63 protein-coding genes and 1 tRNA gene (1 of these 64 cut by a window edge) are annotated in these 53,557 nt (G+C 66.8%); 38 read left to right on the plus strand and 26 right to left on the minus strand.

What is annotated here, in order from left to right:
* Positions 1-136: 136 nt before the first annotated feature.
* Both EPO55_RS10670 and EPO55_RS10675 read left to right on the plus strand, forming a co-directional pair.
* A complete protein-coding gene (locus EPO55_RS10670; RefSeq protein WP_296336739.1) occupies positions 137-586 on the plus strand; it encodes a hypothetical protein in 450 nt (149 codons plus the stop codon).
* The gene (locus EPO55_RS10675) at positions 583-1,653 is read left to right on the plus strand and encodes an anhydro-N-acetylmuramic acid kinase (RefSeq protein WP_296336741.1); all 1,071 of its coding nucleotides are present in this window, start codon (positions 583-585) and stop codon (positions 1,651-1,653) included. The genes EPO55_RS10670 and EPO55_RS10675 overlap by 4 nt, the downstream gene beginning before the upstream one ends.
* Positions 1,654-1,656: 3 nt before the next feature.
* Here EPO55_RS10675 and EPO55_RS10680 read toward each other — a convergent pair whose 3' ends face one another.
* The gene (locus EPO55_RS10680) at positions 1,657-2,331 is read right to left on the minus strand and encodes an alpha/beta hydrolase (protein ID WP_296336743.1); all 675 of its coding nucleotides are present in this window, start codon (positions 2,329-2,331) and stop codon (positions 1,657-1,659) included.
* Positions 2,332-2,566: 235 nt separating this feature from the next.
* Between EPO55_RS10680 and EPO55_RS10685 the strand changes: the two genes are divergently transcribed.
* From EPO55_RS10685 to EPO55_RS10750, 14 genes are all read left to right on the plus strand, one after another.
* Positions 2,567-3,040: an Rrf2 family transcriptional regulator gene (locus EPO55_RS10685; protein WP_296336745.1), complete on the plus strand. Its 474-nt coding sequence runs from the start codon at positions 2,567-2,569 to the stop codon at positions 3,038-3,040.
* Between the two features lie 10 nt (positions 3,041-3,050).
* Positions 3,051-4,169, plus strand: a complete 1,119-nt coding sequence (locus EPO55_RS10690) for a cysteine desulfurase family protein (RefSeq protein ID WP_296336747.1) — start codon at positions 3,051-3,053, stop codon at positions 4,167-4,169.
* 18 nt (positions 4,170-4,187) lie between these two features.
* The gene (locus EPO55_RS10695; RefSeq protein ID WP_296336750.1) at positions 4,188-5,426 is read left to right on the plus strand and encodes an IscS subfamily cysteine desulfurase; all 1,239 of its coding nucleotides are present in this window, start codon (positions 4,188-4,190) and stop codon (positions 5,424-5,426) included.
* Positions 5,427-5,465: 39 nt separating this feature from the next.
* Positions 5,466-5,876, plus strand: coding sequence for a Fe-S cluster assembly scaffold IscU (gene iscU / locus EPO55_RS10700; protein WP_296336751.1), 411 nt, complete (start codon positions 5,466-5,468; stop codon positions 5,874-5,876).
* A 28-nt stretch (positions 5,877-5,904) separates the two neighbouring features.
* Positions 5,905-6,321: an iron-sulfur cluster assembly accessory protein gene (locus EPO55_RS10705; RefSeq protein WP_296336752.1), complete on the plus strand. Its 417-nt coding sequence runs from the start codon at positions 5,905-5,907 to the stop codon at positions 6,319-6,321.
* A 9-nt stretch (positions 6,322-6,330) separates the two neighbouring features.
* A complete protein-coding gene (gene hscB / locus EPO55_RS10710) occupies positions 6,331-6,843 on the plus strand; it encodes a Fe-S protein assembly co-chaperone HscB (protein WP_296336753.1) in 513 nt (170 codons plus the stop codon).
* A complete protein-coding gene (gene hscA, locus EPO55_RS10715) occupies positions 6,840-8,735 on the plus strand; it encodes a Fe-S protein assembly chaperone HscA (RefSeq protein ID WP_296336754.1) in 1,896 nt (631 codons plus the stop codon). Before hscB ends, hscA begins: the two co-directional genes overlap by 4 nt.
* 11 nt (positions 8,736-8,746) lie before the next feature.
* Positions 8,747-9,082, plus strand: a complete 336-nt coding sequence (locus tag EPO55_RS10720; RefSeq protein ID WP_296336756.1) for a ferredoxin family 2Fe-2S iron-sulfur cluster binding protein — start codon at positions 8,747-8,749, stop codon at positions 9,080-9,082.
* Positions 9,083-9,092: 10 nt separating this feature from the next.
* On the plus strand, positions 9,093-9,299 hold the full coding sequence (gene iscX / locus EPO55_RS10725; protein WP_296336757.1) for a Fe-S cluster assembly protein IscX: 207 nt from the start codon (positions 9,093-9,095) through the stop codon (positions 9,297-9,299).
* A 58-nt stretch (positions 9,300-9,357) separates the two neighbouring features.
* Positions 9,358-9,879, plus strand: coding sequence for a hypothetical protein (locus EPO55_RS10730; RefSeq protein ID WP_296336758.1), 522 nt, complete (start codon positions 9,358-9,360; stop codon positions 9,877-9,879).
* A gap of 63 nt (positions 9,880-9,942) precedes the next feature.
* On the plus strand, positions 9,943-10,455 hold the full coding sequence (locus EPO55_RS26145; protein WP_363718893.1) for a hypothetical protein: 513 nt from the start codon (positions 9,943-9,945) through the stop codon (positions 10,453-10,455).
* A gap of 48 nt (positions 10,456-10,503) precedes the next feature.
* Positions 10,504-11,631 (plus strand): tRNA 2-thiouridine(34) synthase MnmA, encoded by a 1,128-nt coding sequence (gene mnmA / locus EPO55_RS10740; RefSeq protein WP_296336759.1) that lies wholly within the window; start codon positions 10,504-10,506, stop codon positions 11,629-11,631.
* A gap of 37 nt (positions 11,632-11,668) precedes the next feature.
* Positions 11,669-11,745: transfer RNA gene (locus tag EPO55_RS10745), tRNA-Met, on the plus strand.
* Positions 11,746-11,813: 68 nt separating this feature from the next.
* Positions 11,814-12,836 (plus strand): NAD(P)/FAD-dependent oxidoreductase, encoded by a 1,023-nt coding sequence (locus EPO55_RS10750; RefSeq protein WP_296336760.1) that lies wholly within the window; start codon positions 11,814-11,816, stop codon positions 12,834-12,836.
* Here EPO55_RS10750 and EPO55_RS10755 read toward each other — a convergent pair.
* The 6 genes from EPO55_RS10755 to EPO55_RS10780 are packed head-to-tail and all read right to left on the minus strand — an operon-like array spanning position 12,833 to position 19,837.
* Positions 12,833-13,897, minus strand: coding sequence for a dipeptide ABC transporter ATP-binding protein (locus EPO55_RS10755; RefSeq protein ID WP_296336761.1), 1,065 nt, complete (start codon positions 13,895-13,897; stop codon positions 12,833-12,835). The genes EPO55_RS10750 and EPO55_RS10755 overlap by 4 nt on opposite strands.
* Positions 13,894-14,901, minus strand: a complete 1,008-nt coding sequence (locus EPO55_RS10760; RefSeq protein WP_296336762.1) for an ABC transporter ATP-binding protein — start codon at positions 14,899-14,901, stop codon at positions 13,894-13,896. Before EPO55_RS10760 ends, EPO55_RS10755 begins: the two co-directional genes overlap by 4 nt.
* Positions 14,902-14,911: 10 nt before the next feature.
* A complete protein-coding gene (locus tag EPO55_RS10765; RefSeq protein ID WP_296336763.1) occupies positions 14,912-16,375 on the minus strand; it encodes an amidohydrolase family protein in 1,464 nt (487 codons plus the stop codon).
* 18 nt (positions 16,376-16,393) lie between these two features.
* Positions 16,394-17,971 (minus strand): ABC transporter substrate-binding protein, encoded by a 1,578-nt coding sequence (locus tag EPO55_RS10770; RefSeq protein ID WP_296336765.1) that lies wholly within the window; start codon positions 17,969-17,971, stop codon positions 16,394-16,396.
* An 11-nt stretch (positions 17,972-17,982) separates the two neighbouring features.
* A complete protein-coding gene (locus EPO55_RS10775; protein ID WP_296336767.1) occupies positions 17,983-18,888 on the minus strand; it encodes an ABC transporter permease in 906 nt (301 codons plus the stop codon).
* Positions 18,889-18,898: 10 nt separating this feature from the next.
* Complete coding sequence (locus tag EPO55_RS10780) at positions 18,899-19,837, minus strand: ABC transporter permease (protein WP_296336768.1); 939 nt, start codon at positions 19,835-19,837, stop codon at positions 18,899-18,901.
* Between the two features lie 113 nt (positions 19,838-19,950).
* Between EPO55_RS10780 and EPO55_RS10785 the strand changes: the two genes are divergently transcribed.
* From EPO55_RS10785 to EPO55_RS10805, 5 genes are all read left to right on the plus strand, one after another.
* The gene (locus tag EPO55_RS10785) at positions 19,951-20,910 is read left to right on the plus strand and encodes a dihydrodipicolinate synthase family protein (RefSeq protein WP_296336769.1); all 960 of its coding nucleotides are present in this window, start codon (positions 19,951-19,953) and stop codon (positions 20,908-20,910) included.
* A gap of 3 nt (positions 20,911-20,913) precedes the next feature.
* Complete coding sequence (gene hydA / locus EPO55_RS10790; protein WP_296336770.1) at positions 20,914-22,383, plus strand: dihydropyrimidinase; 1,470 nt, start codon at positions 20,914-20,916, stop codon at positions 22,381-22,383.
* Positions 22,384-22,395: 12 nt separating this feature from the next.
* Positions 22,396-23,346, plus strand: a complete 951-nt coding sequence (locus EPO55_RS10795; protein WP_296336771.1) for an N-carbamoyl-D-amino-acid hydrolase — start codon at positions 22,396-22,398, stop codon at positions 23,344-23,346.
* An 11-nt stretch (positions 23,347-23,357) separates the two neighbouring features.
* A complete protein-coding gene (locus tag EPO55_RS10800) occupies positions 23,358-23,984 on the plus strand; it encodes a flavin reductase family protein (RefSeq protein ID WP_296336772.1) in 627 nt (208 codons plus the stop codon).
* A gap of 68 nt (positions 23,985-24,052) precedes the next feature.
* Entirely contained in the window at positions 24,053-24,790 is a 738-nt protein-coding gene (locus EPO55_RS10805; RefSeq protein ID WP_296336773.1) for a hypothetical protein, read from the plus strand.
* Between the two features lie 9 nt (positions 24,791-24,799).
* Here EPO55_RS10805 and EPO55_RS10810 read toward each other — a convergent pair whose 3' ends face one another.
* Positions 24,800-25,465, minus strand: coding sequence for an aspartate/glutamate racemase family protein (locus tag EPO55_RS10810; protein WP_296336774.1), 666 nt, complete (start codon positions 25,463-25,465; stop codon positions 24,800-24,802).
* 83 nt (positions 25,466-25,548) lie between these two features.
* Between EPO55_RS10810 and EPO55_RS10815 the strand changes: the two genes are divergently transcribed.
* The 4 genes from EPO55_RS10815 to EPO55_RS10830 are packed head-to-tail and all read left to right on the plus strand — an operon-like array spanning position 25,549 to position 28,509.
* On the plus strand, positions 25,549-26,400 hold the full coding sequence (locus tag EPO55_RS10815; protein WP_296336776.1) for a transporter substrate-binding domain-containing protein: 852 nt from the start codon (positions 25,549-25,551) through the stop codon (positions 26,398-26,400).
* A 9-nt stretch (positions 26,401-26,409) separates the two neighbouring features.
* Positions 26,410-27,153 carry an amino acid ABC transporter ATP-binding protein gene (locus EPO55_RS10820; RefSeq protein WP_296336777.1) on the plus strand — a complete coding sequence of 248 codons (744 nt, stop codon included), beginning with the start codon at positions 26,410-26,412 and terminating at the stop codon, positions 27,151-27,153.
* Positions 27,153-27,833 (plus strand): amino acid ABC transporter permease, encoded by a 681-nt coding sequence (locus EPO55_RS10825; protein WP_296336779.1) that lies wholly within the window; start codon positions 27,153-27,155, stop codon positions 27,831-27,833. Before EPO55_RS10820 ends, EPO55_RS10825 begins: the two co-directional genes overlap by 1 nt.
* A gap of 10 nt (positions 27,834-27,843) precedes the next feature.
* Positions 27,844-28,509, plus strand: coding sequence for an amino acid ABC transporter permease (locus EPO55_RS10830; protein ID WP_296336780.1), 666 nt, complete (start codon positions 27,844-27,846; stop codon positions 28,507-28,509).
* Between the two features lie 148 nt (positions 28,510-28,657).
* Here EPO55_RS10830 and EPO55_RS10835 read toward each other — a convergent pair whose 3' ends face one another.
* The 5 genes from EPO55_RS10835 to EPO55_RS10855 all read right to left on the minus strand — a co-directional run bounded on the left by EPO55_RS10835 (position 28,658) and on the right by EPO55_RS10855 (position 32,663).
* A complete protein-coding gene (locus tag EPO55_RS10835; protein WP_296336782.1) occupies positions 28,658-29,020 on the minus strand; it encodes a hypothetical protein in 363 nt (120 codons plus the stop codon).
* Positions 29,021-29,297: 277 nt separating this feature from the next.
* Positions 29,298-29,462, minus strand: coding sequence for a hypothetical protein (locus EPO55_RS10840; protein ID WP_296336783.1), 165 nt, complete (start codon positions 29,460-29,462; stop codon positions 29,298-29,300).
* A 91-nt stretch (positions 29,463-29,553) separates the two neighbouring features.
* Positions 29,554-30,276, minus strand: coding sequence for a hypothetical protein (locus EPO55_RS10845; RefSeq protein WP_296336784.1), 723 nt, complete (start codon positions 30,274-30,276; stop codon positions 29,554-29,556).
* Between the two features lie 56 nt (positions 30,277-30,332).
* Positions 30,333-31,346: a hypothetical protein gene (locus EPO55_RS10850; protein WP_296336785.1), complete on the minus strand. Its 1,014-nt coding sequence runs from the start codon at positions 31,344-31,346 to the stop codon at positions 30,333-30,335.
* Between the two features lie 144 nt (positions 31,347-31,490).
* Positions 31,491-32,663: an iron-containing alcohol dehydrogenase gene (locus tag EPO55_RS10855; protein WP_296336786.1), complete on the minus strand. Its 1,173-nt coding sequence runs from the start codon at positions 32,661-32,663 to the stop codon at positions 31,491-31,493.
* Positions 32,664-32,788: 125 nt separating this feature from the next.
* Here EPO55_RS10855 and EPO55_RS10860 point away from each other — a divergent pair, with 125 nt between their 5' ends.
* From EPO55_RS10860 to EPO55_RS10880, 5 genes are all read left to right on the plus strand, one after another.
* Positions 32,789-34,027 carry an alpha/beta hydrolase gene (locus EPO55_RS10860; RefSeq protein ID WP_296336787.1) on the plus strand — a complete coding sequence of 413 codons (1,239 nt, stop codon included), beginning with the start codon at positions 32,789-32,791 and terminating at the stop codon, positions 34,025-34,027.
* 121 nt (positions 34,028-34,148) lie between these two features.
* The gene (locus EPO55_RS10865; protein ID WP_296336789.1) at positions 34,149-34,556 is read left to right on the plus strand and encodes a hypothetical protein; all 408 of its coding nucleotides are present in this window, start codon (positions 34,149-34,151) and stop codon (positions 34,554-34,556) included.
* Between the two features lie 14 nt (positions 34,557-34,570).
* On the plus strand, positions 34,571-36,007 hold the full coding sequence (locus EPO55_RS10870) for an amino acid permease (RefSeq protein ID WP_296336790.1): 1,437 nt from the start codon (positions 34,571-34,573) through the stop codon (positions 36,005-36,007).
* A complete protein-coding gene (locus EPO55_RS10875; protein WP_296336791.1) occupies positions 36,004-36,435 on the plus strand; it encodes a YqaA family protein in 432 nt (143 codons plus the stop codon). The genes EPO55_RS10870 and EPO55_RS10875 overlap by 4 nt, the downstream gene beginning before the upstream one ends.
* Before the next feature lie 27 nt (positions 36,436-36,462).
* On the plus strand, positions 36,463-36,816 hold the full coding sequence (locus EPO55_RS10880; RefSeq protein WP_296336792.1) for a hypothetical protein: 354 nt from the start codon (positions 36,463-36,465) through the stop codon (positions 36,814-36,816).
* A gap of 5 nt (positions 36,817-36,821) precedes the next feature.
* Here the strand turns inward: EPO55_RS10880 and EPO55_RS10885 are convergent, their stop codons facing one another.
* From EPO55_RS10885 to EPO55_RS10920, 8 genes are all read right to left on the minus strand, one after another.
* Entirely contained in the window at positions 36,822-36,980 is a 159-nt protein-coding gene (locus EPO55_RS10885) for a hypothetical protein (RefSeq protein ID WP_296336794.1), read from the minus strand.
* 96 nt (positions 36,981-37,076) lie between these two features.
* Positions 37,077-38,198, minus strand: a complete 1,122-nt coding sequence (locus EPO55_RS10890; protein ID WP_296336795.1) for an ABC transporter permease — start codon at positions 38,196-38,198, stop codon at positions 37,077-37,079.
* Between the two features lie 3 nt (positions 38,199-38,201).
* Positions 38,202-40,931, minus strand: coding sequence for a ribosome-associated ATPase/putative transporter RbbA (gene rbbA / locus EPO55_RS10895; protein ID WP_296336797.1), 2,730 nt, complete (start codon positions 40,929-40,931; stop codon positions 38,202-38,204).
* Complete coding sequence (locus tag EPO55_RS10900) at positions 40,928-41,998, minus strand: HlyD family efflux transporter periplasmic adaptor subunit (protein WP_296336798.1); 1,071 nt, start codon at positions 41,996-41,998, stop codon at positions 40,928-40,930. Before EPO55_RS10900 ends, rbbA begins: the two co-directional genes overlap by 4 nt.
* 79 nt (positions 41,999-42,077) lie before the next feature.
* Positions 42,078-42,509, minus strand: a complete 432-nt coding sequence (locus EPO55_RS10905; protein ID WP_296336799.1) for a hypothetical protein — start codon at positions 42,507-42,509, stop codon at positions 42,078-42,080.
* 79 nt (positions 42,510-42,588) lie between these two features.
* Entirely contained in the window at positions 42,589-43,542 is a 954-nt protein-coding gene (locus tag EPO55_RS10910; RefSeq protein ID WP_296336800.1) for a tetratricopeptide repeat protein, read from the minus strand.
* Positions 43,543-43,549: 7 nt separating this feature from the next.
* Positions 43,550-44,119 carry an NnrU family protein gene (locus EPO55_RS10915; RefSeq protein WP_296336801.1) on the minus strand — a complete coding sequence of 190 codons (570 nt, stop codon included), beginning with the start codon at positions 44,117-44,119 and terminating at the stop codon, positions 43,550-43,552.
* A gap of 25 nt (positions 44,120-44,144) precedes the next feature.
* Positions 44,145-44,534, minus strand: coding sequence for a hypothetical protein (locus EPO55_RS10920; RefSeq protein WP_296336802.1), 390 nt, complete (start codon positions 44,532-44,534; stop codon positions 44,145-44,147).
* 129 nt (positions 44,535-44,663) lie between these two features.
* Here EPO55_RS10920 and EPO55_RS10925 point away from each other — a divergent pair, with 129 nt between their 5' ends.
* On the plus strand, positions 44,664-45,227 hold the full coding sequence (locus EPO55_RS10925; protein ID WP_296336803.1) for a hypothetical protein: 564 nt from the start codon (positions 44,664-44,666) through the stop codon (positions 45,225-45,227).
* Position 45,228: 1 nt separating this feature from the next.
* Here the strand turns inward: EPO55_RS10925 and bamE are convergent, their stop codons facing one another.
* The 4 genes from bamE to EPO55_RS10945 form a co-directional block, all read right to left on the minus strand.
* The gene (bamE, locus tag EPO55_RS10930) at positions 45,229-45,489 is read right to left on the minus strand and encodes an outer membrane protein assembly factor BamE (protein WP_296336804.1); all 261 of its coding nucleotides are present in this window, start codon (positions 45,487-45,489) and stop codon (positions 45,229-45,231) included.
* A 93-nt stretch (positions 45,490-45,582) separates the two neighbouring features.
* Complete coding sequence (locus tag EPO55_RS10935) at positions 45,583-46,107, minus strand: chromate transporter (RefSeq protein ID WP_296336805.1); 525 nt, start codon at positions 46,105-46,107, stop codon at positions 45,583-45,585.
* Positions 46,104-46,718, minus strand: a complete 615-nt coding sequence (locus EPO55_RS10940) for a chromate transporter (RefSeq protein WP_296336807.1) — start codon at positions 46,716-46,718, stop codon at positions 46,104-46,106. Before EPO55_RS10940 ends, EPO55_RS10935 begins: the two co-directional genes overlap by 4 nt.
* Positions 46,715-47,665 carry a hypothetical protein gene (locus EPO55_RS10945; protein WP_296336809.1) on the minus strand — a complete coding sequence of 317 codons (951 nt, stop codon included), beginning with the start codon at positions 47,663-47,665 and terminating at the stop codon, positions 46,715-46,717. The genes EPO55_RS10940 and EPO55_RS10945 overlap by 4 nt, the downstream gene beginning before the upstream one ends.
* Positions 47,666-47,755: 90 nt before the next feature.
* Here EPO55_RS10945 and EPO55_RS10950 point away from each other — a divergent pair, with 90 nt between their 5' ends.
* From EPO55_RS10950 to EPO55_RS10970, 5 genes are all read left to right on the plus strand, one after another.
* Positions 47,756-48,247, plus strand: coding sequence for a potassium channel family protein (locus tag EPO55_RS10950; protein WP_296336810.1), 492 nt, complete (start codon positions 47,756-47,758; stop codon positions 48,245-48,247).
* Between the two features lie 81 nt (positions 48,248-48,328).
* Positions 48,329-49,540 (plus strand): pyridoxal phosphate-dependent aminotransferase, encoded by a 1,212-nt coding sequence (locus EPO55_RS10955; RefSeq protein ID WP_296336811.1) that lies wholly within the window; start codon positions 48,329-48,331, stop codon positions 49,538-49,540.
* Positions 49,541-49,547: 7 nt separating this feature from the next.
* A complete protein-coding gene (locus EPO55_RS10960; protein ID WP_296336812.1) occupies positions 49,548-50,321 on the plus strand; it encodes an ABC transporter ATP-binding protein in 774 nt (257 codons plus the stop codon).
* Entirely contained in the window at positions 50,318-51,115 is a 798-nt protein-coding gene (locus EPO55_RS10965; protein WP_296336813.1) for an ABC transporter permease, read from the plus strand. Before EPO55_RS10960 ends, EPO55_RS10965 begins: the two co-directional genes overlap by 4 nt.
* 18 nt (positions 51,116-51,133) lie before the next feature.
* The gene (locus EPO55_RS10970) at positions 51,134-51,514 is read left to right on the plus strand and encodes a hypothetical protein (protein WP_296336814.1); all 381 of its coding nucleotides are present in this window, start codon (positions 51,134-51,136) and stop codon (positions 51,512-51,514) included.
* A 7-nt stretch (positions 51,515-51,521) separates the two neighbouring features.
* Here EPO55_RS10970 and mepA read toward each other — a convergent pair whose 3' ends face one another.
* Complete coding sequence (gene mepA, locus EPO55_RS10975; RefSeq protein WP_296336815.1) at positions 51,522-52,352, minus strand: penicillin-insensitive murein endopeptidase; 831 nt, start codon at positions 52,350-52,352, stop codon at positions 51,522-51,524.
* A 37-nt stretch (positions 52,353-52,389) separates the two neighbouring features.
* Here mepA and EPO55_RS10980 point away from each other — a divergent pair, with 37 nt between their 5' ends.
* Together EPO55_RS10980 and EPO55_RS10985 are read left to right on the plus strand one after the other, a co-directional pair.
* Complete coding sequence (locus EPO55_RS10980; protein ID WP_296336816.1) at positions 52,390-53,199, plus strand: enoyl-CoA hydratase/isomerase family protein; 810 nt, start codon at positions 52,390-52,392, stop codon at positions 53,197-53,199.
* A gap of 11 nt (positions 53,200-53,210) precedes the next feature.
* Positions 53,211-53,557, plus strand: partial view of a TauD/TfdA family dioxygenase gene (locus tag EPO55_RS10985; protein ID WP_296336818.1) — the 5' portion only. It continues 493 nt past the right edge of the window; the window shows 347 of its 840 coding nt (coding positions 1-347); the start codon lies at positions 53,211-53,213; its stop codon lies off the right edge, out of view.

The raw sequence follows: 53,557 nt of genomic DNA on the forward strand, positions 1-53,557 counted from the left end.
CATTGATGCACCATGCCGCGCTCGTGCACGACACGCATGAAATCCGACTTGAAACCCGTCATCTCGCCGCTCGGCCGTTTGTCCGCGAAGGGCGCGGGTGTAACATGGGCGTGCCCGCGTCTCAACGGAGCGTAATTTGGTCAATCTGATCGTGGAGCGAGTTGAAGCAGCGCGGCGCGGAGAGAACCAATTCGTGATTTGCCGGATGAAGTCGGGCTGGCTGGTCATTGGCGACGTCCAGCCCCTGCCGGGTTACTGCGTCCTGCTGGCCGATCCGGTGGTCGAGAGCATCAATGTGATGGATCGGGCCCAGCGTAGCCAATATTCGCTGGATGTGATTCTTGCCGGCGATGCCCTTCTCGCGGTGACCGATGCCTACCGGATCAACTACGAGACGCTCGGTAATAGCGAGCCGGAGCTCCACACCCATATCATTCCGCGCTATCGGTCGGAACCCGACGAAAAGCGTGGGCGCGTGGCCTGGATTGTCTACGATTGGACAACCGCTCGGCGGTTCGATCCGGTTCAGGACGGACCCTTCGTCGAGCGCATGCGTGCGTATTTGAGTTTGGCGGCGGTCGCATGATGCGCGCGCTCGGCCTGATGAGCGGCACCTCGGTCGATGGTGTCGATGTGGCGCTGATCGAGACCGATGGCGAACGCATCGCGTCCCTCGGCCCGTGCCTCACTATCCCCTATGCGGACGATGTGCGGCGCTTGATCCGGGCGGCCTTCGGGGCAGAGCTTCCCACCGACGCCACCCGCGCCGCTGAGCGGGCCGTGACCGACGCGCACGCGACTGCCGTGCGGCGCTGGTCGGCGGAACAGCGCATCGCGCTGTCGACCATCGACCTCGTGGGCTTCCATGGCCAGACGATCACGCACCGGCCGGAAAAGCGCTTCACCTGGCAGATCGGCGATGGTGCGGCGCTGGCGCGTTCTTTGGGCGTGCGCGTGGTCAACGACCTGCGCAGCGCCGACGTGGCCTCAGGCGGGCAGGGGGCGCCGTTGGTGCCGGTTTATCATGCGGCCCTCGCGCGCGATCTGCCGCGGCCGCTGGCCATCGTGAATGTTGGAGGGGTCGCCAACGTCACCTGGATAGGCGCCGACGATTCGCTCCTGGCGTTCGACACCGGCCCGGGCAACGGCCCGATTGACGATTGGTGCATGCGTCGCGCCGGCCAGCGCTACGACAAGGACGGCATGCTGGCGGCGACGGGCACGGTCGACCGCACGCGGCTGGCGCGCTTCAGCGAGCATCGCTTCTTCGCGAAGATACCGCCGAAGTCGCTCGACCGCGGCGATTTCGGCGACGCCTGGGCGGAAGGGCTGGGGGCTGCCGATGGTGCCGCCACGCTGACGGCCGGCACGGCGCGCGCCGTGGCGTTGGCGGCCCGGCATTTTCCTGCGCCCGTTGTGCAATGGGTGATCTGTGGCGGCGGTGCGCGCAATCCGACGCTGCTGCGGGCGATCGCCGAAGAGACGCGCGGCAAGGTCGTGACCGCGGCCGATCTCGGCTGGGACGGCGACGCTTTGGAGGCTCACGCGTTCGGATTCCTGGCGGTGCGCTCGCTGCGCGGCCTGCCGCTCACCTTTCCGACGACGACGGGCGCGCCTCGGCCGCTGACCGGCGGCACGCTGCATCTGCCGTAGGTTTCAGGGTTCCTTGTTGCTCGTCGCGCGGCCCGGTGGGGTGAGCAGGCTCTTGGCGACGTACTTGTCGACATCGACCGCGAGCTTGTCGAGCGAGTCGTGGAAGAAGTGGTTGGCGCCCTTCACGGTACGCGACTCGACGGTGATGCCCTTCTGCAGCGACAGTCTTGCCACCAACTTCTGGATGTCGGCGAGCGGCACCACCTCGTCCTTCTCCGCGCCCACGATCAGGCCGGAGGCGGGGCAGGGTGCCAGGAAAGTGAAGTCGTAGGAGTTGGCTGGCGGCGACACCGAGATGAAACAGTCGATCTCGGGGCGGCGCATCAGGAGTTGCATGCCGATCCAGGCGCCGAACGAGTAGCCGGCGATCCAGCATGACTTGGCATCGGCGTTCATGCTCTGCAGCCAGTCGAGGGCGGCGGCGGCGTCGCTGAGCTCGCCCATGCCGTTGTCGAACCGGCCCTGGCTGCGGCCGACGCCGCGGGTGTTGAACCGCAGGACAGAAAAGCCCCGGTTCACGAAGACGTGGAACAGGGAAAAGACGACCTTATGGTTCATCGTCCCGCCGTACTGCGGGTGGGGATGCAGGATCAGGGCAATCGGGGCGTGCTCTTCCTTGCTCTGGTGATAGCGGCCCTCAAGGCGACCCTCGGGGCCGGTAAACATCACATCAGGCATGGAGGCTCCGGTTGTTCACCAATTTGGACCATCCGAAGGGGCCAAAGGTGCTTTGTCTTAAGGGGGAATCTTGATACTTGACCAAACTACTCGGATTAACTAAATCCTACCCGGTGAGTTGGTTTTTCCCCAGTTCCCGTGTTGGGGGTTGGAATATCTTAGTAATGCCTTGGTTTTCAAGACCTTTAGGCATTCGGTCACGACGGCCGGCAGGCGCCGGCACGAGGAGGATGCTGTGAAGCTCAGCACCAAAGGACGTTACGCCGTCATGGCGATGGTCGATTTGGCCCGTCACGCACAAGCCAAACCGGTGTCATTGTCGGACATCGCGACCCGACAGGAAATCTCACTGTCATATCTGGAGCAGCTCTTTGCCCGGTTGCGGCGCGCCGGATTGGTCAAGAGCGTGCGCGGCCCGGGCGGCGGTTATCGCCTGGCGCTCAGCTCGGCGGAGACCCGCGTGTCCCAGATCATTCTGGCTGTCGATGAGCCCATCAGCGCCACGCGCTGCACCGAGATGGGGGAGGCCGGCTGCCGGGCGGATCGCAGCAAGTGCCTGACCCACGATCTGTGGGAGGAACTGGGCAACCAGATCCACGCATTCCTGAGTTCGGTGACATTGCTCGACGTGCTGGAGCGCAAGATCAGCACGCGGCTCGTCGAGGCGCCGAGCCCGGCCAAGTCCGATTCGATGGCCGCTGCCAGCTAAGGCCGCCTCCATGCCTGCGTTCGCGTATCTCGATCACAACGCCACCAGCCCGCTCCGGCCGGCTGTGTTCGACGTCATGGTCGAGGCGTTGCGGGCGGGTGGCAATCCGTCATCGGTGCATCGTGCCGGCCGGTCGGCACGCGCGCGCCTCGACACAGCGCGTCGGCAGGTAGCGGCACTGGTCGGCGCCCGGCCCGCGGAGGTCGTCTTCACCTCGGGTGGAACGGAAGCCAACAATTCAGCCCTCGCCGGGGCAGGCCGCAAGCGCCTGCTGGTTTCGGCCGTCGAACACGACAGCGTGCTGAAGGCGGCCACTGGCGGGGAGATACTGCCGGTCGACGCCAACGGCATCGTCGACCTCGGCGTTCTGGACAAGAGTTTGGCGGCGTCCACGGAGCCGGCGTTGGTGTCGGTGATGTTCGCCAACAATGAAACCGGCGTGTTGCAGCCGATCGCCGATGTCGTGCGTGTGGCGCATGCTGCCGGCGCGCTGGTGCATTGCGATGCCGTGCAGGGCGCGGGCAAGGTGCCCGTCGATCTGCATGGGCTCGGCGTCGACTATCTCAGCCTCTCGGCCCACAAGTTTGGCGGCCCGACCGGTGTCGGCGCGCTCGTCGTGCGCAGCGGCGCGCCGTTCGTGTCTGACCGAGTTGGTGGCGGGCAGGAATCCAATCGTCGTGCCGGTACGGAAAATGTCGCCGGGATTGCGGGCTTCGGCGCCGCCGCGACCGAAGCAACCGGCGGACTGGCGACAACGGAATGGCGCCACCATCTGGAGACGGCACTGCTCGAGATCGCGCCGGCGGCGCGGGTCTATGGTGCGGGTGTCGATCGGCTGCCCAATACGACCTGCATTTCCATGCCGGGCGTTCGGGCGGAAACCCAGGTCATGGCGCTCGACCTGGCCGGCATTTGTGTGTCGGCCGGGGCGGCCTGCTCCTCGGGCAAGGTGACGCGTTCGGCGGTGCTCCTGGCCATGGGTGTGGAATCTGCTGAAGCCGAGATGGCGCTCAGAATCAGCTTCGGCTGGAGTACTGTTTCGGAGGATATCGAACGCTTGATCGCCGCGTGGCGGGACCTATATATCCGAGTGGGACGCTCGGATATTGCCCAAGCCCGCGCGGCCTAGGACTTTCAAGGGGTTAGCATGACCGCCATTACCCAGATTCGGCGCAACGACCAGCCGATCTACCTCGACTACCAGGCCACGACGCCGATGGACCCGCGCGTCCTGGAAGCGATGATGCCTTACTTCACCTACAAGTTCGGTAATCCGGGGTCGCGCAGCCACAGCTACGGCTGGGAAGCCGAGGAAGGCGTCGAGAAGGCGCGCGGCCAGGTCGCCAAGCTGATCGGCGCCGACGAGAAGGAAGTGATCTTCACCTCGGGCGCCACCGAGTCGAACAACCTCGCGATCAAGGGCGTGGCCGAGTTCTACAAGGACCGGCGCAATCACATCGTCACCACGGTGACCGAGCACAAGTGCGTCCTCGACACCTGCCGCCATCTCGAGCAGCAGGGCTTCGACGTTACCTATCTGCCGGTGAAGAAGGACGGCCTCGTCGATCTCGACGAATTGCGCGCCGCCGTCACCGACAAGACGGTGCTCGTCTCGATCATGGCCGTGAACAACGAGATTGGCGTCATCCAGCCGCTGGCCGAGATCGGCAAGATTTGCCGCGAGAAGGGCGCGTTCTTCCACACCGATGCGGCCCAGGCCGCCGGCAAGATCCCGCTCGACGTCGAGGCGATGAACATCGACCTGATGAGCATTTCAGGACACAAGATCTACGGCCCCAAGGGCATCGGCGCGCTCTACGTCCGCCGCAAGCCGCGCGTGCGGCTGGTCGCGATGATCGTGGGCGGCGGCCAGGAGCGCGGTTTCCGCTCGGGCACCTTGCCGACGCCGCTCTGTGTCGGCTTGGGCGAAGCGGCCGAGATCTGCATGAAGGAAATGGACGGGGAGGCGGTGCGCCTCACCAGGCTGCGCGACCGCATGTTGAAGGGGCTGAATGCCAAGCTGGCGGAAATCTATGTCAACGGCGACCTCGAACGGCGCATTCCCGGCAACCTCAACATCAGCTTTGCCCATGTCGAGGGCGAGTCGCTGATGATGGGCATCAAGAACCTCTCGGTGTCGTCGGGCTCGGCCTGCACCTCGGCCTCGCTCGAGCCCAGCTACGTGCTGCGCGCACTCGGCGTCGAAGAAGAGATGGCGCATACGTCGCTGCGAATCGGGCTCGGGCGCTTCACGACCGAGCATGAAGTCGATACCGCCGTCGAAGAGCTGGTGCACCACGTCACCAAGCTGCGCGAAATGAGCCCGCTCTGGGAAATGTCCCAGGAAGGAATTGATATCAAGTCCATCGAATGGGCCGCCCACTGAGGCCAGCGAAGGCTTGAAGGAAGATTTGAGGAGAGCGTCATGGCCTACAGCGAAAAGTTGCTCGATCACTACGAGAATCCCCGCAACATCGGCTCGCTCGACAAGAACGCCGAGGATGTCGGCACGGGTCTGGTTGGCGCGCCGGCCTGTGGCGACGTCATGAAGCTGCAGATCAAGGTCGGCCCGGACGGGCTGATCGAGGACGCCAAGTTCAAGACCTTCGGCTGCGGCTCGGCGATCGCGTCCAGCTCGCTCGTAACCGAGTGGGTCAAGGGCAAGACGATCGACGAGGCCGAGACCATCAAGAACACCGATATCGCCAAGCATCTCGCGCTGCCGCCCGTCAAGATCCACTGCTCGGTGCTGGCCGAGGACGCGATCAAGGCGGCGATTGCCGACTATCGCGCCAAGGCGTCGAAGAAGGACGAACCCAAGGAAGCCGCCGAGTAGGTTGCCGAAGATTTCGGAGCAGAGCGTCATGAGCACGACCACCGAGACATCCCAGCCCGCCGTGGCAACACCTGCGGCCGCACCTGCCGCCGCGCCGCGCGTTCGCCGGCCGCGGCCGCAGGTAATGTCGGTAACGCCGGCTGCCGCTGAGCGCGTCAAGGCACTGATCGACGGACGCGGCAAGCCGACCGCGGGCATCCGCATCGGCGTCCGGACGAAGGGATGTTCGGGCATGAGCTATACGCTCGAGTTCGCCGACGCCCAGCAACCGATGGACGAGGTCGTGGAGACGGGCGGCGTGAAGCTGCTGATCGATCCCAAGGCGTCGCTGTTCCTGATCGGCACCGAGATGGACTATGTCGAGGAGAAGCTGAAGTCGGGTTTCGTGTTCACGAACCCGAACGAGAAGGGCCGCTGCGGCTGCGGCGAATCCTTCCACGTCTGAAGTAGAGCCATGGATCACTTCGCGCGGCTGGGATTGCCGGCGGCGCTCGATCTGGAGCCCGCGACGCTCGACCGGGCCTATTTCACGGCCCAGCGGCAGTGGCATCCTGACCGCTTCGTCGGCCATCCGCCCGAAGAGCGGGCAAAGGCTTCGACCGAGGCAGCGGGGCTGAACGACGCCTATCGCACCCTGAAGGATCCGCTGTCGCGCGCCGTCTATCTCGCCGGACTAAACGGCGTCGAACTGCCGGGCGACGGCAAGACCATCGACGACCCCGATCTCCTGATGGAGGCGATGGAAGCGCGTGAGGCGCTGCACGAAGCCACAACCCCGGAGGCGGTCGATGCATTGGCCGCGCAAGCGCGACAGGACATGCAGCAGGCACTTGCCGGGCTCGGCACTTTGTTCTTGCGCCACGACAAGGCCGCCATCAGAAAGGCGCTCCTTCGCCTGCGCTACCTCGACAAGTTCGCCGAGGAGGCGCGCGCCAGGCGCACAAATCTGCAACGAGTGAAGGCATGAGTCTGCTGGAGATCCACGAGCCGGGCGAAACGCCGATGCCGCACGCCGGCGAGGCCTCGCTTGCCGTCGGCATCGATCTCGGCACGACCAATTCGGTGGTGGCGATCGCGCGTGAAGGTGTGCCGGCGGCCCTGCACGACGAGGCCGGCAATGCGCTGGTGCCGTCGGTCGTGGCTTATCCAGAAGCGGGCGGCGTGCTGGTGGGCGAGGAGGCCCGTCTGGTGATGGCGCGCGAGCCGCGCAACGCGGTGGCGTCGATCAAGCGCCTGATGGGCCGCGGCGCCGCCGACCTCCATGCCGTGGCTGGTGTCCTGCCCTACGAGATCGAGCCCGGCAGCGGCCAGACCGACATGGTGAAATTGCGGATCGGCGGCAAGGCGCGTTCGCCCGTCGAGATCTCGGCTGAGATTCTCAAGGCCTTGCGCGCCCGTGCCGAAGCCGCCCTCGACAAGCCGGTCGAGCGTGCGGTGATCACCGTGCCGGCATATTTCGACGACGCTGCCCGGACCGCCACCCGCGATGCCGCGCGTGTCGCCGGCCTCGAGGTATTGCGCTTGGTCAACGAGCCGACGGCGGCGGCGCTGGCCTACGGCCTCGATAAGGGTTCCGAAGGTCTTTACGCAGTCTACGACCTGGGCGGCGGCACCTTCGACTTCTCGCTGCTGCGCCTGGAGAAGGGCGTGTTTCAGGTCCTGGCGACCGGTGGCGACGCAGCCCTCGGCGGCGACGATTTCGACCGCGCCATCGCCGAGCGCATGCTGGCCGAACGCAAGAAGGATGGGCTTGCCGACCGGGTCGACGAAGCCGCGGTCAAGACCGCGCTAGTACTTGCGCGGCAGATGAAGGAGCAGCTCTCGGAGCGCGACCAGACATCGGGCCGCCTCGAAGTTGCCGGCACGCCCTCCTTCCATACGCTCACGCGCGGCGAATTCGAGGCGATGATCGAAGCCCCCGTCGCACGCACCCTCGAAATCGCTGCCAATGTGTTGACCGATGCCGGCATGACGGCGTCCGACGTGCAGGGCGTGGTGCTGGTTGGCGGTTCGACCCGCCTGCCGCTGGTGCGGGCGGAAGTGGCCGGCATGATCGGCAAGCCGGCGCTGACCGATATCGACCCCGACGAGGTCGTGGCGCTGGGCGCCGCGCTCCAGGCCGAGGCGCTCACCGGCGGCGGCGACACGCTGCTGCTCGACGTCACGCCGCTGTCTCTGGGACTCGAGACCATGGGCGGCATCGTCGAGAAGGTCGTGCCGCGCAATACACCGATCCCGGTGCAGCTGGCGCAGGAGTTCACCACCTACCAGGACGGCCAGACGGCCATGGCGATTCATGTCGTGCAGGGCGAGCGCGAGATGGTGGCCGACTGCCGCAGCCTGGCGCGCTTCGAGCTCTCCGGCATTCCGCCGATGACGGCAGGTGCTGCCCGGATCCGCGTTTCCTTTGCCGTCGACGCCGACGGTCTTCTCGCCGTCTCGGCTGAGGAGCGCACGACCGGCGTGGCGCAGCGTATCGAGGTCAAGCCGTCCTACGGGCTCAGCCACGAGGATATGGCCGACATGCTCTATGACAGTCTCGACAATGCCGAGACCGACATGATGCAGCGGCTCCTGGCCGAAGCGCGGGTCGAGTCGCGGCGCAGCCTGCTGGCGCTTGACGCCGCACTCGCCAAGGACGGTGCCCTGCTCACGACCGAGGAGCGTGCCGCCATCGACGAGGGGCGGGCCCGCCTCGAGGCTGCGATCACCGGCGACGATCGCGACGCGATCAACGCTGCCGCCGAGGCGCTGGAAACCGTGTCCAAGCCCTTCGCCGAGCGACGCATGGATCGAGGTATTCGCGAGGCGTTGGCGGGACTGTCGGTCGGCGAATTGGAAAGCAGAGTCGGGGAGTAGCGGAGCATTCGATGCCGAAACTGACGTTCATTCTCAAAGACGGGTCGCGCAAGGAAGTGGACGCACCGCTCGGCCTCTCGGTGCTCGAGATCGCCCACCGCAACCACGTCGATATCGAGGGCGCGTGCGAAGGCTCGCTGGCCTGTTCGACGTGCCATGTCGTCGTCGAGAAGGAATGGTTCGAGAAGCTGGCGCCGGCCAGCGAGGACGAGGAGGACATGCTCGACCTCGCCTTCGGCCTTACCCACACTTCGCGCCTGGGTTGTCAGATCCTGATGAGCGAGGCGCTCGACGGGCTCGTTGTGCGCCTGCCGGCGGCGACCCGGAACATGATGGTCGACAAGTAGGAGGCGGACGATGGCGGGCAAATTGCGCTGGACCGACGTTCGGGATATCGCGATAGAGCTCGAGGAACGCCATCCCGGCATCGACAACGTCAACCTGCGGTTTACCGATCTGCATCGCTGGGTGATGGAATTGCCTGGTTTTGAGGACGATCCCAACCGCTCCAACGAGAAGATCCTGGAGGCCATCCAGGCCGCCTGGATCGAGGAACGCGACTAGCCGCACGCCGCAATTTGGTCGAAAATGCCGGCGAGACTATGCCGTTCGGGAGGCCGTCATGATCGGGAATTGGGTGCGTCTTTCGCTGCTGCCGTTACTCCTGGCAGCGGGACTGACCGCCTGTGAGTCCGGCGCCGTTCAACCCGGTATCGTCAGCACATCGGCCGCCACGCCAGGTGCCGCCAACGGTAGTCTCGCCGCCGTCGGCGGCAGTGGACGAGTGGTCTCGATCAACGAGATCAGCCTCCGCGGGGCAGGCGGCGGCTCGGGCAACGGCGGGCTGATCGGCGGCATGGCCGGTGCGGCGGGTGGCGCGGCCCTTGGTGCCGCCTCCAGCGGCTATTCGGTCGCCGGCATGCTGGTCGGCGCGCTGCTCGGCGCCGTCGGTGGCGCCATCGCCGGCAGTATCATCGACGGCGACAGTGGCGCCGGCCGCGGCATCGAGGTGGTGGTCCAGCGCGACAATGGTCAAAAGGTCACGGTGGCGCAGCGCGACGACGGTGATGTACAGCTCGGCGACCGTGTCCGGATCGTTCAGGACCGCCAGGGCGTCGCCAAGGTCGTGCGTGACGGCTCGTGACCCCCCGACTGATCTGAAGCGTTCCATGTGATCGAGATCGTGTCCGAGAGAAGGATTTCTGGAATGTTCGGCAAGCTGCTCATGAGCCTTTTGATACCCGTGGCGATGATCGGCAGCCTCGGCGCCTGCACCGGCAGCAGCGGCGGCGTTCAACCCGGCGTGGTCAACACCTCGGCCCAAGGCAGCTATCGCGGCGAAACCGGCCGGGTGATGGCCATCCGTGAAGTGTCGGTGCGCGGCAGCAGTGGCTCGGGCATGAACGACGGCACGCTGATCGGCGGCGGCCTGGGCGCGGCGGGTGGTGCGGCCATCGGTGCCGCCACCACCAACTCCGTGGGCGGCGCCGTCGTGGGCGGCCTGCTGGGTGCGATCGGCGGCGCCATCGCCGGTACGGCCGTCGACCGCGGCAGTTCCAGGCGCGGCATCGAAGTGACGGTGCAGAAGGACAACGGCAGCCAGGTGAAGATCGCCCAGTATGACGATGGCGACGTCCAGATGGGCGATCGCGTCCAGATCGTCTACGACAGCAACGGCGTCGCCAAGGCCGTCCGCGACACCAGCCCGCGCCGCGACTAGCTGGCGGGCCTGTTGTGGCCTGATCGGCAGGCCTATATAGGCCCCGTCATGGCCCGCAATTCCCTCGATCTCGACAAGGCGCCCGGCGACACCCGCGTGGTGGTTGCGATGTCGGGCGGCGTCGACTCGTCGGTCACCGCCGCGCTCCTGAAGGAGCAGGGCTACGACGTCGTAGGCGTCACCCTGCAGCTCTACGACCATGGCGTCGCCGTCGGCAAGAAGGGCGCCTGCTGCGCCGGTCAGGATATCCAGGATGCCCGCCAGGTCGCCGAAAGGCTCGCTATCCCGCACTACGTCCTCGACTACGAAAGCCGCTTCCGTACCGAGGTGATGGACTCCTTTGCCGATGCCTATGTGCGCGGCGAGACCCCGGTGCCCTGCATCGCCTGCAACCGCACGGTGAAGTTCCGCGACCTGCTCAGGACCGCGCGCGAACTCGGCGCCGATGCGCTGGCGACAGGCCACTATGTCCAGCGCGTCCTGGGTGAGGCGGGGCCGGAGCTGCACCGCGGCGCCGATCCGGCGCGCGACCAGAGCTACTTCCTGTTCGGCACGACGCACGAGCAGCTCGACTACCTGCGCTTCCCGTTGGGTCACCTGCCCAAAAGCGAGACGCGGGCGCTGGCCGAGCGCTTCGACCTGCCGGTGGCCGAGAAGCCCGACAGTCAGGACATCTGCTTCGTACCCGGTGGCGATTATGCCGCCGTCGTGCAGAAGCTCCGGCCCGAGGCGGTCGAACCCGGCGAGATCGTCGACCTGCGGGGCCGCGTGGTCGGCCGCCACGACGGCATCGTGCATTTCACCGTGGGCCAGCGCCGCGGACTGGCCTTGGGCGAGCGCGACGGCACTGACAACGACCGACTCTATGTCGTGCGGCTCGACCCCGAAGCGCGCCGCGTCGTCGTGGGGCCGCGTGCCGCGCTCGGCCGGACAGAGATGGCGCTCTATGATCTCAACTGGATCGGCCCGGCGCTGGAGGGCCGTGTCCCGGTGCAGGTGCGCGTGCGCTCCAGCCAGGCACTGCGCCCGGCTGAAATCGAGCTTTTAGGCGATGGCGCCTCTGTCCACTTCGCCGAACCCGAGATCGGCGTCTCGCCCGGCCAGGCCTGTGTGATCTACGACGCCGCGACCGGCAGCCGCGTCCTGGGCGGAGGCTTCATCCGGCGCTTTTCTTGACAGGTCCCGGCCCCGCCGCTTAATAGCGCCCACCCATGGCTGGGTAGCTCAGCTGGTTAGAGCACGGCACTCATAATGCCGGGGTCGGCGGTTCAAGTCCGCCCCCAGCTACCAATTTCGGCCCCCGGTCGGCTTCGACCGGGGGCCTTTATTTTGTGGTTTCTCTTCGCCACCTTAGGACCATGGCCAACGGACATTCGCACCAGACCGACGTCGTCATCGTAGGCGCGGGGCCCGTGGGCCTGTTCGCCGTGTTCGAGTGCGGCATGGTCCGGCTCAATTGCCACGTCGTCGACGTGCTCGACGACGCCGGTGGCCAGTGCACAGCGCTTTATCCCGAAAAGCCGATCTACGACATCCCGGGCTTCCCCCGCATCGAGGCCGCCGAGCTGGTGGTCCGGCTGAAGGCGCAGGCCGCGCCCTTTCGGCCCGTCTACCATCTCGGCGAACAGGTCCAGGCGCTGGAGGCGCTGAGCGGCGGATTCTGGCGGGTGACGACCTCGAAGGGCACGGTCATCCAGGCCCGGGCGGTGATCGTGGCCGCCGGCGTCGGCGCCTTCGGCCCCAACCGCCCGCCGCTGCCCGACATCGAGACCTACGAGGGCAAGAGCGTCTTCTATTACGTGACGCAGCGCGAGACTTTCCGTGGCAAGCGCGTGGTGATCGCGGGTGGCGGCGACACCGCCGTCGACTGGGCTTTGTCCCTGGCCGAGGTTGCGGCCCGGGTGTCGGTGATCCACCGACGCGACAAGTTCCGCGCCGCACCCGAGAGCGAGGCGAGACTGAAGGCGCTGGCCAAGGCGGGAAAGATCGATCTCGTCGTGCCGTACCAGCTCCATGGGTTGGAGGGCAACGACGGCCGGTTGAAGGCCGTTACCGTTGCCACGCTCGATGGCGCGACCAAGCGGATCGAGGCCGATGTGCTGCTGCCGTTCTTCGGCCTGTCGATGTCGCTGGGCCCGATCGCCGACTGGAGCCTCGCGCTGGAGCACAACCAGATCGCGATCGACCCCTCGACCGCCGCCACCAGCAAGCCCGGCATCTTCGCCATCGGCGACGTCGTCACCTATCCCGGCAAGCTGAAGCTGATCCTCACCGGCTTTGCGGAAGCCGCCATCGCGGCGCGCTCGGCCTATGCGCTGGTCCATCCCGAGACGCCGCTTCACTTCGAATATTCGACGACCGCGGGCGTACCTGACGCTTAGGCGGCAACCGCGAGCTTACGCAGCGCCGCCAGACGGCGGGCGTAGGGCGGTTCGTTCTCCGGTACGATCACCGGCGGCACGATCGTCTCGGCGTAATGGCATGCAACGATCTGGCCTTCGTCTCCCACGGCGCGCAGAGCGGGCTCCTCGATGCGGCAGCGATCCTGGGCGTGGGCGCAGCGCGTATGGAAGCGGCAGCCCGGCGGCGGATTGAGCGGGCTCGGCACGTCGCCTGTGAGCCGGATGCGGGCGCGCTGGGCGGAGGGATCGGGCACCGGCACCGCCGACAGCAGCGCCTGGGTGTAGGGATGGCGCGGCCTTGCGAACAGGCTGCGCTTGGGCGCCAGCTCGACGATCTTGCCGAGATACATCACGGCGACGCGATCGCTGATGTGGCGCACCACGGCGAGATCGTGGGCGATGAAGATGTAGGAGAGGCCGAGCTTGCGCTTGAGGTCCTGCAGGAGGTTGATCACCTGCGCCTGGATCGATACGTCGAGCGCCGACACGGGCTCGTCGCAGACGATCAGCTTGGGCTGCGAAGCGAGCGCGCGGGCGATGCCGATCCTCTGGCGCTGGCCGCCGGAGAATTCGTGCGGGTAGCGCAGCGCATGCCAGGCCGACAGGCCGACCTCGGTCAGGAGTTCGTCGATGCGCTGGTACAGCGCGGCGCCGGAGGCGAGGCCATGCAGGCGCAGCGGCTCTCCCAGGGTCTGGCCGACCGTAAGGCGCGGATTGAGGGAGGCGTAGGGATCCTGGAAGATGATCTGCATGTCACGCCGCAAGTCGCGCAGCGCGCCGCGATTGAGGGCGCGGACGTCGCGGCCGGCGAAGCGGATCGAGCCCGATGTCGCCTCGATCAGGCGCAGGATCATGCGGCCGGTGGTCGACTTGCCGCAGCCCGATTCGCCTACCAGCGCCAGCGTCTCGCCCGGCGCCACGTCGAAGGAGAGGCCGTCGACAGCACGCACCGTGCCGACGGCGCTCTGGAAGACGATGCCGCGCTTGACCGGGAAGTGCTTGGTGAGGCCGGTGACGGAAAGGAGGGGTTCGGTGTTCACGAGGCGGCGGCTCCGGCCAGCGCGACGTCGAGCGGCGCCTTCCAACAAGCGGTTCGATGACCGCGACCGAGTTCGCGCAGCTCGGGTGCTTCGCGGCGACAGTGATCGTCGGCCAGCGGACAGCGCGGGCTGAAACGGCAGCCGGGCGGCAGGGCGTAGGGATTGGGCACCACGCCCTCGATGGCGATCAGGCGCTCGTCGCCGTCGCTGCCCAGCCGCGGGATCGAGCCCAGGAGGCCCAGCGTATAGGGATGCTGCGGGTCGGAGAACAGCAGGTCGACCGGTGCCTCCTCGACGATGCGGCCGGCATACATGACCACGACGCGATGCGCGATCTCGGCCACCACGCCGAGATCGTGGGTGATCAGCATGATGGCGGCCCCGGTGCGCTCGCGCAGGTCGCGCAAGAGGTCGAGGATCTGCGCCTGGATGGTGACGTCGAGCGCTGTCGTCGGCTCGTCGGCAATCAGGATCTTGGGATCGCAGGCCAGCGCCATGGCGATCATCACGCGCTGTCGCATGCCGCCCGAGAGCTGGTGCGGATATTCGTCGAGCCGCGTCTCGGGCGAGGGGATCTTGACCAGCCGCAGCATCTCCAGGGCACGGGCGCGCGCTTCGGCGCCGCTCACCGCGCGGTGCAGCCGGACAGCCTCGATGATCTGCTCGCCCACGGTCTGCACCGGGTTGAGGCTGGTCATCGGTTCCTGGAAGATCATCGAGATCGCATCGCCGCGGATGGCGCGCATCTCGGTCTCCGGCAGCTCCAGGAGATTGCGGCCCTCCAGCCGGATCTCGCCCGCCGCGATGCGGCCTGGTGGATTGGGCACCAGCCGCATGATCGAGAGCGACGTCACCGACTTGCCGCAGCCCGATTCTCCCACGATGCCGAGCGTCTCGCCCGGCGCCAGCGAGAAGCTCACGCCGTCGACGGCCGCGAACACGCTGCCGCCGGAGCGGAATTCGGTGCGCAGGTTTCTGACTTCCAGAAGAGGTGCGTCGGTCAACGGCGGTTGCTCACGTCACCGGCCGCGTCTGCGGCAGGCGTTCCTTCGTGCCGTAGACCGGCGGCGAGAGCTGGTCGGCGGTGCGGCCGGCCCAGTCGCGCTGGCTGACGGTTTCCAGGCGCTTGCGCTGGCCCTCGATGAGGCCGGCGGTGGCCGCCTCGACATCGACCGTCAGGACCTTGCTGTCGCGTACCACCTGTGCGCCGTCGACATAGACATGACGGATGGCGCGTTCGCTCGCCGAATAAATCAGGCTGCGCACCGGCTCGTGCGCCGGCTGCATGTAAGGATGGCTCATGTCGACCAGCGAGAAGTCGGCCTTGCAGCCCGGCGCCAGCCGCCCAAGGTCGGGGCGGCGCAGGATCTTGGCGCCGCCGACGGTGGCCGCCTCGAAGGCGTGCTGGGTCGTGCCCATCTTGTAGTTGCCGGTATAGACGCGGGCCAGGTAGCAGGCGAGACGGATCTCATCGACCATATTGTGCGGGAAGGTGTCGGTGCCGATGCCGACCGTGATGCCGGCGTTCATGTAGCGCCCAATCGAGTTCATGGTCATGCCGCGCCGCGCGAACACGGTCGGGCAGTGCGCCACCGCCGCGCCAGAGTCGCGCAGCATCTCGAAGTCATGGGCATGCGGATAGTGGATCTGCGGATGGTCGTTGAGGAAGATGCCGTGGCCGATCACGAGGTCCGGCCCCAGCACGCCGATGGAATCGAGCCACTCGATCGGCGTCTTGCCGTGGCGATGGACCATCTCGTAGAACTCGACGACGGCCTGGCAGGCGTGCGTCTGCATCGGGATGCCGCGCTTCTTTGCTTCCTGCAGCGCCTCCTTGAAGAAGCCCTCGCGGCAGGTGTCGATCTGCGCCGGGCCGGCCATGGCCGAGAGCCGGCCGCTCGGGTGCTTCATGGCGGCATCGATGGTCTTCATCGAATTCTCGAAAGCCTTCTCGCCCGCCTTCTCGTCCCAGGCGTACTCCACCGTATGGCCGTTCTTGGTGTACCAGACGCCCTGGCGCATCATCGGACAGACGACGGCGCGGATGCCGGTGGCGGCGAGGTCGTCGACCCAGCCGTCGCGCGACATCGAGAGGTCGGTGATGGTCGTGACGCCGCTTTTCAGCAACTCCGACAGCGCCACCTTCGTCGAGGGCCCGGCATCCTCGGGATTGAGGCCGAACACAGTCAGATATTCGTAGAGGGAGCTCTGGCCCAGCTTGTCGCTGCCATATTCCTCGGTCAGGCCCTTGTTGGCGGGCTCCGAGAAGGGATGACTGTGCACATTCACGAAGCCGGGGATGACCATCATCCCCTTGCCGTCGATGGTCGTGTCGACCGGGCCGGCAAAGCCCGGCCCGACATGGACGATCTCGTTGCCCTTGAACACGAAGTCCGCGTTCTCGAGATAGACGTGCCTCTGCTCGGCCTCGTCCCACGCGACAACGTGGTCGAGGCCGGCGATCTTGGTCGTCTTCATTGGACGTTTCTCTCCCATTTACTTGAATGCGAGGCCGAGGCCCTTGTAGAGCGCGCAGCCGTAGTTGCCGTGCGCCTTGGCCGGCTTCAGCTTCGCCCCGGTCACCAGGAACAGCGGCTCGTGGTAGAGCGGAATCCAGACCGCCGCGTCGTGCACCTTCTGCTGGACGGCGGCGTAGGCGGTGGCGCGCGTGGCGGCGTCGAGTGCCTGCGAGCCCTTGTCGAGCAGCTCGTCGGTCTCCTTGTCCTTCCAGTTCATGCGGTTCGGTGTCGGCGTGTTGGCCGACCGGAAGTAGAGGTTCAGTGCATCGCCGGCGCTGACATAGGGGAAGCTCATGCCGAAGGCGTCGAACTCCTGGGTGGCGAGCTTGCCCCAGGCCACGGTCGAGTCGAAGAGCTGGATCTGCAGGTCGATGCCGACCTTGCGCAGCTCGCCCTGGACGGCCTCGGCGATCTCCTTGAAGGCGCCGGAGATACCGTAGACCAGCGGCGCCAGCTTCTTGCCGTCCTTGTAGCGGAAGCCGTCGGCGCCCTTCTTCCAGCCGGCCTCGTCAAGCAGCTTCTCGGCCTCCTTGATGTTCTCGCCATAGATCGCACGGTCGACCTTCGCGTTGAAGTCGAGCACGGTGGGATTGAGCATCGTCGAGGCGGGTTCGGCCAAGCCGAAGGTGACGGCCTCGGTGATCGCCTTCTGGTCGACGGCAAGATTGATGGCGCGGCGCACGCGTACGTCGTTCACCAGCTCCTTGTCGATCTTGAAGCCGATGAAGTAGGTCCAGAAGAAGTTCTCGGCCTTGCTGACATGGAGCTGCTTGTTGGCCGTCAGCTCCTTGATCGACCAGTAGGGCACGTACTGGCTGGCGTCGGCCTGGCCGGCCTGCAACGCCGTCACCCGCGTGTTCTCTTCGGGCACGACCTTCCAGACGACGCGGTCGACCTGTGCTTCGGTGTAGTCGTAGATGCCCGGCCCCCAGTTGTAGCCCTTGTGCTTGACGAGCACCGTCTGGTCGCGCGGCGTCCAGCTCTCCAGGCAGTAGGGGCCGGTGCCGTCGATCGCCTTGATGCCGAAGTCGGCGCCAAGTTGCTTGGCCTGCTCGATGTTCAGGATCGTGTGGAAGTACTGTGTCATCTGGTAGAGCAGCTCGGAGAACGGCTTCTTGAGCTTGTACTCCACCGTGAGATCGTCGGGCGCCGAGATCTTGTCGACGTCGCCCATGCGCCACTTCACCAGGCCCTTGGTCTCGGGATCCAACCAGCGCTCGTAGGTCGCGACGACATCCTTGGCAGTCATCTTCTTGCCGCTGCAGAAGCTCACACCCTCGCGCAGCTTGAAAGTGTAGGTGAGGCCGTCCGGCGACACCGTCCAGCTCTTGGCGAGGCCGGGCTTGAGTGTCTTCATGTCGAAGTCGAGATTCACCAGCGTGTCGCCGATCATGTACATGACTTCGGCACCCGACCGGGCGGTCGACTTGTGCGGATCATACCGGTCGGTATCGATCTCGCGGATCACCGTCACACTCTTCTGTGCGACCGCAGGAGTCGCGATGCCGATCGCCGCCACCGCGGCAAAGGCCGTCCACATCATCCGTTTGCTCATGACCACACCTCCTATTGTCTCAGCTTTGGATCCAGGGCGTCGCGCAAGGCATCGCCCAGGACGTTGAATGCAAGAACGACGAGAAAGATCGCAGCACACGGGATCGTCGAGACGTGCGGCGCGATCGACAGGAACTTGCGGCCGTCGGCGGCCATGCTGCCGAGTTCGGCGGTCGGCGCCTGGGCACCGAGGCCCAGGAAGGAGAGGGCGGCGCCCAGCAGGATCGCCTGGCCGAGCTGCAGGGTCATGTAGATCAGGATGGTCGGCCAGCAGTTGAGCGCCAGGTAGCGCCAGATCAGTGCCGCGTCGCCCAGGCCCACGGCGCGGCCGGCCTCCATGTATTCCTGCTGCATGATCGACTGGGCGGCACCGCGGGCGATGCGGGCGATCGACGGCACCGCGGCGACGCTGAGGGCGATCACCAGCGAGGTGAGGCCGGTGCCGAGCACCGCGGCGATGGCGAGGCCGAACAGGATCGAGGGGAAGGAGAGCAGGACGTCGATCAGCCGCATCAGGGGCTGGTCGAGACGCTTGAAGTAGGCGGCGCTGAGACCGATCAGGGCGCCGAGGCCGCCGCCGATCACGACCGCGGTCACGCCCATGCCCAGGGTGGCGCGCAGGCCGAACAGGACGCGGCTCACCATGTCACGGCCCTGGTTGTCGGCGCCCAGCAGGAAGTCGGGACAGCGCGCGCCGCCGATCGGGCAGAGGCGCAGCCGCATGTTGTTGGCATAGGGATCGAACGGGGCGATCCAGGGCGCCAGTATGGCGGCGGCGACGACGGCGAAGAGGAAGATGGCTGCCGCTGCGGCCGGCGGATCCCTGAGGATGCGTCGCCACACCGCGTTCTTGCGCCGGAGCGCCCCGATGGCGCGCTGGTCGGCCGCGTTTTGCAGGGAGAGGGCCGCGTCCGTCATGCGTTCGCTCTCATGACCGGGCGATCCGCGGATCGAGGTAGGCATAGAGCACGTCGACGATCAGGTTCACGAGCATGAAGCCCACGGCCAGGATCAGGATGGCGCCCTGGGCCAGCGGAAAGTCGCTGGAGGTGATGGCGCCAACCGCCATGCGGCCGACGCCCGGCCAGGCGAACATGGTTTCCGTCACGATCGAGCCACCCAGGAGGAAACCGATCTGGAGTCCGACCAGGGTGACCACCGGGATCATGGCGTTGCGCAGCGCGTGTCGGATCGTGACCCGCCAGTCGGAAGCACCCTTGGCGCGGGCAGTGCGGACATAGTCGGCACCCAGGGTTTCGAGCAATGACGTACGTGTCATGCGTGCCACCGGACCCACGAACACGGCGCCCAGGGTGACGGCGGGCAAAATGATGCTGTGCAGACCGTTTGCCGTCCAGATCGGTCCGTTGCGCCCCTGGAAAGGCAGGAGGCCGGCACCGCCGACATACTGGATCAGCAGCAATCCGACCCAGAACACCGGCACCGACACGCCCATGACGGAGAGCGCCATGATGGCGCGATCGATCAGGGTGCCGCGGCGGCGCGCGGCCAGGGTACCCAGCGATATGCCGAGCGGCACCGCCCATATCAGGCAGGCCAGCATCAGTTCGACGGTCGGCCAGAAGGTGAGTGCGATCTCGTCGACCACCGGTCGGTTCGAGATCATCGAGCGGCCGAGATCGAGCTGCAGAACGCGACCCAGATAGCCCGCGAATTGTACCCACAGCGGCCGGTCGAGCCCCATCTGCTCGCGGATGGCCTCGACTTCGGCCTTGGTGGCACTGGGGCCGGCCACCACGGTCGCCGGATCGGTCGGCACGACCTGCAGCAGCAGGAAGCCGATCATCAGCACTCCAAGCAGCACCGGTAGCGAAATCATCAATCGATGGGCGATATGCCGCGCCATATTCTGCGAAACCTGCTCCCGTCCGGGACTAAACACTGGCCCACGCGGTGATGCTCGACAAGCGCCACGCGGGTGGCATGATCGCTGCAAGAACCGCGCCGAGGAGCGTTGCCATGACCGAACAGAAACTCAGTGAAGCCGCCAAAGGCGTCTACATCATCGCCGCCACGCCGTTCACCGACGATGGCGCGCTCGATTTGCAGAGTGTCGACACCTTGACCGATTTTTATTTGAGGTGCGGCGTACATGGATTCACCCTGCTCGGCATCATGGGCGAGGCGCACAAGCTGACATCAGACGAATCGCTGGCCGTCGTGAAACGAGTCATCGGCCGCGCCCAGGGTCGGCAGGTGATCGTGGGCGTGAGCCATGCCGGCCTCGAGAATGTGCGACGGCTCGCGCACGAAGCGATGATCGCCGGCGCTGCGGGTGTGATGGTGGCGCCGCCTGTGGGCCTCAAGGGTGACGACGGCGTCTATAATTACTATGCGCAGGTCTGCACCGCGCTCGGGCCCGACATTCCGCTGGTCTACCAGGATTATCCGCAGACCACCGGCGTCTATCTCTCGCCGCAAGTGTTCGAGCGCATGGTCGACGATTTCAAGCAGCTCGTCATGCTGAAGCACGAAGATGCGCCAGGTCTCGCCAAGCTGACGCGCATCCGCGAAGGCGAGAAGAAGCCGGGTCGGCGGCGCGTGTCGATCCTGGTCGGCAATGGCGGCATCTACTATCCGCAGGAGATGCGCCGCGGCGCCGACGGTCCGATGACGGGCTTTGCCTGGCCCGAGATGCTGGTGCAGGTCTACGACCTCTTTGCCGCCGGCAAGGCGGAGGAGGCGGAGGACCTGTTCGATATCTATCTGCCCCTGGTGAAGCACGAGGTCCAACCGGCCGTTGGCCTGGCGCTTCGCAAGGAAGTGCTGTTCAAGCGCGGCGCGATCAAGAGCCCGAAGCAGCGCGCGCCGGGCTCCTCGCTCACCGCCACGGACCATGCCGAGTTGAACGCCCTGATCGCACGGCTCGACCGCAGGCTCGCAGCTTCTGGCCATGGCCGCAAAGTCGCGGCGGAGTAGAGAATGGCCGACTACGATCTCGTCATCCGCAACGCCAAGGTCGTCACCGAGGATCGCCAGCTCGACGGCGACATCGCCGTCAAGGACGGCCAGGTCGTGGCGCTCGAACCGGCGATCGCCGGCAAGGGCCGCCGCGAGATCGACGCCGGCGGCAAGTTCGTTCTGCCGGGCGGCGTCGACAGCCACTGCCATATCGAGCAGAAGTCGGGCTTCGGCATCATGTGCGCCGATGACTTCTATACGGGCACTGTTTCGGCCGCGTTCGGCGGCACCACGACGGTGATCCCCTTCGCCGCCCAGCATCGCGGCATGTCGCTGCGCCAGGTGGTGAAGGACTATCACGAGGCGGCGACGCCCAAGGCGGTGATCGACTATGCCTTCCATCTGATCGTCACAGATCCCAGCCCGCAGGTGCTGGGGCAGGAGCTGCCGGCGCTGATCAAGGACGGCTACACCTCGTTCAAGATCTATATGACCTACGACGCGATGAAGGTCAGCGACTACCAGATGCTCGACATTCTGGCGCTGGCGCGGCGCGACGGCGCGCTGGTCATGGTGCATGCCGAGAGCCACGACATGATCAACTGGCTGGCGCATCACCTGGTCGACCAGGGCCATGTCGCGCCCAAGTTCCACGCTATCGCCCATGCGCGGATTGCCGAGGCCGAAGCCACTAACCGCGCGATCTCGCTGGCGAGACTCGTCGATGCGCCGCTGCTGCTCGTGCACATGTCCGAGATCGAGGCGATCGAGACGCTGCGTCAGGCGCAGGAAAAGGGGCTAAAAATCTTCGGCGAGACCTGCCCGCAGTATATCGCGCTTACCGCCGACGACATGGACAAGCCCGGCGTCGAGGGCGCGATGTGGTGTTGCAGCCCGCCGCCGCGCGACTCCGAGGCGCAGGAAGCGGTGTGGGCGGCGCTGAAGGACGGCACCTTCCAGACCTTCTCGTCCGACCACGCACCCTATCAGTTCAACGCCGGCGGCAAGATCCCCAAGGGCGACAAGACCACTTTCAAGGAAATGGCCAATGGCGTGCCGGGCCTCGAAGTGCGCATGCCGCTGCTCTTCTCGGAAGGCGTGCAGAAGGGCCGCATCACGCTCCAGCAGTTCGTGGCGCTGACGGCGACCAATCACGCCCGGCTCTACGGCCTCTATCCGCGCAAAGGTACGATCGCCGTGGGCTCCGACGCCGATTTCGCGATCTGGGATGCCGACAAGGAAGTGACGCTCGACTGGAAGATGCTGCACGACAATGTCGGCTATACGCCCTATGCCGGCCGCCAGATCAAAGGCTGGCCCATCACCGTCGTGAGTCGCGGCCGTGTCGTGGTCGAGGGCGGCAAGCTCAACGCCCAGCGCGGCTCGGGCCAGTTCCTGCCCTGCGCCTCGCCCGATTCATCCAAGCCACTCGGCCAGACCTCGCCCGAGCTCCAGGCGATGTCACGCTTCGGCGCCAAGCCGCTGTTCTAGAGGAGAGTGAACGTGTCCCGTCGTCTGAAAGTGTCCTCTGCGCAGTTGGGCCCGATCAATCTCGCCGACAGCCGGGCGAGTGTGGTCAAGCGCATGGTCGAGATGCTGAAGGAAGCCGATTCGCGCGGCTCGAAATTCGTGGTCTTCCCGGAGCTCGCCCTCACGACCTTCTTCCCGCGGTACTGGACGGAAGATCAGGCGGAGGTCGACAAGTATTTCGAGAACCAGATGCCCAGTCCCGAGACGGCGCCGCTGTTCGAGCTGGCGCGCTCCAGGGGCATCGGTTTCTACCTGGGCTATGCAGAGCGCACCGAGGAAGAGGGGGCGACCCACCGCTTCAACACCTCGATCCTGGTCGGACCGGACGGCCGGCTGATCGGTAAGTATCGCAAGGTCCATCTGCCGGGCCATGACGATCATCGGCCGAACGTGCCGTACCAGCATCTCGAGAAGAAATACTTCGAGGTCGGCGACCTCGGCTTCAATGTCTGGAAGATGTTCAAGGACGAGGTGATCGTCGGCCAATGCATCTGCAATGATCGCCGCTGGCCCGAGACCTTCCGCGTCATGGGGCTGAAGGGCGCCGAGATGGTGGTGCTGGGCTACAACACGCCGACCGACAATGTCTATGCGCCGCACGAGCCGCCCTATCTGCGCGTGTTCCATCACAATCTCTCGCTCCAGGCCGCAGCTTACCAGAATGGCATCTGGGTCGTCGCAACGGCCAAGGCCGGCAAGGAAGATGGCTACTGGCTGCATGGCGGCTCCGCGATCGTGGCGCCCACCGGCGAGATCGTCGCCAAGGGGACGACCGAGGAGGACGAGGTCATCTCCTACGACTGTGACCTGGCACTCGGCGAATACATCCGCAACACCACCTTCAATTTTGCCAAGCACCGCCGCCCCGAACATTACAAGCTGATTGCCGAGCGTGCGGGTGTGAAGCTCGAGACGTCAAACTGAGGAATCACAAAGTGCAATACGCTGTCGCCGACGTGAACCATCACGACCGCTACAAGATCCTGACCGCCTTCGTCCTGCCGCGCCCAATCGCCTGGGTGACGACGCTCGGGCCAACCGGTGTGGTCAATGCAGCTCCCTTCAGCTTCTTCAACGTCTTCGCTGAAGATCCACCGCTCTGCATGTTTGCCGTCAACAAGCGCCCGGACGGGCGCCTGAAGGACACGTGGCTCAACATCCAGCGCACGGGGGAATTCGTAGTCAACCTGACCGACGAGCCGCTGGCGCGGGCGATGCACGATTCGAGTGGCGACTTTCCGCCCGACGTCGGCGAGGCAGACTACCTCGGCCTGAAGACCGCGCCCTCCGTCGACATCAAGCCGCCACGCTTGGCCGATGCGCCATGGGCGATGGAGTGCAAGACCTGGCAGGTGATCAACGTCAAGGAGGACCGCCAGCTCATCCTGGGTGAGGGCCTGCGTTTCCATATCCGCGACGAGCTGTGGGACGCCAAGGCGATGCGCGTCCACATGGACAAGTACCATCCCGTGGGCCGCATGTTCGCCGACCGCTATTGCCGGACCGACGACCGCATGGAATTCCCGGCGGCGCCGGTCGTGAAGGCCGAGGCTGCGGAGTAGTCAGCGTCGCGAGGCGCGACGTGGCCGGGCGGACTTGTATGCCCGCCCGAGGTGACCACCTTTGAGCAATGACTGCGCGTTCCGTTGAAGGCTGGCCGCGCTGGCTGGCTGCCCTGTTGATGGGCTTTCTATTGGTCCTGGCCCTGCTGATCGGGTCGTGGCTGCTGCGGACCTGTGCGCCGGTCGAGCCGTCGGCCAGGGTTGTCATGCTCGAAGCCGAACCGTCCCCGCCGCCACCGCCGGCGCCTCCCGATCCCACGCCGGTGCTGAAAGCCTCGCTCGACGATGCCGCAGCCGACGGCAGGAAGCTTGCGGCCGAGGTCGCTGCGCTGGAGGCGGACATCAAGCGGCGTCTGGCACAGTGCAAGCCGGTCGAGCCGCCGAAGCCGCCGCCGCCCAAGCCGCCGCCACCGCTTCCGGCCGACCGATGGGCGCAGAAGGACCTTACCCTGCTGCAGGGCTGCTGGCGGCTCGGGCGGGACACGCGCGGCACCCTCGAGCTCAGCGGCCGGTCGGAAGCATGTGACATCAAGGCGGGCCGCATCTGCTTTGGCGCCAATGGCGGCGGTCAGCGCAGCTCGACGGCCGTTTGTCCGAGCACCGGCACCATCACCTGTGCCGCGTCGATCACGGCGAGGTTCGGCAACGACAGCACGCTCGGTACGACCCAGCCCGCCGTCCCCTGCAATCCGCCCAAGGCGAACTGGAATGGACCGCCCAACAGCCTGACCTGCCGCCGCATCGACGACACGCTGGCGCTCTGCCGCGACAAGCTCAACTTCGAGTACGAGTTCCGCCGCGAATAGGCGTACGTCTCAGGCCGACCAGCCGAGGCGTGCGCGGCCGATCGCCATCGAGACGGCGGCCTGGCTGGGCTCGACGACGGGCAGGCCGACGTGGCGCTGCAGGCGGTCGCGGTAGCGCGCCATGCCGGCGCAGCCCATGATCAGCACGTCGGCGCCATCCTCGTCGCGCAGCTCGGCCGCGACCTCGGCCATGCGGGCGAAGGTGGTGGCCTCGTTGCTGAGCTCGACGACGCCGAGGCCGATGGCGCGATCGCCCGCCATGCGGTCGGCCACGCCCATCTGCCCGACATAGCGCAGGTGGCGCGGGATCGACTTCTTCAGGATCGAGATCACGCCGAAGCGCTGGCCGAGCGTCATCGCGGTCAGGATGCCGCACTCGGCAATGCCGAGGACCGGCTTGGTCGTGATCTCGCGCGCCGCGTGCAAACCCGGATCGGAGTAGCAGGCGATGACGAAGGCCGAGCAGTCGTTGTCGCGCTTGGTCACCATCTTGCCGATCGGTCCCACCACCTGCTCGACATGGGCCTGGTTCTCGATGCCGGGGGGGCCGTCCTTGAGCGTGATGCATTCGATGACGGGGCCGCCATTCATGCGCAGCGGCTCCATGGCGGCATCGATGCCCTTGGTGACGGCTTCGGTGGAGTTGGGATTGATGACGAGGATGCGGTCGGACATGGCGCCAAAGATGGCCCCTAAATTGCTATTCAACAATGCCTGATCTAACGTCCGTGCTTGGGGATTTCTTTGGGAGGCTCGACATGATGAAACGTCGCTATGCCGCGATTGCCGCGGCCATTCTGCTGTGCGCAAGCCCGGCACTCGCACAGGACAAGAAGCCGCCGCTCCGGACCGGCGTCGATGGCACCTTCGCCCCGCACGCCATGCCCAAGCTGGGCGGCGGCGTCGAGGGATTCCAGATCGACGTCTTCACCGAGGTCGCCAAGCGCATGAAGCGCGACATCACCATCGATGCCGTCAGCTTCTCGACCCTCATCCCCGGCATGGCGGCCGGCCGCTACGACTTCATCGCCGCGCCGACCACCGTCACCAAGGAGCGGGCCGAGAACATGCTGTTCACGGCCGGCTATCTGTGGACCGCCTTCCAGTTCGGCATCAAGAAGGGCTCGGCGCCGATCAAGGGCTGGGCCGACCTCAAGGGCAAGGCGGTCGCCGTCAACAAGGGCACGCCCTACGAGACGCTCGCCAAGAAGATGGGCGAGGAACACGGCTTCACCGTGCAGGTCTACGACACCCAGCCCGACGCAGTGCAGGCCGTGCTCTCCGGACGTGCCTACGCCACGCTCGGCGGCAACACCGTGATCGTCTACGCCGCTTCCAAGAACCCGCAGTTCGTGGCCGACCTCGAGCTCAAGGAGACGCGCGCTCATTGGGCGGCGCCGGTGCCGAAGGACAATCCCAAGCTGCGCGCCGAGCTGCAGGACGCGCTCGACTGCATGAAGAAGGACGGCACGATGGCGAAGTTCTACGAGAAGTGGTTCAACAAGAAGCCCGGCGCCGACGACCTCGCCGTCGTCATCACCCCGGGCTATGGCGTTCCCGGCATGCCGGGCTACGACCCGACTCCGCATGAACTGAAGTGCGGCGGCTGACCTGACCTGATGACACCGCAGCCCATCGTCGATGCGCGCGCGATCCACAAGCATTTCGGCGCCCTTCATGTCCTGAAGGGCGTCGATCTGAAAGTGGCCGAGCGCGAACTGGTGTTCGTGATCGGGCCCTCGGGCTCGGGCAAGTCGACCCTGCTGCGTTGCCTCAACCGGCTGGAGGAACCGTCCTCCGGCTCGATCGTGGTCGACGGCATCGACATGCTCGATCCACGGACCGACATCAACCATGCCCGCCAGCGCATCGGCATGGTGTTCCAGTCCTTCAACCTCTATCCGCACATGACCGCGCTCGGCAACGTGACGCTCGCCTTGCGCAAGGTCGCGGGCAAGTCGCGCGCCGAGGCCGACGCGCTGGGCCATGCGGCGCTGGAGCGCGTGGGCCTCGCCGACCGCGCCGAGCACACGCCGGGCCAACTCTCGGGCGGCCAGCAGCAGCGCGTCGCCATCGCCCGCTCGATCGCGCTCGAGCCCCGCGTCATGCTGTTCGACGAGCCGACCAGCGCGCTCGACCCCGAGCTGGTGGGTTCGGTGCTCGCGGTCATGCGCTCCCTGCGCGAAAGCGGCATGACCATGATCGTGGTCAGCCACGAGATGGGCTTCGCCCGCAATGCCGCCGACCGCGTGGTCTTCATGGACGACGGGCTGATCGTGGAGCAGGGGCCGCCCGCCGCCATCTTCGAGACGCCGGCCCACGAGCGCACCCGCGCCTTCATCGGGCAGATCCAGCGCCACTGATGACCACCTGGGAGCGTTTCCTCGACACGTTCTTCAACGGCAAGGTCATGCTGAAGTACCTGCCGGACATTCTCTCCGGCATGGTGGTCACGATCGAGCTCGCGCTGCTGATCGTCTTCTCCGGCCTCGCCGCCGGCCTGGCGCTGGCCCTGATCCGCAGCCTCGCCATCCGGCCGCTCAACTGGCTGATCATCTTCATCGTCGATCTGTTCCGCTCGCTGCCTCCTCTCGTGATCATCGTGCTGATGTACTTCGGCCTGCCCTATGCCGAGGTCTCGCCCTCGGGGTTCGTCTCGACCTGGCTATCGCTGGCGCTCGTGCTGATGGCCTTTTCGGAAGAAATCTTCTGGGCCGGCATCACCTCGGTTCACAAGGGCCAGTGGGAGGCCTCGCGCTCGACCGGCCTCTCGTTCGGCCAGACGCTGATGAACGTCGTGCTGCCCCAGGCGCTCCGGCTCACCATCCCGCCGCTCACCAACCGCACCATCGCCATCACCAAGGGCACCGCGCTCGGCACCGTGGTGGCCGTCACCGAGATCCTGGGCGAGGCGAGCTCGGCCGTCTCCAACTCCTACAATCCCTCGCCGCTGATGATGGGGGCCGCGGCCTATCTCGTGCTGTTCCTCCCCGTCGTGGTCCTCGCGCGTCGTCTCGAGAAGCGCTTCGCCTGGAAACGATGAGGGCGAAGCGATGATCCAGACCTTCTTCAACGTAGAAATCATCGCGGCGGCTTGGCCGATCGTGCTGTCGGGACTCCTGAACACCGTTCTGTTGTCGCTGATCGTGGTGCCGCTGGGCCTGTTTGGTGGCCTGATCCTGGCGCTGCTCGCCTCGGTCAAGAGCCCTTGGGTGCGCTGGCCGTTGATGGCCTGGGTCGACTTCTTCCGCGCCTTCCCGCCGCTGGTGCTGCTGATCCTCCTGTTCGCGGGCCTGCCTTTTGCCGGACTGGAACTGGGCGGCTTCGCCTGCGTCGCCATCGCCTTCTTCCTCAACACCGGCTCGTACTACGGCGAGATTTTTCGCGCCGGCATCGAGTCGGTGCCGCAGGGCCAGGTCGAGGCGGGCCGCTCGACCGGCCTCAGCCGGCTGCAAGCCATGGGCTACATCGTGCTGCCCCAGGCGGTGCGCAACGTGCTGCCCGATCTCCTTTCCAACACGCTGGAGGTGGTGAAGCTCACCTCGCTCGGCAGCGTCGTCGCCGTCCCCGAACTGCTCTACCAGGCGCGCCAGGCGCAGAGCCTGACCTACAATCCGACGCCGATCGTGGTGGCGGCGGTGATCTACTTCCTCATGCTGTGGCCGCTGGTCCGGCTCTTGAGCCGCCTCGAAAATCGCGCGCTGGCCGGCCGGCGATAACAGCACTCCTTTTCATCTTTCATATCCCTCTCCCCTGTTAGGGGGAGAGGCCAGGTGAGGGGGCCGCGATATCTCTTTCAACCCCCTCACCCAAAGGGCGAAGGTTACTTCGCCCGATCTCCCCCTAGCGGGAGAGAGGAGCGAGAAATCAATTCCATTCCTCCAGCATCCGCCCGTCGGGCAGGATGGTGACCTTGGTCGGCACGCCGCGGGGGCGGGTCGGCACGGCGTCGCGGCGGGTCTCGGCCTTCCACGAACCGTCGTTCTTCTGCTCCAGCCGCTGCACCTTGTAGCCCTGCGACTGGATGCGATCGCGCGACAGCGACTCGGTGTTGGGATAGTGCGCCCCCGCCGACGTGCCGCCGGGGGGCACGGACGGCGCCGGCGCCGGCATCGAGGGCGCCTGCGAGCCGATCGAGGTGACCGGCGGCAGGCTGGGATTATTCTGGGCCGCGGCCGCGCCGGCGATCAGGGCCACGAGAAGGGCGGGGGCGAGGAGGGGGGGACGCATGCTTTCGATATGGGCGCGCCGCGCGGGGCCGGCAACCGGACCTCCACGACCCGTGGAGGTCGGATGTCCCACCGAACCGGCCTCAAGTCCCTGATCCGGAAGAACAATCACCGGGTGGCCGGGAACGTCGCGTGCGCGGCAGAAGCGTGCATTTTTGAAATCGCCGTTGCCCGCGCGGCTTCCCGTTGGTGCGGCGCCGGTGGGGCTGTGGGCGGGCAGGCAGACGCGCATCGATTCCTCCTTCCGGCAGGAAGGATAGGAATTCTATACGATCCTGTCAAGAGGGAGGGTCGTTCTCCACCGCCGGCGGCGGCGGATCGTCCTTCAGCTCCTCGTCGGCCAGCAACTTGGCGACGTAGTCGCGCGTCGCGTCGTCCAGCGTCGGGCCGGCCAGCAGCTTGCGATAGTGCACGAGGTTCTTCTGGTGGATGAGGTCCTGCATGACACCCTCCCGGCGCATGACCCGGCGCCAGAACAGAGCCATCGGGGCCTGTTGCGCCACCAAGGTAACGCTCCCGGCCGCCTATCGTTCCTTACGCCGGCCCCGCCGGGACGGCGCGCCGCCTTGCCCACCACAGCCAGGCCGCCGCCACGATCAGCAACGCGAAGGCGATCGGCCCGTGCGGGCTCGCATGCGCGGTCTGCAGCTCCCAGCCGAAGCCCAGCAGCGGGATCATGTTGGGCCAGCCCGCGCGGCCCGACTGGAGCAGGGCCGCGGCGACCAGGACCGAGACCGCGAAGGCCGCCCACGAGGCCGTCTCGCTCACGAACGAGCCGACGCCGCCCACCACCGGATCGACCCACAGCGTGTTCAGCAGCAGCACGACGCCCTCGAACTGCTGCGGGCTGAGCTTGCCCGCCGCCACCATCTGCTGGACGACGAGGATGGTGCGGCCGAGCCCGATGCCGCCGATGGCGTCGAGGATGGTGAAGTAGAGCGCGAAGACGAAGATCGCGACACGCGCCAGCCAGGCCGAGACCCTGGCGGCGGTGCCGTCCCTGGCGCCGATGCCGTCCACCATCAGCCACAGGCCGACGGCCACGAGCCCGACCATCGGCGTCTGGATCATGTGCAGCACGAACCACCAGTGCGGCCCGAAGTAGGCTAGCGCGGAGTGCTCGGCGTGCGGCTCGGCGTGGGAGAGGAACTGGTACATGCCGGGCGAAGCCGTGAAGCCGGCGGGATGGAACAGCTCGACGGCGATCAGAACGGCGGGGGCGACGAAGAGGCAGAGCCACCAGAGGAAGTTTTTCACGATGCTATCCTGATCTGCTGCTGCCGAATTCTCCCCTCTGCATAGCACTAACCTAACTACTCCGTCGCGACCCGCCCTTCCTGTCTCTGAAAGTAGTCACGGTTGTCGGCGGCCGACCAAACGATAAGGTCGGTGTCGACGCCCATCCACTGCAGCTGCTGGATCACTTCGTCTCTCAGACGATCGTGCAGGGTCTCCTCGAACCTGCCGGAGCGCATATGGCTGATGTTGGCGGCGCGGGTGCCGTCGAGCGAGCGGCCGAGCTCGGTCTCGATGGCCCGGAGGTGCTCGCGCCGCGCGAGGCGCACGGCGTGGTGCAGGTTCCGCCAATCGCAGCGGGCCGTTCCCTGGAGGTGATTGAGGAGATCGGCCAGGATCTCGACCGGCCGGTCCATCAGGTGTTCATAGGGCACGAGCCGCACCAGGCCGCGATGCCACGCGGCCATGGCCTGGAATGAGACGAACTGCTTGGCCCAGGAGGGCAGCGCGCTGCCGAACAGATAGTCGCGGAAGGGCACCCGGGCGAGCGGCTGGCCGTCCAATGTGTTGTAGGCGCGATCCGGGTGGCCGACGCAGTAGCGGAAATAGGAGGCCGCCTGGGCCAGCGGGTTGCGATAGACCAGCGCCATCGGGGCGCTGCGTCCGACTGCAGCGGAGCGATCCAAAGCCGGCACGGACAGCGGCGTGTAGGCGACGTCGTCGGCCAGATCGATCGGCGTCCAGGCGTAGTTCAGCCCTTCGTGCAGGTAGTCGTAGCCCGGAACGTGGAAGGCGGTCTTGCCCCACCAGCCGAGGTCGGTCACGGACCCGGCAAAGCCCGGGCACACGGTATGGCCGATGAAGAGGTGGTCGTGCGGCATCGAGTGCTGCGCGTGGAAAAGAGGCCCACCCCGGAAGCCGGGGAAGTCGAAGGGCAGGCCCGACGGCCGGCCGACGACTTCGCCCGTGAGGCGATCCTTTACGCACCCGCCGCGGTCGAGATGGATCAGGAACGACACGGCGTAGCGCAGGAACCAGGTCCCCGAGCGCGGAATGGTGGCCAGGATGGGCAGTTTCTTGATCGCGGGCATTCGATGTCTCCCTACAGGAGAAGCGCGTCCAATCGGCTTCGGTGCCCCCGAGTGTCGTCCGGGGCCGTTGCCGGAGCGCGATGCCAGCGTTCGCGGATCGTGATTTCCGCAGCGATTCACAGAAAATCGGCCGATTCTTCGGCCTCAGTACACCGACTCGAGGATGGGCACGATCTCCTGCGCGCCCTCGATCTTGCGCGGGTTGCTGAAGGTCCAGTCGTCGAGCATGCAGTTGGTGGCGATGCGCGGCAGGTCCTCGCGTTTGACGCCGACGTCGCGCAGGCGCCGGGGCAGGCCGAGCCCGCTGATGAAGCGGTCGAGCACTTCCGAGGCCGGCTGGCCGGCCGCACCCAGGGCGGCGCTGATCTCGGCCTGGCGGTCGGCATTGACCGTGGCGTTGAACGCCAGCACGGCCGGGAGCATGACGCAGGAAGTGTAGCCGTGCGGCACGCCGGCGCTGCCGCCCAGCACATGGCCGATGGCGTGGCTCGCGCCCATGCGCGTGCCGGTGACGATGGCGGCCATGGAATTCCAGGCGCCGATCTGGCAATCGAGCCGCGCCTCGAGGTCGGCCGGATCGCGCTTCACCGCCGGCAGGCCGTGGCCGAGCAGGCGCAGGGCCTGCAGCGCGGTCGAGTCGGTGTAGGCGTTGCCGTCGATCGAGCAGAAGGTTTCCACCGCATGATCGACGGCGCGGATGCCGGTCGAGAGCCACAGCCATTCCGGCGTATGCACGGTGATGGCGGGATCGAAGATCACCACCAGCGGGATCAGCCCGGGATGGATGTAGGCCTGCTTCAGCCGCAGCCGGGGTTCGGTGACGCCGGCGCGCGCATTGAACTCGCCGCCGCTGAGCGTCGTCGGCACGCAGATCTGCCGGACCCGCGGCGCGCGATACTGCGGGAAATGCCGCTTGCCGGTGATCTCGTCGACCACGGTGCGGAAGGGTTCGAGCCCATCCGGCGTGCGGATGTCGTGTTCCAGGCAGATCGTGACGGCCTTGCCACCGTCGGTCGTCGAGCCGCCGCCGACGCTCACCAGCAGGTCGCAGCCGGCCTCGCGCGCCTTGTTGGCGCAGGCGATCACCGCGTCGCGCGGGCTGTGCGCCGGCATCTCGTCATGCACGCCGACGTAGCGGTCCCCCAGCGCCTGGGCGATCCGGCGGACCGCATCGGTTTCGCGGTTGAGGGTGCTGCCGGCCAGGATGAACACCCGCCGGGCGCCCAGCCGGTCCGCGGTTTCGGCCACGGCCCCGGCGGCCGGGCGGCCGAACACCACGCGTTCCATTGCCGTGAAGACGATCTCGCCTGCCCGCATGGGATCAGACGCTACAGGCTGGCCAAACGCAGGGGAAGGCGGTCATGCTGGGGGCTAGGCGACGCGCTCCCAGAAAAACTCCGTCGGGCTCTCGTGTCTGACGCCAACCACCGGCAGGAGGAACCTTGGCCAACTTCGAACGACTGACAGGCGCGCTCGACGGCAACCCCGGCCTGCAACGGCGCGCGACCCTGGCGGCGCTGTCGCTCACGGTGCTGAGCGGCGGTCAGGCCACGACCGTGAAGGTCGGCGCCCGCATCACTGTTGCCCCCGGCGCGGCGTCGGACGCCGCCTTCAGCCTCGCCACCACCGCCGCGAACTGGGCCGAGTTCGCCAAGCCGGTGCCGGCCGTCGGCTTCCAGAGCCTGGTCGGCATGCAGCGCATGGGTCATCTCAAGGTCGCGGGCGACTTGGTCGCCTATGGCCGCAACCTCATCTTCCTCGAACAACTCTTCGCCGCGGTTCGTCCCGCGGCGCCGGCCGAGCGGCATGAGCCGGTCGGCGAGCCCGTGATCGAGCCGGCGATCGGCCGCTATCTCAGGCTCGATCTCAATGGCCAGCCGCATCGGATTTATTTCGAGGAAGCAGGCGAGGGGATCCCGCTGGTGTGCCTGCACACCGCGGGCGCCGACGGGCGGCAGTATCGCGCACTGCTGAACGACGACGAGATCACCGAGCGCTTCCGGGTGATCGTGTTCGACCTGCCGTGGCACGGCAAATCCTCGCCACCGCCTGGCTTCGAGCGCGAAGCTTACAAGCTCACCACCGATCTCTATGTCGACACGGTGATGGCGGTGTGCCGGGCGCTGAAGCTCGAGCGGCCCGTCGTCATGGGTTGCTCGATCGGCGGCCGCGCGGTGCTGCATCTGGCGCTGCGCCACGGCGATTATTTTCGGGCGGCGATCGGGCTGCAGTCGGCGACCCACGCCGAGGCCGGCGCCGACACGCGGCTGCGCGATCTGGGTGTGCTGTTCCGGCCCGACGTGCACGGCCAGGAAGCCGCCGCCGGTACGGTGGCCTGCCTGATCTCGCCGACCTCGCCTCAGTCCGAGAAGTGGGAGACGCTGTGGCACTACATGCAGGGCGGGCCCGCGGTCTTCATGGGCGACCTGCATTACTATTTCACCGAGGGCGATCTCAGGAACGGGCTGCTGGACGGGCTCGACACAAGGAAGTGCCCGCTCCACCTGCTGACCGGCGAATACGATCTCTCAGCCACGCCGGCGCTGACGGCGGAGCTGGCGAAGCTGGTGAAGGCCACGTCCTTCCAGGTGATGGAGGGGCTCGGCCACTTCCCGATGTCGGAAAATCCGGAACAGTTCCGGCGCTATCTGCTGCCGGTGCTCGATCGCATCGCCGGGTAGCTGCAGGGACCCTGCGTCCGCAAAGTTGCCCTGAAGTCATCCGACAGTTAAGCACTTCTCCAATCAACTGTGGGCGACGATGCGAAACGATCGGACGATATGGGGCAGAGGCCTGTCGAGTTTGGCGGCCACGGCATTGCTGAGCGGCTGCGGCTGGTTCGACAGCAGCACGCCCCCGGCAAACCTGCTGGGCGCGCGCCCGGGCGCCGATCGCCTGGCGCCGGTGACCAAGGCGCTGCCGCCGCCCGACAGCGGCCGCCCACATGAGAACGGCGTGGCCCCGGCCGACGAGACGCGTAGCGCGCAGCCGGGCGCGGCCGGCGCCATCGTGAGCGGCAAGGGCGGCCAGAAGGTCCAGAAGGAAGAGGCGGAGAAGCAGGCCGTCGAGCAATCCAGGAAGGACCGGGAAGCGCGCGAACGCGAGGCCGCCGCGCGCAAGGCAGGGTCGCCGGCAGACCAGCCATCCAGCGGGCAGCCATCCGCCGGCTCGCCGCCCACCGAGCAGTCGCCCGCGCCCGCGAAGGATTGACCGTCCGCCGCCAGATGAACAGTCTTCTCGCGCGCAAGCCGGTTGCCGACATCGTCGCCACTGCCGACCGGCGCATTCCCAAGGTCCTCGGTCCCGTCAGCATCACGGCCATGGGCATCGGCGCCATCATCGGCGGCGGCATCTTCATCTTCACCGGCACGGTGGCGGCGCTCAATGCCGGGCCGGCCATCGTGCTGTCCTTCGTGCTGGCCGCGATCGCCTGCGCCTTCGTCGGCCTTTGCTATGCCGAGCTCTCGACCTTCCTGCCGGTCGCCGGCAGCACCTATACCTACACCTATGCCACGCTGGGCGAGTTCGCGGCCTGGATCATCGGCTGGGACCTGATCCTGGAATATGCCATCGGCGGCGCGGCGGTCGCCGTCGGCTGGTCGGGCTACTTCGTGAGCCTGCTGCAGGCGATGGGGCTCGGCCTGCCGCCGCGGCTCACCGCGGCGACGGGGCAGGCGGTGACGCTGGCCGACGGCACGACCGCCACCGCCATCGCCAACCTGCCGGCCGCCGCCATCGTGGTGCTGATCACGGCGTTGCTGGTCGGCGGCACGAGAGAGTCGGCGCGGCTCAACAACATCATGGTCGCGGTCAAGCTCACGGTCGTGCTGGCCTTCATCGGCCTCGGCGCCTTCTACGTGAACACCGCCAACTGGCACCCCTTCATCCCGCCCAACAGCGGCACCTTCGGCGCCTTCGGCGTGAGCGGCATCGTGCGCGGCGCCGCCGTCGTGTTCATCGCCTATGTCGGCTTCGACGCGGTCTCGAACTGCGCCCAGGAGGCGCGCCGGCCGCAGCGCGACATGCCCATCGGCATCCTGGGCTCGCTCGCCATCTCGACCGTGCTCTACATCGCCGTGGCCGCGGTGCTGACCGGCCTGGTGCCGTATCGCGAGTTGAACGTACCCGATCCCGTCGTCATGGGCCTGCGCGCCGTCGGCCAGGCCTGGTTCTCGCTGTTCATCGACCTGGGCGCGTTGATCGGGATCACCACCGTCATCCTGGTACTGCTCTACGGCCAGAGCCGGATCTTCGCCACCATGGCTGCCGACGGGCTGCTGCCGCCGGTGGTCGCCCGCATCCATCCGAAGCTGGGCACGCCCTGGATCAGCCAGATCACGATCGGAGCCGTCGTGGCCGCCGTCGCCGCCGTGTCGCCGATCGACGTGCTGGCCGAGCTGGTGGGCGTGGGCACGCTCTTCGCCTTCGTCCTGGTTTGCGCCGCGGTCATCTATCTGCGCCACCTCGAGCCCCTTGCGCCCAGGCCCTTCCGCGTGCCGCATGTGCCGTGGGTGCCGCTGCTCGGCATCCTGTTCTGCCTCGTGCTGATCGGCGGCATGACGCCCGCGACCTGGGTGCGCCTGGTGGTGTGGCTGGCGATCGGGTTGGTCATTTATTTCGGCTACAGCCGGCATCACTCGCGGCTCAACGCCGGCAAGTGACTCCGCTCGCCGCCTATGCCGGCCTGTTCGCGGCCTCGTTCCTGGCCGCCACGATCTTTCCCTTCCAGTCGGAACTGGTCCTGCTCGGCCTGCTGCTGAGCGGCGACTACCCATGGCCGGTGCTGCTGGCGGTGGCGACCATGGGCAACGTGCTGGGCGCGGTGGTGAACTGGGGGCTCGGCCGCTTCTTCGTCCACTTCAGGGATCGGCGCTGGTTCCCGGTGAAGCCTGCGACCTACCTCAGGGCCGAGCGCTGGTACCGGCGCTATGGTGTGTGGTCTCTTCTGTTCGCCTGGCTGCCCATCGTCGGCGATCCGCTCACGGTGGTGGCCGGGGCATTGCGTGCGAACCTCGCGCTGTTCGTCGTGCTGGTGACGGTGGGCAAGCTCGGCCGCTACGCCGTACTGGTGGCGGCGACGCTGCCATGAGATAGTCGGTGCGCAGGGAGGATCGCTATGTCGGGCAGGTCCATTCTCATCGCCATCGACCTCAGCGGCTGGCTCCTGGCTTCCATCGCCGCCTTCATGATCGTGGCCTACGCCAGCTTCTTCGGCATCGGCGTGATCGGCCTTCTGATGTGGTTCATCTGCACCATCGTCGACCTCGAAGTGGACGGCGCCGTGGGCAGCGGCATCTCGCCCGGCTTCCTGGCGCACCAGGTCAAGGCGAAGGTGGAGATCTCGCGCGCCGAGCGGGCGGCCCGGTTCGGGGAGAGACTGCTGGAGGTGCAGTCGGCCCGCTTCTTCAAGCGCCTTGGTGCGGCGCTGGCGCTGTTCGGCTTGGGCGGCTTCCTGCTCTTTCAGCTCTGATCTGGTCAGTCCTCGCGGTACCAGACACCCAGGAGGAACCGTGTGTGCTTGCCGCGCGCCGGTCCGGCCTGCTCCCGGACGTCGTTCGGCGTGGCACCCTTCCGGGCCATCCAGCCGTCGATCAGCTTCTTGCCGGTGAAGCCCAGGACGAAGAGGGCGGCCAATTCAATGGCGCACCGCGGCGACCGGGCCGGCAGCGGTCGTACCAAGCCAAGGGGCTTCCGAAGAACAGGGGTGAGGGCCGTCATATGCACGGCCCGTCAGGCCGTCTCGCCCACCGACTTGCGGAAGCGGGCGAGGGCCAGGCCGAAGAGCAGGGCGCCGATCACGGCGATGGCCACGAAATGCGGCCACACCGTCTCGAAGCCGGCGCCGCGGAACAGGATTGCCTGAGCCAGCATGATGAAATGGGTGGTGGGCGCGGCCAGCATCAAATACTGGATGACGAGGGGCATGCTCTCGCGCGGTGTGGTGCCGCCGGACAGCATCTCAAGCGGGATCAGCACCAGGATCAGCAGCAGCCCGAACTGCGGCATCGACCGCGCGACGGTCGCCAGGAAGATGCCCATCGACGTGGTGGCGAACAGGTGGACTGCGGCGCCGGCCAGGAACAGCGCGACCGATCCTTCGATCGGCACGGCAAGCAATCCCTTGACGACGAACAGAAGCGACAGCGTGCAGGCCGCGAGCACGACCAGCGCCATTGACCAGATCTTCCCCGCCATGATCTCGAGGGGCGTCACGGGCATGACCAGCAAATGCTCGATGGTGCCGTGCTCGCGTTCGCGGATCAGGGCGGCGCCGGTCAGAATGATCGAGAGCATGGTGATGTTGTTCACGACCTCGATGACCGCACTGAACCAGGAGATCGTGAGCGTCGGGTTGAAGCGGGACCGCAAGGCGAGCTCGACTGGCGCCGGCGTGTAGGCGCGGTAGTGCCGCAGGAACGACTCGATCTCGCCGGCCACGATGCTCTGCACGTAGCCGCTGCCGACGAAGGCCTGGTTCATGCGGGTGGCGTCGACGTTGAGCTGGATGGTCGGCCGGCGGCCGGCCAGCAGGTCGCGCTGGAAGTCGGGCGGGACGTCGAGGGCGAAGATGTCGAGCCCGGCATCCATTCGGCGGTCCACGTCGGGTTGCTCGATGAGGGTCGGCGGCAGGAAGAAGGGCGGGAAGAAGGCGTCGACGATGCGCGTGGAGAGCGGCGAGCGATCCTCGTCGACGATGGCGATCGGCGTCTTGTTGAGCTGCTCAGGCATCGCCGTCGACGCGGTGTAGATCGATATCGTGAAGGCAAAGACGATCAACGCCAGCATGCCCGGATCGCGGGCGAGGCCGCGCAGCTCCTTGAGTCCGAGATTGAGGATGTTGGCGGCGTGCATCGCTCAGGTCTCCTGCTTGCGCAGCAGCAGGGCGCTGAGCCCGATCAATACCGGAACGGCAATCAGCAGCGGCGCGAACGAGGCCTGCAGATCGGCGAAGCCCAGCGCCTTGGAGAAGGCGCCGCGCGAGATCGTCAGGAAGTGCGTCATCGGATAGGCTTGGCCGATCGCGGCTCCGATACCCTGCAGCGACGAGACCGGGTCGATCATGCCGGAGAATTCCATGGCCGGCAGCAGGGTGCCGATGGTGGTGCCGAAGATCGCCGCCGACTGGCTGCGCATGAAGGACGAGAACACCAACCCGATCGACGTGGCAGCCACGACGTAGATGAAGGCGCCGGCGGCGAGGGCGGCGAAACTGCCCTTGAGAGGCACGCCAAAGACGGTGACGGCGAGCAGGGTGAGCAGCAGGAAATTCACCATGCCGAGGGCGACATACGGAAGCTGCTTGCCGATCAGGAACTCAAGCCGGCTGACCGGCGTGACATAGAGGTTGACGAGAGAGCCCAGCTCCTTTTCGCGCACGATGCTGAGCGTCGTCAGCATCGACGGGATCAGGAGCAGCAGCATCGGGATCACCGCCGGCACCATCGCGACCAGGCTCTTGACGTCGGGGTTGTAGCGGAACCGGACCTCGATGCCGGCAGGTGCCGGCGCGACGGCGGTTGCGGCCAACCAGGCGGCGTGCATGCCGAGCACATAACCCCGCGCGGTTTCGGCCCGCATCGGCATGGCGCCGTCCAGCCAGGCGCCGATCTCGACGGTGCGGCCGCGCGCGATGTCGCGGGCGAAGTTGGCCGGGATCTCGATGGCGAGGCTCAGCTCTCCCGTCCGCATGCGGCGGTCGAGCTCGGCGTGACTGAGGATCGGCGGGCGCTCGACGAAATAGCGCGAGCCCGCGAGGTTGAGCGCATAGTCGCGGCTGGTCGTGGTCTCGTCGCGGTCGAGGATGGCGAAGGTCAGATCCTCGACATCCATGTTGATGCCATAGCCGATGACGAACATCAGCAACACGCTGCCCAGCAGGGCGAGCGTCGCGCGGATCGGGTCGCGTGCCAGTTCGATCGTCTCGCGAAGCGAATAGGCCAGCATGCGCCGCACGTCGAACAGGCCACGGCGGCGCGGCGGCGCGGCATTGCGGACCGCCGGGGCGGCAGCGGCCTCCCGCCCGGGATCGGTGCCGGCGCCGGAGGCCTCCTGCAGCCAGGCCACGAAGGCCTCCTCCAGCGTGCCAGCGCTGCGCCTGGCAACAAGGGCGGCAGGCGTGTCGGTGACCAGGATGCGGCCGGCATGCATCAGCGAGATTCGGTCGCAGCGCTCGGCCTCGTTCATCAGATGGGTGGAGATGAAGATGGTGACCTGCTCCCGGCGCGCGAGATCGATCATGATGCGCCAGAATTCGTCGCGCGCGATCGGATCGACACCCGATGTGGGTTCATCGAGGATCAGCAGGCTGGGCTTGTGGATCATCGCCACCGCCAGCGACAGGCGCTGTCGCCGGCCGAGCGGCAGGGTGGGCGGGAGCGAGTCCAGCACGTCGGTCAGCTCGAAGCTGCGCGCGACCTCCTCGACCCGTCCGGCGATCGATGCCTCGGGCAGCCGGAAAAGGCGGGCATGCAGCTCGAGGTTCTGCCGCACCGTCAGCTCGCCGTAGAGCGAGAAGGATTGTGACATGTAGCCGACCCGGCGGCGGGTCTCGAAGTCCTGCGCATCGAGCGGCTGGTCGAACAGCCGCGCCTGGCCATCGCTGGGCGGCAGCAGGCCCGTCAGCATTTTCATGGTGGTGGTCTTGCCGCAGCCATTGGAACCGAGAAAACCGAAGATCTCGCCGCGGTCGATGCGGAGGTCGACATGGTCGACGGCGACGAAATCGCCGAAGCGCATGGTGAGGCCCTGGGCCTCGATCGCGACCTCGCCGTCGCGCTCCGGATCGCGTGGTGGTATCTCGACGGGGCGATAGCCGTGGCCGCGCTGGCTGGGCAGCAGGGCAATGAAAGCCGCCTCGAGCGAGTGCGTGCCGGTCTGGGTCAGCAGTTCCGACGGACTGCCCGTGGCCAGCACGTGACCGGCGTCCATGGCGACCAGCCAGTCAAAGGCCGCGGCTTCCTCCATGTACGACGTCGCGACGACGACGCTCATGCCCGGCCGTGCCGCGCGGATGCGGCCAATCAGGTCCCAGAACTGGCGCCGCGACAGGGGATCGATGCCGGTCGTCGGTTCGTCGAGGATCAGCAGGTCGGGATCGTGCACGAGGGCACAGCACAAGCCGAGCTTCTGCTTCATGCCGCCCGACAGCTTGCCCGCGGGACGATCGACGAAGGGCGCGAGGCCGGTGGCCTCCGTCAGCTCGGCAATGCGCCGCTCGCGTTCGGCACGGGCATGGCCGAACAGGCGGGCGAAGAAATCGATGTTCTCGGCCACCGTGAGCGTCGCATAGAGGTTGCGGCCGAGGCCCTGCGGCATGTAGGCGATGCGCGTGCAGACGCGGCGGCGATGGCGGCCGCGCGCCATGTCGCCGCCCAGCACCTCGACGCGGCCGGTCTGCAGGCGGCGCGCACCGGCGACCAGCGACAGCAGGCTCGACTTGCCGACACCATCGGGGCCGATCAATCCGACGATACCTCCGGCGGGCAGATCGAGGTCGATGGAATCAAGCGCTGTGACGGGACCGTAGCGCAAGCCGACACCGTGCAGTCGGGCGACGAAGCCGGCCTGCTGCGGGGCCTCCATCATGGCGGCAGCTTTACCGCCAGACTGGCCGGCCAGTCGAGCTTGGGATCGGTTCGGACATAAGCCACGCCCGGCAGCCCGGTCTTCACCTGCCCGAGATTCTTGTCGAGCAGGGTCTTGTCGATGTTGGCCTTGATGCGGAACACAAGCTTCAGGCGCTCGCTGGAGGTCTCGACCGTTTTGGGCGTGAACTGGGCGACGTCGGCCACGAAGGTGACTCGGGCGGGCAAGACATACTGGGGCGCAGTATCGAGAATGAGACGAACCTCGCTGCCGATGGCGAGCCGGCCGGCGGCCGCGGTCGGCAGGAAGAACGTCATGTAGACGTCGCCCAGATCGACCATGTTCAGCACCTTGCCGCCGGCGCCGAGAACCTCGCCGGGCTGAGCCACGCGATACTGGATGCGGCCGTCACGCGGCGCCTTCAGGGCGCTGTCGTCGATGTCGGCCTGGATGCGCTCGATGGTGGCGAGGGCGGCCTCGTGCGCCGCCTGCGCGCCGATCACCTGGGACTCGGCCGTTCCGATCGCGGCTTCGGATGCCGCGAGCTGTGCCTCGGCGGCGCTTGCTGCGGCCTTGGCGCCCTCATAGCGGGCGCGATCGTCGTCCAGCACCTGCAGCGGCGTGTTGCCTTTGGGTGCCAGCTCCTCGGAGCGGGCCACGCGTTTGCGCGCCGCTTCGACTTCGGTCTGGCGCTGCGCGACCAGGGCGAGGGCAGCCCGCTTCTCGGCCCGTCGCTGCTCGACGTGCGAGCGGGCCGTCACGATGCCGATTCTTGCCTGGTCGAGCGCCGCGCGGGTCTCGCGCAGCTGCGCCTGGAGGACCCTCGTGTCGATATTGGCAACGACCTGGCCTGCCGTCACGAAGTCGCCCTCGTTGACCAGGATGTCCTTCACGCGGCCCGGCAACTTGGCCGAGATATCGATGTCGACGGCCTCGATGCGGCCGTTGCCGCTGGCGAAGCCGACAGGCAGGGACGGCGGGGTCAGCCACTGCCACGCGAGATAGCCCGCGGCGAGGACGACCGCGGCGACAGCGAGCCTCGACAACCAGGCTTGTGACGACGTCATGGTTTGCTTGTAGGGCGAATTGCGGCGAGGAAGTTGACCTGGATCAACAGGCCGGGGCGTTCTGCGCGGTGCGGCCGCCCTAGTAGTCGAGTTCTCCTACGACCGGCCAGCGCGGCACCTCGTTGATCGAGGTCTTCGATTTGAAGTCGGCGAGGCCGCGGGGCGTCGCCATTTGCTCCAGCCCCTGGACTTCCCAGAAGTAGAGGAACGGCCCGTCCTTCGCCTCGGCGGTCGGCGGACGCCGGGCGGGGTCGGGACACTTGCCGGCGCGCGGGCCGCTGGGGACGGCACGCACGACGGAGCCCAGCGTGCCAGTCCAGGAATACTGGCCCGGCCGGAACAGCGCGTGCGGCGGGATCGAGGCATAGATGAACACCGGCACGCCTATGGGCAGCGGTGGGTCGGCCTCGTGGCTGCTGCCGAAGAACACGCTGGCGCCGAGGCCGGGCACGCTGCTGGCAGATTCGAGATGCACACATGGCACCGGGGCCAGGACAACAGGCCGGATCATTGAGTTTTCCTCCCCCAAGAGCCGACACAGTGAACCATCGCCGCTCCGCGGCATAGGGGAACCATCGCCGTGCCGCCGCCTAGGAGCCACCGACGCCCTGGCGGGCAAATTCATCGGCGATGTCGGCCTGGATCGCCTTTGCCGCGGCGATGTCGGCGTCGCCACTGGCCGGGTCGCCCGTCCGGCGGCGGGCGATGCCGCGGCCATAGAGGGCGTTGGCTGCCTCGGGCGCGGCCTTGAGCACCAGGTCGAAGTCGGCAATCGCGGCGTCGGGCCGGTTGAGCCGAAGCTGGACGAAGCCGCGGGCCTCGAGGGCGGGCAGGTCGCCGGGTTTGAGCCGCAGCGCCTCGTTGCAATCGGCGAGGGCGGCCGCAAATGCTGCGGGCAGCCGGCCCACGATGGCGCGGGTGGCGCAGCGGCCGGCCAGCGCGATCACATTGCCGGGCCTGGCGCGCAGCACCTGATCGTAGTCCTGCAGTGCGCGCTCGACCTCGCCCTTGCGCTGCCAGGCGGCGCCCCTGCTGGCGATTGCGTCCAAATCGTCGGGTTGAAGTCGAAGTGCGGCATTGAATTCGGCGATGGCGCGATCGTACTGGCGGAGCCCGGTGAGGGCGAGGCCGCGATTGTAGAGCGCGTCGACGTCGTCGGGCCGGAGCCGCAGCGCCTGGTCGAAATCCTCCAGCGCGCGCGTCTCGTCGCCTTTCAGGCGCCAGGCGATGCCGCGGTTGTTGTAGGCGTCGGAGAGATCGGGCCTGAGCCGGATTGCCTGACCGTAGTCGTCGATGGCGCGATCGAGCTGGCCCTTGGCTGCCAGCGCCAGGCCGCGGTTGTAGAAGGCGGTGCCGGTGTCGCGCGGCGTCTCACGCGCCCAGCGGATGACGGCGTCGCAGCCCTGGATGGTCTGGTCTGCGGTGGCCTCGCCGTAGCACCAGCGGTTGAACTGCTGGTAGCTCTGCGCATTGGCAGGCATGAGGGCAGGCACGCCGACGGTCGCGACCAGCAGCAGCGAACCGAGGGCGAGCGTGCGGCGCATCGGGCCCCTAGCGCACCGCGACGCCGATCAGCGTTTCGTGCAGCCAGAACACCGCGACATAGGCCACGGTGCCGATGATGACCACGACGGCGTCGGCGGCCTTGAAGCCGTCGACCGCAGCCGCACCCGGGTCGCCCCGGCGTTTCAGCGCGATGCGGTCGTAGACCGCCCAGGCGAGCAGACCGCCGAACAGCAGCATGGACCCCAGGTCGCCGTTCACCAGCAGGTGGGAGAGCGCCCACGCCTTGACCGCCACCAGCATGGGATGGCGCAGCACTGCCTTGATCCTGCCGGGCGGCGCATAGGTGGCGGCGAGCGCCACGAAGGCGAACCACAGCAGGAAGAGGGCGATGGGATGGAAGATCGCCGGCGGGTCCCAGACATGGAGATAGCCGGCGCTGCGATAGCTCGCGAAGCCCCAGACGATCAGCACCAGGCCGGCCGCCGAGACCAGTGAATAGAGTCCCTTGTAGGGGCCTTCGCCCAGCCGCCCGATCACCGCCGCCCGGGCGGGGCGAAGTGTCGTCAGCGTGTGGGCGCCGAGGAAGAGGACAAGGCCTAGGATGAGGAGGGACATGGGCAGATTGTATCACAGAGCCGGGTCAACCGAGGTCTTCGGTCGTGGCCCTGGGGTCGTAGCCGGCGTCGCAGCCCAGCACCTTGGTGAAGGTCTCGTCGACCAGGCGGGCCACGTCCACCGGCTCGTTGCCGGCAGTGCCAACGGTGGCGAAGGCGTTGGCGTCCCAGTCGACCAGCTCCAGCTCCATGTCCTCGAGCTCTTCCAGGGCGCCGCTCAGTTCCAGGCGGGTGAGCGGCTCCTCGCTGTAGGGATAGGGCGAGATGTTGATCGAGTCGGCCATGACCTGGATCGACACGTCGGTGCCGCCGGCGTTCACCGCCTCGAGGGTGCAACAGAGCATGCCGCTCTCGTTGGGCGCACCGTAGATGTCGGCGATGGCCGCCACGATCGCTTCCACCTGACGCTGAGCCATGTCTGTCGTCTCCCGGTTGTCGGCTACTCCTGCTGGCGCATCATGGTTTCGGATACGAAGCCGGGCAACCATTCCGGTGAAACCGGCGTTACCTCCCTGCCATCCATTGTGGCGGACCCGAGGCACATCATGCGACGGCTACGCGTCGTTTTCCTTGCCGCTGTGTTACTCGCCGGCACGCCGGCGGTGGCCCAGCAGCTCGCGCTCAGCGCGGCGGTGCAGCCTTGCGCGCCGGAGGAGCCCGATTCGGTGCAGATCAGCTGGACGGCGCCCTGTGAAGGGGACGGCTGGCTGTTCGACACCGAGGCGGGATGCCGGATGTGGGACTGGCATCCGGGCCCCGAAGACAAGGCGGTGTGGAGCGGCAGCTGTCGCGACGGCCTGAAACACGGTGCCGGCGTCGTGCAATGGACCGAGCACGGCCAGGCCATCGACCGGTTCGAGGGCGCCTACCGCTTTGGCCGGCGCGAGGGTTTCGGCCGCTACACCTGGAATGACGCCCATCGCTTCGAGGGCAACTACGCCGACAATGTCCCGGACGGCTACGGCACGTTGCAGATCGCCGGGCAGACGCTGGCGGGGAACTGGCACAACGGCTGCCTGACCGTGGGCGCGCGGGTGGTGGCGATCGGCGTGCCGCGGGCGTCGTGCATGGCGGGCGAGGAGCGTCCCCAGAGGTCGGCGCGGCAGTAGGTCAGCCGGAGTTCGGCACGTCGGCGCGCCCGAAGGATTTGACCCTGCCGTCGTCGTAGCAGACGACGTAGCGATTGGTCATGGTCCACGGGGTGCGGCTCCAGAAGTCCTTCAGCACCGTGTAGTAGGAGCACTGACTCCCGGGCGCATGCGCGACGGTTTCAGGTTCGCCCAGGATGGTCTGCACCTGATCCGGGCTCATCCCGGCGCGGACCTCGTCCACGTTCGAGGCCGTGACGCAGCCGACAAGCAGATTTGCCATCAGCAAGATCAACGTAGCGCGCAGCATGAGCAGCATTTTACGCCGAAGCCGCCGGAGCAGGAACCCCTTCCTTAGGGAGTATTTGGCTAACGTCTAGATCATATAGGCAGCGAGCCCGACCAGCCCGCTCGCCACGATCGGGATGGCGGGGTTGATCTTGGTCAGCATCAGCAAGGCGAACACGCCGGCCGCGAGCGCGATCATCATCAAGTCGGTCAGCGCGCCGCGGGCCAGCACGATTCCGCCGGCCAGTACGAGGCCCACGGAGACCGATCCCAGGCCGCGCTGGATCGAGGCCCGCCATGGCCAGTTGGCGAGGCGATTCCACAGCCGGCCGATGCCGAAGGTGAGGAGGCCGGTTGGCAGGATGAAGGCCACGAGCACGACCGCGGCGCCGGGCAGTCCCGCGACCTGGGCACCAATCGAGGCCACCATCATCATGTTGGGCCCGGGCGCGAGCTGGCCGAGACTGTAGTAGTGCATGAGCTCGGGAAAGGTCACCCAATGGTAGGTGTCGACCGTGAGCTGCTTCAATTCCGGGAACGCCGCCATGCCGCCGCCGACCGTCAGCAGCGAGATATAGCCAAAGACAGTGGCCAGATCGATGAGCTGCTTCATGACGCAGGATCGTTCGGCTGGGGATCCGTGGCCTTGTGCGGGCCCGTGCTCCGAGGCCTGTGCCACCAGATGGCCAGCGCACCGACACCGATCAGGGCGTAGGGCACGGGCACATGAAACAATGCGACCAGCACCGCGGTCAGCGCCACGAAGACATAGTCGGCAATCTCGGTCAGCATCTTGGCGCCGAGCTGCACCAGGACCACGGTGATGAGGCCGACCGCGCCGGCCGCAATCGCGTGCAGGAAGGCTTTCGACACCGGATCGTCGCCGCCGATGCCGTAGGCGAAGGCGGCGGCGGTCATGATCGACGCGCCGGGCAGGCACATGCCGAGGGCGGCGACGAGGGCCCCCGGCCAGCCGCGCAGGCGGTCGCCGGCCAGGATCGACATGTTGGTGGCGTTGAGTCCGGGCAGGCTCTGGCTGATCGCCATCAGTTCGACGAAGGTTGCATCGTCGAGCCAACGGTAGCGGGTGACCAGTCCGGTGCGGAGATAGGCGATGACGCCGCCGCCGAGGCTGGTGGCGCCCATCATCAGGAAGCCGAGGAAGAGCCGCCACAGCGAAGGGGGTGGCGCCACCGGCGGGGCGACGGCGGGAGACTTGCTCATTCGTGGGCTTGCGGCGGGTTGCCCTTCAGGCGGTAGACGGCGCCCGTCTTGGTCGTTGTGAGCGCTACCCAATCGGCGGAGATCTGCTGCAGCTCGAGGAAGAAGCGTTCGCAGGCCTGCAATGCCTTGTGGCTGATGTCGGCGGGCCCCGCGAAGCGAAGCTGATAGGCGAACTCGCCGACGAAGGCGTGGTGATCGCCGCGCGAACGCCACAGGCCGAGATTGGCGGTGGCGGCCGTGTGATGGCCGAAATCGAGGACGCAGATGTCCTGCAGCAGCTCCTCGACGATGGTCTGATTGACCAGAGAGACATCGGAAGGACCGTCGGCCGAGATCGCCGACAGGGCCGGGAAGATCTGGGCGAGTTCCGGCAGCGACATGTGTCCGAGCGACGACATCACGATGCGCGCCGCCTCGGGCGCCTGGCTGAGGCCAAACTCGACATTGTGCGACAGCAGGCGACGGAGGCCGCCGATCTTCTCCTTGAGCGGCATGACCTCGAGCTTGAACTTGATCTTGTACTTGCCGTCGATCCTGGGCCGGACGTCGATCGCCTGGGCCTTGGCCATGTCGTCGCTGCGATACTTGAAGACGATCTCGGGGTCGCCGATGGCAAAGCCATCCTCGTAGGCGATGCGGCGGCGGCAGATGAACGAGTTGTTGTAGAGGTGGTAGTCGCCGGTATCGAGGAACAGCACTTCGCGCACTTCGGGCCGTTGCTGCGATTTCGGCGTGTGCTGGAACCCGATGCCGGTGGCTTCGGCGGCGCGTCGCACCAGCGCCGCATATTCCTTGAAGACATGCGCCGACGTGAAGCGCTCTGGCTTGAGGATGATCTTGCACTGCAGGTAGCCCAGTTCGTCGCAGCGGCGGCCGTCGGCGTAGACGCCCGCATACTGCTCGGCCAGCCAGGTCTGCAGCATCGATTCTTTTGTGCCGTTGGACATGGATACTCCCCAAGGTGGAGGTTAACGCTTCGCAATCGCGCTGTCATCTGACCACAAAGGTGACGCACAGAGCTTCTCCGTGGCGGCGGAATGGCCGTTGCCCGTCAGGTGCCGAACATTGATCATGTGACGATGTTCGCCAATCTCGCGCTTGCGACCTTCATGGTCAGCCTCACCGTGTCCATTCATCTCGGCGGCCTGCTCGGCCTGCTGTGGATCCTGCGCGACCGCGCCCACCGCTTCCGTGCCCACGAAAGCCGTCCCGCCCAGCTCGGAGTGATCCTGTTCGTCGTGCTGGGCCTCGTCGCCATTCATAGCGTCGAGATCTGGCTCTACGGAGCCGCGTTCTGGGTGATCGGCGCCGTCAATGATTTCGAATCGGCGCTGTACTTCTCGACCGTGACTTTCACCACGCTCGGTTACGGCGACATCGTGCTGGACGGCAAGTGGCGGCTGTTTGGCGCCATCGAGGCCGGCAACGGGCTGATTCTGTTCGGCTGGTCGACGGCGTTCCTGCTCTCCGTCACCAGTCGGCTCCGGATGCTCGAGCACGATTGGCTGGAGGACCCCGACGGCCGCTGAGGTGCCGCAATCAAGGCGCCTATGAGAAAGTCTAGGTCTGTCCGGCTGGCATTGCCGGGAACGATGCGCTAGTCGGAGACCATGCAGACCGACAATCGTTTCCTCCCGCCGGGCCTCACAGCGTCGCTGAGCGGCCCCATCGGGAACTTGCCCGAATCGCCGATCTCCGACGTTGCCATGAGCGTGTTCGGCGATCCCGACGTCGTGCCGCTGTGGTTCGGCGAGGGCGATCTGGTGACGCCCGACTTCGTGCGCGACGCGGCGGCCCGGGGCCTGCAGGCGGGCGAGACTTTCTATACGTGGCAGCGTGGCATTCCCGACCTGCGGGCCGCGCTCAGCGCCTATACCGAGCGGCTCTACGGCATCAAATGCCCGATCGACCGCATCAGCGTCACCACCGGCGGCATGCAGGCGATCCTGCTCTCCTGCCAGATGCTGCTCGATCCCGGCGACAACGTCGTGATCGTCTCGCCGATCTGGCCCAACATAACCTCGGCCACCAAGCTGATGCGCGGCGTGCCGAAATACGTGGCGCTCGACCGCACCACGCTCGGCGGCTGGAAGCTCGACCTGCAGCGCGTGTTCGACGCGGTGGACGAGCGCACGCGGGCGATCTTTGTCAACTCGCCGGGCAATCCGACCGGCTGGGTGATGTCGTCCGACGAGCAGCGCGCGCTGCTGGAATTCGCCCGCAAGCGCGGCATCTGGATCATGGCCGACGAGGTCTATGCCCGGCTGATCTACACCAAGCGTCCCGACGGGCGGCAGGTGGCGCCGTCGTTCCTGGAGCATGCCAGGCCCGACGATCCGCTGATCGTGCTCAACAGCTTCTCCAAGCCGTGGGCGATGACCGGCTGGCGGCTGGGCTGGCTCACGCACCCGGCACAGCTCGGCGACCAGATCGCCAAGCTCGTCCAGATCAACACCTCGGGTGCGCCGGCGTTCCTGCAGCGAGGCGCGGTCGCGGCGATCGAGAAGGGCGACGATTTCGTGGCGCAGATGGTCGAGCGCTGCCGTGCCGGCGGCGAGCAGGTATTCCAGCGCCTCTCGGGCCTGCCCAAGGTCACCATCGCGCGGCCGGAAGCGGCGTTTTATGCCTTCTTCTCGGTGGATGGCGTCGAGGACACCATGGCCTTCTGCAAGAAACTCGCGAAGGAGCACAAGGTGGGGCTGGCGCCCGGTGAGGCCTTCGGTCCGGGCGGCACCGGCAACATCCGCCTCTGCTTCGCCTCCGGCGCCGAGCGGCTGAGCAAGGGCCTCGACCGCATCGAAGCCGCGATCAAGGCGCTATGATGCCGTCATGCCCGACAGCCCCTCCCTCAATGTCCGGCACCTGCGCAAGGTGTACGGCGAGATCGTCGCAGTCGATGATCTGACCTTCACGGTGCCGCGCGGCACCGTGCTCGGGCTGTTGGGCGGCAACGGCGCCGGCAAGACCACGACCATCGCCATGCTGCTGGGGTTGCTCGAGCCGACGGCCGGGCAGATCGAGGTGCTGGGCATCGACATGCTGAAGCGACGCTACGCGGCGCTGCCGCGCATGAACTTTTCGTCGCCCTACGTCGACCTGCCGCATCGCCTTACGGTGCGCCAGAACCTCGCCTTCTACGGCAGGCTCTATGGCGTGAAGGATCTGAGCGTCCGGGTGATGGAAATCGCCGAACGCATGCAGATCGCCGAGTTCCTCGATCGTCCGTCCGGCAAGCTCTCGGCCGGGCAGAAGACGCGGGTGGCGCTGGCCAAGGCGCTGATCAACCGGCCCGACGTGCTGCTGCTCGACGAGCCAACGGCCTCGCTCGATCCGGATACCGCCGACTGGATGCGCAGCTACCTCAAGGAATATCAGGGCGAGACCCACGCAACGATCCTGCTCGCCTCGCACAACATGAGCGAGGTCGAGCGGCTGTGCGACGACGTGATCCTGCTGCAGGCCGGCCGCGTCTTCGAGCGCGGCAGCCCGCGCGAGCTGATCGAGCGTTTCGGACGCGAGGACATGGAGGAGGTGTTCCTCGACATGGCGCGCGGCCGCGGCCGAGGCCTAGATGCGCTGAAGAAGGGCGAGGCGGCGCAATGAGCGGCTCCATCGAACGCATCTATGCCCTGGTGATGCGCCATGTCTGGATCTGGCGCAGCTCGGTGATGCGGCTGGTCGATTCGATCTACTGGCCGGCGGTGCAGATGGTGATGTGGGGCTTCATGACCCAGTACCTGCTGCCGCAAGCCTCGTTCGTTGCCCAGGCGGCAGGCGTACTGCTGTCGGGCCTGCTGCTGTGGGAAGTGGTGGTGCGCGGCAACCTCTCGCTCTCCATCGCTTTCCTCGAGGAGATGTGGTCGCGCAATCTCGGCCATCTGTTCGTGAGCCCGATCCGATCCTGGGAGATGGCGACCGGCATCATCATCGCAGCCCTCCTGCGCACGCTGCTGGGCCTGGTCCCGGTGTCGCTGATGGCCTGGGTCTTCTTCGGCTACAACATCTACTCGCTCGGCCTGCCGTTGGTGGCCTTCTTCGCCATCCTGCAGATGTTCTCCTGGTCGATCGGGCTTGCCATGTCGGGGATGATCATGCGGGTCGGGCAAAGCGCGGAAAGCTTTGCCTGGGCGGCCGTCTTCATCCTGATGCCGGTGAGCGGCGTCTATTATCCGGTGTCGGTGCTGCCGCAATGGCTGCAGGTGATCTCGTGGGGGCTGCCGCCGGCCTACATTTTCGAGGGCATGCGCGCGATCCTGTCGGAGAAGACCGTGCACTGGGACATGCTCGCCATCGCCTTCGGCCTGTCGGTGGGCTACCTGGTCGTCGGCTTCCAGATATTTCAGTGGTTCTTCCGCGCCTCCAGGCGCGCCGGTACGCTGCTGGACCAAGGTGAATAGAAGAGGAAGAAGCAAGCGATGACGACCCGGACACTGTGCTTCGTTCTGCTCGCCTCGGGTGTGGCCGCCTGCACCACCACTGGCCTTACGAGCAAGCCTCAGCCGAATCCACCGATCTGGTCGGCGGCCTACAATGTTCCCTACACGGTCATGACGAACTGCCTCGCCGCGCGTCCCATCGGCGGGTTCACCGGAGTCCCGCGAATCCAGGCCGAGGATGGCGTGGCGACGGTGACGCTCACGCTGGGCGATGGCACGCAGATGGCCATCAACTACATCATACGGCGAACCGGCAGCGGCGCGAGCGTGGTGGAATGGCGGCGCTCGTTGACGGTCGGTGGATGGGAGCCGATCGACTCGGAAGCCCACGCCCGAGCTGACGCCTGCGGGAGCCCTTGATCCGCGCTCAGCGCGCGTTCAGCACTTGCTGGCAGGCCGGCGGCAGCTTCGGCCGATAGGGCTTTACCGGAGTACCGGGAGGCGGCGGCGTGATCGGCGCCTTGCGGAACCACGAGTCGAGGGCCTCGCCGCACCCGTCATCGTCCGAGTAGGTGGCCTGCGGCTGGCATTGCGGATTGCCCGGCGGGCAATGGAGCCGGACGTGGAAATGCTCGTCGTGGCCGTACCAGGGCACGAGTTTGCGCAGCCAGGCGCGATTGCCCGTGGCGGTGTTGCAGACTCGTTCCTTGATCCACTTGCTCACGAACATGCGGTCGACGCCCGGCGTGCTCGCCGCCATGCGCAGCAAGGCCATGTGCTGGTCGGTGAATACCGCGTCGTCGATGCCGCCGTCGTCGGCGCGTACCAGCGAGCGCAGCCTCGGGTTCTCGCGGTCGGCCGGCGCCCGGCGCGCGCCGGGCTGGCGCTCGAACCAGATGTCGACGTCGAGGCCGACCTGGTGGCTGGCGTGGCCGAAACTCATCGGACCGCCGCGCGGCTGGCCGATGTCGCCGATATAGAGCTGGCTCTGCCCTGCGGCGCGCACCTGGTCGGAGAAGCGCTTGATGAAGTCGAGGGTGACGGGGTGGCCCCAGTTGCGATTGCGGCTGAGGCGGATCGCTTCGTAGCCCGGCCCTTCGGTGGGCAGGGCCTGCGCGCCCTGGATGCAGCCCGCCGAGTAGAATCCGATGACCTGGGTCGGGCCGGGCGACGGCGTCGACACCTGGCTCCATTCCTGTGCCGAGGCGGAGGAAATCATCAGGATCGCTGCGAGCAGCGGAACCACGAAACGCGTCATCTTGTTGCCCGCATACCCGCCCGGTAAGACATTAACCATGATCGGCCGAGTCTACACCACGATCGACCTGTCGCGCGACGGCGCGGTGGCGCATCTCAGGCTGAACAGGCCTGAGCGGCGCAACGCGCTCACCCACGACATGATGCTCGAACTGGAGGATGCCTTCGCCCGGGTGCGCGACGATGCGACCTGTCGCGTGCTGGTGCTTCGTGGCACCGGCGGACATTTCTGCGCCGGCGGTGATCTCGACGCCATGGCCGACATGCCGCCGACGCCGGGCAAGGGTGCCAAGGATCCACTGGTGCCTGCGTACCGCCAGTTCGGCGATGCGCTGCTCGCCCTCGATGCCCTGCCGCAGGCCACCATCGCGGTGGTAGAGGGCTCGGCAGTGGGCGGCGGCTTCGGCATGGCCTGTTGTTCGGACGTGGTGATCCTGCACGACAGCGCCAGGTTCGGCCTGCCCGAGCCCAAGGTGGGCTTCATCCCATCACAGGTCATCCCGTTCGTGGTCCGCCGCCTGGGCGAGGGGCCGGTGCGCGACCTTGCGGTTACGGGACGGGTGATCGACGCCACCGAAGCCCATCGCCTGGGGATCGGGCGCTACCTCTGCTGCAGCGCGGCGGAAATCGATGCGACCCTCGGGGCTCTGCTCGACGATATCCAGAAGATGGAGCCGCAGGCGCTGGCGACCGCCAAGCGTCTGGTGCTGGCCTCCGCCACGGGGGATGATCGGGCAGTGCTCGACGACGCGGCGGAAAGCCTGGTCGGCCTGTTGCGCCGTCCCGAGGCAGCGGAGGGCATCAGGGCCTTCAAGGCCAAGACGCTACCCGGTTGGACGAAGCGTTGAGCGGAGGAGACATGATGCGCAACTACCGCCACATCGAGGTGCGGCCGATCGCCGGCGCGCTGGGCGCTGAGGTTCTTGGCGTCGATATTTCGCGGACGCTCGACGACGAGGTCGCAGCCGAGATGCGCCAGGCATTCCTCGACCATCTCGTCATCTTCCTGCGCGACCAGAAGGCAACGCCGCACCAGCAGCTCGCCTTCGCTCGCAAGTTCGGCGATCCGATCGAGTACCCCCAGCTGAAAGGCTTGCCGGAATTGCCGATGATCACGGCGGTCGTGAAGCTCGAACACGAGCGCAACAATTTCGGCGGCATCTGGCATTCCGACACGACCTACCTGGCGGAACCACCGATGGGCAG

The sequence above is a fragment of the Reyranella sp. genome (genome assembly GCF_004296935.1).
Lineage (GTDB): Bacteria > Pseudomonadota > Alphaproteobacteria > Reyranellales > Reyranellaceae > Reyranella.

What these genes read in the sequence shown, in the direction of transcription:
- EPO55_RS26145 (WP_363718893.1), top strand. Translation starts at nt 9,943, where the DNA reads ATGTTCGGCAAGCTGCTCATGAGCCTTTTGATACCCGTGGCGATGATC.
- EPO55_RS10890 (WP_296336795.1), bottom strand. Translation starts at nt 38,198, where the DNA reads ATGCACGCCGCCAACATCCTCAATCTCGGACTCAAGGAGCTGCGCGGC.
- EPO55_RS10935 (WP_296336805.1), bottom strand. Translation starts at nt 46,107, where the DNA reads ATGAAGCAGCTCATCGATCTGGCCACTGTCTTTGGCTATATCTCGCTG.
- mnmA (WP_296336759.1), top strand. Translation starts at nt 10,504, where the DNA reads ATGGCCCGCAATTCCCTCGATCTCGACAAGGCGCCCGGCGACACCCGC.
- EPO55_RS10820 (WP_296336777.1), top strand. Translation starts at nt 26,410, where the DNA reads ATGACACCGCAGCCCATCGTCGATGCGCGCGCGATCCACAAGCATTTC.
- EPO55_RS10840 (WP_296336783.1), bottom strand. Translation starts at nt 29,462, where the DNA reads ATGCAGGACCTCATCCACCAGAAGAACCTCGTGCACTATCGCAAGCTG.
- EPO55_RS10925 (WP_296336803.1), top strand. Translation starts at nt 44,664, where the DNA reads ATGCGACGGCTACGCGTCGTTTTCCTTGCCGCTGTGTTACTCGCCGGC.
- EPO55_RS10750 (WP_296336760.1), top strand. Translation starts at nt 11,814, where the DNA reads ATGGCCAACGGACATTCGCACCAGACCGACGTCGTCATCGTAGGCGCG.
- EPO55_RS10980 (WP_296336816.1), top strand. Translation starts at nt 52,390, where the DNA reads ATGATCGGCCGAGTCTACACCACGATCGACCTGTCGCGCGACGGCGCG.
- EPO55_RS10825 (WP_296336779.1), top strand. Translation starts at nt 27,153, where the DNA reads ATGACCACCTGGGAGCGTTTCCTCGACACGTTCTTCAACGGCAAGGTC.
- hscB (WP_296336753.1), top strand. Translation starts at nt 6,331, where the DNA reads ATGGATCACTTCGCGCGGCTGGGATTGCCGGCGGCGCTCGATCTGGAG.
- EPO55_RS10965 (WP_296336813.1), top strand. Translation starts at nt 50,318, where the DNA reads ATGAGCGGCTCCATCGAACGCATCTATGCCCTGGTGATGCGCCATGTC.
- EPO55_RS10915 (WP_296336801.1), bottom strand. Translation starts at nt 44,119, where the DNA reads ATGTCCCTCCTCATCCTAGGCCTTGTCCTCTTCCTCGGCGCCCACACG.
- EPO55_RS10770 (WP_296336765.1), bottom strand. Translation starts at nt 17,971, where the DNA reads ATGAGCAAACGGATGATGTGGACGGCCTTTGCCGCGGTGGCGGCGATC.
- EPO55_RS10780 (WP_296336768.1), bottom strand. Translation starts at nt 19,837, where the DNA reads ATGGCGCGGCATATCGCCCATCGATTGATGATTTCGCTACCGGTGCTG.
- mepA (WP_296336815.1), bottom strand. Translation starts at nt 52,352, where the DNA reads ATGACGCGTTTCGTGGTTCCGCTGCTCGCAGCGATCCTGATGATTTCC.
- EPO55_RS10905 (WP_296336799.1), bottom strand. Translation starts at nt 42,509, where the DNA reads ATGATCCGGCCTGTTGTCCTGGCCCCGGTGCCATGTGTGCATCTCGAA.
- EPO55_RS10695 (WP_296336750.1), top strand. Translation starts at nt 4,188, where the DNA reads ATGACCGCCATTACCCAGATTCGGCGCAACGACCAGCCGATCTACCTC.
- EPO55_RS10950 (WP_296336810.1), top strand. Translation starts at nt 47,756, where the DNA reads ATGGCCGTTGCCCGTCAGGTGCCGAACATTGATCATGTGACGATGTTC.
- EPO55_RS10910 (WP_296336800.1), bottom strand. Translation starts at nt 43,542, where the DNA reads ATGCGCCGCACGCTCGCCCTCGGTTCGCTGCTGCTGGTCGCGACCGTC.
- hydA (WP_296336770.1), top strand. Translation starts at nt 20,914, where the DNA reads ATGGCCGACTACGATCTCGTCATCCGCAACGCCAAGGTCGTCACCGAG.
- EPO55_RS10815 (WP_296336776.1), top strand. Translation starts at nt 25,549, where the DNA reads ATGATGAAACGTCGCTATGCCGCGATTGCCGCGGCCATTCTGCTGTGC.
- EPO55_RS10730 (WP_296336758.1), top strand. Translation starts at nt 9,358, where the DNA reads ATGATCGGGAATTGGGTGCGTCTTTCGCTGCTGCCGTTACTCCTGGCA.
- EPO55_RS10775 (WP_296336767.1), bottom strand. Translation starts at nt 18,888, where the DNA reads ATGACGGACGCGGCCCTCTCCCTGCAAAACGCGGCCGACCAGCGCGCC.
- EPO55_RS10680 (WP_296336743.1), bottom strand. Translation starts at nt 2,331, where the DNA reads ATGCCTGATGTGATGTTTACCGGCCCCGAGGGTCGCCTTGAGGGCCGC.
- EPO55_RS10675 (WP_296336741.1), top strand. Translation starts at nt 583, where the DNA reads ATGATGCGCGCGCTCGGCCTGATGAGCGGCACCTCGGTCGATGGTGTC.
- EPO55_RS10830 (WP_296336780.1), top strand. Translation starts at nt 27,844, where the DNA reads ATGATCCAGACCTTCTTCAACGTAGAAATCATCGCGGCGGCTTGGCCG.
- EPO55_RS10855 (WP_296336786.1), bottom strand. Translation starts at nt 32,663, where the DNA reads ATGCGGGCAGGCGAGATCGTCTTCACGGCAATGGAACGCGTGGTGTTC.
- hscA (WP_296336754.1), top strand. Translation starts at nt 6,840, where the DNA reads ATGAGTCTGCTGGAGATCCACGAGCCGGGCGAAACGCCGATGCCGCAC.
- EPO55_RS10805 (WP_296336773.1), top strand. Translation starts at nt 24,053, where the DNA reads ATGACTGCGCGTTCCGTTGAAGGCTGGCCGCGCTGGCTGGCTGCCCTG.
- EPO55_RS10940 (WP_296336807.1), bottom strand. Translation starts at nt 46,718, where the DNA reads ATGAGCAAGTCTCCCGCCGTCGCCCCGCCGGTGGCGCCACCCCCTTCG.
- EPO55_RS10955 (WP_296336811.1), top strand. Translation starts at nt 48,329, where the DNA reads ATGCAGACCGACAATCGTTTCCTCCCGCCGGGCCTCACAGCGTCGCTG.
- EPO55_RS10880 (WP_296336792.1), top strand. Translation starts at nt 36,463, where the DNA reads ATGTCGGGCAGGTCCATTCTCATCGCCATCGACCTCAGCGGCTGGCTC.
- EPO55_RS10705 (WP_296336752.1), top strand. Translation starts at nt 5,905, where the DNA reads ATGAGCACGACCACCGAGACATCCCAGCCCGCCGTGGCAACACCTGCG.
- iscU (WP_296336751.1), top strand. Translation starts at nt 5,466, where the DNA reads ATGGCCTACAGCGAAAAGTTGCTCGATCACTACGAGAATCCCCGCAAC.
- EPO55_RS10900 (WP_296336798.1), bottom strand. Translation starts at nt 41,998, where the DNA reads ATGACGTCGTCACAAGCCTGGTTGTCGAGGCTCGCTGTCGCCGCGGTC.
- rbbA (WP_296336797.1), bottom strand. Translation starts at nt 40,931, where the DNA reads ATGATGGAGGCCCCGCAGCAGGCCGGCTTCGTCGCCCGACTGCACGGT.
- EPO55_RS10945 (WP_296336809.1), bottom strand. Translation starts at nt 47,665, where the DNA reads ATGTCCAACGGCACAAAAGAATCGATGCTGCAGACCTGGCTGGCCGAG.
- bamE (WP_296336804.1), bottom strand. Translation starts at nt 45,489, where the DNA reads ATGGCAAATCTGCTTGTCGGCTGCGTCACGGCCTCGAACGTGGACGAG.
- EPO55_RS10850 (WP_296336785.1), bottom strand. Translation starts at nt 31,346, where the DNA reads ATGCCCGCGATCAAGAAACTGCCCATCCTGGCCACCATTCCGCGCTCG.
- EPO55_RS10970 (WP_296336814.1), top strand. Translation starts at nt 51,134, where the DNA reads ATGACGACCCGGACACTGTGCTTCGTTCTGCTCGCCTCGGGTGTGGCC.
- EPO55_RS10810 (WP_296336774.1), bottom strand. Translation starts at nt 25,465, where the DNA reads ATGTCCGACCGCATCCTCGTCATCAATCCCAACTCCACCGAAGCCGTC.
- EPO55_RS10920 (WP_296336802.1), bottom strand. Translation starts at nt 44,534, where the DNA reads ATGGCTCAGCGTCAGGTGGAAGCGATCGTGGCGGCCATCGCCGACATC.
- EPO55_RS10765 (WP_296336763.1), bottom strand. Translation starts at nt 16,375, where the DNA reads ATGAAGACGACCAAGATCGCCGGCCTCGACCACGTTGTCGCGTGGGAC.
- EPO55_RS10690 (WP_296336747.1), top strand. Translation starts at nt 3,051, where the DNA reads ATGCCTGCGTTCGCGTATCTCGATCACAACGCCACCAGCCCGCTCCGG.
- EPO55_RS10720 (WP_296336756.1), top strand. Translation starts at nt 8,747, where the DNA reads ATGCCGAAACTGACGTTCATTCTCAAAGACGGGTCGCGCAAGGAAGTG.
- EPO55_RS10960 (WP_296336812.1), top strand. Translation starts at nt 49,548, where the DNA reads ATGCCCGACAGCCCCTCCCTCAATGTCCGGCACCTGCGCAAGGTGTAC.
- EPO55_RS10785 (WP_296336769.1), top strand. Translation starts at nt 19,951, where the DNA reads ATGACCGAACAGAAACTCAGTGAAGCCGCCAAAGGCGTCTACATCATC.
- EPO55_RS10870 (WP_296336790.1), top strand. Translation starts at nt 34,571, where the DNA reads ATGAACAGTCTTCTCGCGCGCAAGCCGGTTGCCGACATCGTCGCCACT.
- iscX (WP_296336757.1), top strand. Translation starts at nt 9,093, where the DNA reads ATGGCGGGCAAATTGCGCTGGACCGACGTTCGGGATATCGCGATAGAG.
- EPO55_RS10835 (WP_296336782.1), bottom strand. Translation starts at nt 29,020, where the DNA reads ATGCGTCCCCCCCTCCTCGCCCCCGCCCTTCTCGTGGCCCTGATCGCC.